This is a genomic window from Ruegeria sp. AK4 (genome assembly GCF_056541025.1).
Genome location: NZ_JBQFXS010000022.1, coordinates 1 through 52,716 on the forward strand (window position 1 = coordinate 1; position 52,716 = coordinate 52,716).

A 52,716-nucleotide genomic window follows, 5' to 3' on the forward strand; every position below is an offset into this window, starting at 1 on the left:
AAATCCGCCGCATAATCAAACCAACCAGATGCGCCAGATCCTCTCTTAGCTCAGGCAGCCATCTGTCCCAAAATCCCTGACAACGGACACCTTCGGAGAGAATTCGAAGTTGGCCAATGAGATCGCGAAACAACATTTTAGCAAGGAAGTATGGGACTTGGCGGACGGACTTGCGAACGGCACAATCAAGTTTCCTTTCATGCGAGCAAATCTGACTGACCAAGCGACCCGTGACAAATTTCCGCTATTCCGAAAACTTGCTGAAGCAGGTGTCACCGATTACGTCGTATTCAGTGCACCATTCGGCAATCGTACTGTTGTCTTTGACGGAGAGATAGAGTGGGCTTTGGGCGCATCTGTTTCTTTTGCTACAAAGCGTCGTTCTGGCTTCACGGACCGTGAGGTAGATGGTCTGTCGCGGCTATCTTTACCTTTGCTTGGTGCAGCGCGTGTATTGACGGAGCAGTTCTTGGCAGCTGAGTTGATGGAGGTCTATCTAGGCAAGGCGTCCGGTCGATCCGTACTTAACGGTCAAATAGCCCGAGGAGATGTCAGCAGAATTGACTGTGCTCTCTTGTTCAGTGATATGCGCGGCTCTACGGCTTTGAGCCAGCGCTTGTCGTCGGAAAAATATGTCGCGACGGTTAACCAATTCTTCGATTGTGTCGGTGGGGCGGTACACGATCACGGCGGAGAGATTCTCAAATTCGTTGGCGATGGGTTGCTTGCGATCTTTCCATTTGATGGTCAACGAAGGCTACCCGAAGACATGTGCGAAGCAGCCCTGTCCGCGGCCCGCGAAGCGTTTCAGAGGAATGAAGAACTTGATCCATCAGGTCGTGCTGAATTTGGCGTTGGGTTGCACACTGGCGCGGCTGTCTACGGCAATGTTGGCACTGAAAAGCGCTTGGATTTTACGGTAACTGGCACATCAGTCGCGATTGTCAGCAGGTTAGAGGGCCTGACGCGAAAACTGGAGGCGCGGCTTTTAGCAACGGGTGATTTTGTGAACTTGGTATCTGAAGAGCCGCTAAAACTGGGGGCGCATTCTTTGCGCGGTTTTGATGAAGACTTAGAGGTCTTTTCTTACGAGATTTTCACTTAACGCTCAATTGCATTAGGCGATTGGCAATCATTCGTTTAGGCGCGGGTACTGGAATGAAACCGGTCTGCTCTGGGCTCACTGCCGACGTCGGGGGCGGTGCAGCATCTCCGCCTGCAGCCCGGAATCATCCTTCGCGGACGGCCCAGTCCTGCCATTGCCGATGTAGTCAATCTCTGCGCTGCAGCTTCACCAGACCGGACATTCGCTGCCACCGCATGATCGAGAGGGTCTGGAACTCACAATTTGCGGACTAAGCTGCCTTTGATGTTTGCGGCATAAGCGGCTGCAGTTTGCGCTTCGCTAAAGCATTACTTCAGTGACGGTTCTAGACTGGCTCAAACCATGGATAACGTGCGTCAGGCACTACGAGTTCGATATCGTCCTCAATGTCCGAGTACAGTTCAACTGTCCACTCACGTGTGTGCCCCATCGCGGCGCACCAAGCTGCGACTATCGCGTCTCCCGCATGATCTGCGCCGTCCTTTACAACGGCTTTGTCATAAACATCGCAGATTCCCGCCTTGGAATTCGATTTAAGAAGAAGTTTGGGGTGGCTTTCGTAGACCGGTAAACCAATCCGCCTAGCGACAATTGCGCCATTTAGTGTCATCGCGCTGTAGTGGGAGTTCTGCGCTACAATCGAGTTGCCGCCATATTTGCTTCGGAGTGCGTCGTCGCAAGCGCGCCCGCCCTTGGGGGACCATGCAAGAAGGGTATCTATGCCAAGCGCCTGCGCGCTGCTTGTATACCTTGTCAGCCATGACAAAGCTTCGGAGGCATCAAGGACTATTTCCGTTTGCAATACCTCAATCTCAGCTGCTTCCACACGAATTGCAGCCACACCGTTCTTAGCTTTTCCGCCGGGATCGTAACCAAGAAATAATGCCAAGTTCCCACCCTTTCGTTTCAAGCATCAATACGGCCATTCGGCAAACTTCGCATCAGCGAAGAAACGATACAATGTCTGGATGGCTGCCTTTGGCAAGGGCGCAACACGGCGCGCGGTTCTAAATCCTATGCTCGTTGAAAAACGGCTTCTTACCGATCAAAGTCGGCTTTGTGCAAATTCACTTCCATTTGCGCAAGTTGCTGCATTCGACACTTTGGGGCTCGGTGCTGACGTTCGCGTGATTATCACGAGCGACCGCTATGCGGACTAAAGCAGTCGCTACATTTATGGTCGGTCAAAGGTTTTATGGGCTTAAGCTGTACCGTCGGAAATTAATCGGCTTTGGGCTACAACGCGCTCAAAGCGGGCCTTCACGTCAGAGACATCAATTGCATAGGTCCGCTGTCCACCATTAGTTTGGGGCTTCATTTCGTTGTCGTAATATCTATCTGAGTAAACCGACGAAACGGGTTTTAAAGTTGCTTGGTGGTGCTGACCCCCGGCACCGCCTATTGTTCATAATCAGAAACAGAATTTAACGGCAGGAGGGTCGAGTGCATAGCATCTCTGATCGAAGTATGTTCGCCACCAAAGTGGCTGAAGAAGCAGGCGCGTTGGCTATAAGTTATTTTGGCAATAGAGACACTCTGGTGGTGGATGCAAAGGGTGCTCAGGATTGGGTCAGCGAAGCCGACCGGAATGTCGAGACGTATGTTCGCGAAAAAATAACCGAGGCCTATCCCGATGACGGAATCTTCGGAGAGGAGCACGCTGCGAAATCAGGGTCCAGCGGGTTTGACTGGGTAATAGACCCGATTGACGGCACCACGAACTTCGTAAACGGCATTCCGGCGTGGACGATCGTCCTGGCGGTTGTTTCAGAGGGACAAACACAAATCGGTGTCATTCACGAGCCGAACGTGGCTGAGACCTATGTCGCCATGCGGGGGGCGGGAGCAACGCTCAACGGGCAGCCAATGCAGGTCGCATCAGGCGTCGATATGGCAAGCGGAACCGTCTCGGTCGGATATTCGAACCGCATCGAAGCGGCAAAGGTGATACCAATCATTTCAGCTATCATCGAACGCGGGGCCATGTATCATCGCAATGCAAGCGGCGCGCTGTCGCTTGCCTATGTCGCGGCAGGCCGGCTGTTGGGATACGTCGAAGAGCATATGAACGCGTGGGACTGTCTTGCCGGTCAGCTGTTGATCACAGAGGCGGGTGGTGTCGTCGAAGAACAGGACGCCAATGAAATGATCCGCGATGGTGGCCGCGTCATTGCCGGTACGCCAAAGATCTTTGATGATCTCAAAGCAATTTGCGAGAAGGCATGGCACGTCTGATTTGCGTCAGGCGATAGCCCGCCAGCCGGGGTTGCAGCACAGCGTGTCCAAATCAGCGCTCCAGAAATGCCCCTGCCCAGGCTGGTCGTGCTGGCGATCAATCCGCACTCCGGAGAGATGACACCACAGCAGCGTCCCAACCGCGCCGTGGGTTACGATGGCAAGATCACCACCATCGTGCGCGTCCATGATTGACGTGACTGCCCCGACAATCCGGGCCTGAGCATCTGTCGCGGTTTCCCAGCCGCGAAAGCTCACGTCGGGTGCCGCGAAGAATGCATCGGCGGCGGCTTCGAACTGGTGCGGTGGCAAGAAACCGGTGGCACTGCGGTCATTTTCGCCCAGCGCCGGGTTTACCTTCACCTCAAGGCCGTGCGGCTTGGCCAGGATCGCAGCTGTCTGTTCTGCCTTGCGTTCGGTGCTGGACCAGATGGCGCTTACCGAGGCCATGATCGGCGCATTTGCAAATGCTTCGGCCCGGGTGCGGCCCACCTCACTCAGTTCCCAGTTGGTGATTGCGATCTCTGGGTTCACGACCACTTCCGGGTGCGAAATGATAACGAGTTTCGGCAATGTCAGCCCTTCGGCAGCAAAACCGGTCCCCGGTCTGCAAAGGCCATTTTGACGTCAGCGCCCGGTTGTAACGGGTCATCCACGTCGTCCTGCACGGCAAACACCTGTCCGAATGCGCCGGTCAGCGTGTATTCCATGCGCACGCCGACATAGGTAGCCTTGGAGACTTTTGCCGTGATGCCGGTTTCGTATCCGATCAGGATGCGGGACGGACGCACCGCCAGCGTTGCCGGACCCACGGGCAAATCGCGAGAGGGCAAGCTGTGGCGGTGTCCTTCGATGTCGATTGTGGCCTGGTCGCCATCGACTTCGACGATTTTGCACTCGATCAGGTTCGCTTCACCGATGAAGTCAGCCACGAAGCGGTCGATTGGTGAGTCATAGAGTCGCCGTGGTGTGCCGATCTGGGCGATGGCGGCGTTACGCATGACGACGATCTCGTCGGACACGGCAAGCGCTTCTTCCTGATCGTGGGTTACATAGACAACCGTCAGTCCGAGGTCCCGCTGAATCGAGCGAATGTCTTCGCGCACCTGTCGGCGCAGTTTGGCATCGAGGTTCGACAGGGGTTCGTCAAAGAGCAGCACCTGCGGTTCCAGCACCAGCGCGCGGGCGACTGCGACACGTTGTTGCTGGCCTCCTGACAGCTCGCTAGGCAAACGTTTGTCGAAGCCTTTGAGGCCCACCAGTTCTAACCCTTTGAGCGCGCGCGATCTGGCCTCGCTCTTATCAAAGCCGGAGAATGTTAAACCGTACATCACGTTTTCCAGCACGCTCATATGTGGGAACAGGGCGTAAGACTGAAACACCATAGACACATCGCGATCGGTCGCGGGCAGCTTGGTCACGTCGCGATCGCCAATCACGATCCTGCCCGAGCTGGCCATCTCCAGACCGGCAATCATGCGCAGCGTCGTTGTTTTGCCGCAGCCCGATGGCCCCAGCAACGTCACCAGTTTACCTGCTTCCACATGCAGGTCGATGTTGTCGACGGCCACGACATCTTTGCCAAATACTTTTGACACTCCTTCGAACCGAACCGGCGCGGCTTTACTGGCAATGTTGGTATCCGTCATGTCGTTCTTTCCGCTCCGATCTGGGTGCGCCGTCCGATCTTCACGCGGCCCACGAGGAATTGCAAAAGCCCTACAGATGCAAGCATCACGAAGATCAGCGTGGTGGAATAGGCGATGGCAAGGCCGTAATCATTGTTCTCGACGCGCCCGATGATGTAGCTGGTCGCCATGTCGTATTCGGCCGATACCAGAAAAATGACTGCCGAGATCGCGGTCATCGCGCGGACAAAACTGTAGACGAGTGCCGCTAGGATGGCGGGCTTGAGCAGGGGCAGGATCACGCGTCGGAACGTCTGCCACGAGTTTGCACCCAGCGTCAGCGAGGATTCATCAAGCGACCTGTCCAGTTGCGACATGGATGCAATGCCCGCACGCACGCCGACGGGCATGTTGCGGAAAATGAAGCTGATCACGAGGATCACACCAGTGCCTGTGATTTCGATCGGGGGAACGTTGAAAGCCAGGATGTAGCTGACCCCGATGACGGTACCGGGAATGGCGAAGGACAGCATCGTTCCGAATTCGAAGGCGTTCTTTCCGGCGAAATTTTGGCGCGTGAGCAAGTAGGCGGTTACCAGTCCTACAGCTGCCGTCAGCGGAGCCGCTATGGCCGCAATGCTGATGGTGGTCCAGAAACTGTCCCATGCGGCACCCGTCCAGCGGATACCTTCCTCTTCAAAGCGCACTGAGAAGGCGGTGACATAGTGTTTGAAGGTGAGCGTGTTGTTGACGCCCCAAAGCTCAACGACGCTGCCGTAAATGATCATGCCGTACACAACCGCTGTAAACAGCGCCCAGATGGTCGCGATGGCCTGCACGGGTATTGCCAGCCCATTGGGCATCAGCGGATGCACCCCGGCGTCCCCCTTGCCGGAAACGGTGGTGTAGCTTTTCCTACCGAGCCAGGCGCGCTGCGCGTAAAAAGCAGACAGCGTGAAGAAGAGCAGTACCATGGCCAGAACGGCGGCCCGACCCTGATCATATTGCGCGCCGACGATGGCAAAGAAAATCTCGGTCGACAGAACGTCAAAATTACCGCCTAGAACAAGCGGGTTGCCGAAGTCGGCCATGCTTTCGATGAAGCCGAGCAGAAAGGCATTCGCCAGACCGGGTCTCATCAGGGGCAGCGACACCGTTCGGAAGGTTTGCCACCTATTGGCGCGCAGCGTTTGGGCGGCTTCCTCCATCGACGGCGACACGCCTTCGACAACACCGATCAGCACCAGAAATGCGATGGGGGTGAAGGCCAGCGTCTGGGCGATCAGGACACCCGGCATTCCATAGAGCCATCGCGACGGTTGCACGCCAAAAAGATCAGCGAAAAAGACTGTGACCGACCCGGATAAACCGAAGAGTAGGATCAAGGCCAGCCCGATTACGAAGGGGGGCGTGATGATTGGCAAAACCGTCAGCGCGCGCATCCCACGCTTGAACCGAAACCCTGACCTGGTGACCACAAGTGCAAAACATAGTCCCAGAACCGTAGTGATCAGGCCGACGAGAATGGCTAAAAAGAGGGAGTTCCACGCGGCGCCGCATTTCGCACCCCAAAAACACCCCAATCCCCAGAGACGATCATCAAAGAACTTCGAGGCAAAAACAGATACCGAATAGGCGCCGTCTTCGGTCACAAAAGCCGAAAACAGCATGTTGGCAATTGGAAAGAACACGAAGGCGGTGACAATTGAAATGACACCGCCGATGGCGCTGACGACAAACACATCGCCGTTGACTGCACCGCGCGCCGCGATGCCCTGCGTGAGCAGGAACAGGAAGGCCGACGCACAGAGCATCGCGCCATAACCCATGCCGAACTGTCGGATTTTTGGCGCGCCAAACAGGGCCTTGAGCCAGTCGAAGTTGAAGCCGCGAATGCCGATCCCGAAGCCTTGCGCAATCAGCCAGCCAAAGCCCAGTGCACCCGCAAGTATCAGGATCTTAGCGTAGATCGGATCAGATTTAGGTTTCCCAAGCACCAGAATTGGCAATGCCAGCGGTATCAGCAAGGGTGCAAGCCAGAGCTTTTCACCCTGCCCGATCAGAAATAGAGCGGGCGCAAAATCTTCGTCAAACGGATAGCCGTTAAAGAGCCATTCAAATGACCAAAGGCCATCCTCAACCATGTACCATGGCAGCAGGACGTAGCCGACCCACCCGACAATGATCCAGAAGATCAATACCGGGTGGGTCCTGGTTTTCGAAGTGTCAGTCACTTACTGCGGCAGCACCGAAACGTCTTCGTCCCACTTTTGCAGCAGACGCTTACGCTCATCAGAGGAGCCGTACTTTTTGAAGTCGTAGTCAATCAGCTTGATCTGGCTCATATCCGGGGCGCTTTCAGATGTTTGCGCACCCTTGTTGGACGGAACCTGGAAGGCATTGACTTCAAGTGCAAGGTTCTGCGCTTCGGCGCTCAGCGCCCAGTCGTAGAACTTCTTGGCTTCTTCTTCGTTGCGAGCGCCTTCAATGATCGACATCGAACCGATCTCGTAACCGGTGCCTTCGCAAGGAGCGACAACCTTTACAGGGAAGCCCGACACCGCCTGCTTGACAGCGTCATGCATGAAGACGATGCCGATCGTGTTCTCGCCACGACCCGCGGCCTTGATGGGTGCCGAACCGGATTTGGTGTACTGGTTGATGTTGGAGTGGAGGCCTTTCATGAACTCAAAGCCCTCGTCCTCGCCAAAGATCTGCACCATCGACGCCAGCGTCGTGTAGGCAGTTCCGGATGAATTCGGGTTCGCCATCTGAACGTGCCCTTTATACTCAGGCTTGAGCAGGTCCTTCCAGCAGGCGGGTTCAGGCAGGTTGTTGGCCGCCAGGAGGTCAGAGTTGTAGCCATAGCCCAACGCACCCGAATAGATACCGATGGTCTTGTTGTCAGCACTTTCGGCCTGTGAAATTGCCCAGTCATGCAACTGGTCACGCATGGGCGAGACATATTCCATAGTTAAACCTTCTTCGGCCGCTTGAAGGTGCGGGTCACCCGTGCCGCCCCACCAGACATCTCCTTTTGGGTTTGAGCTTTCCGCACGGATTTGCGCAAAAGTCTCACCAGAGGATTTGCGAGTCATATTCACGTCAATGCCGGTGGCGTCCTCGAAACTGCGCGCCATCAGCTGGCACCAGTCTTCCTGCGCCGAACAGTAGAATGTCAGCTTGTCGGCTTGCGCAGCACCCATGGAAGCGGCGAATGCGATCACTGAGCCAGCAAGTGTGTTTGTCAATTTTTTCAAAGTCTTTCCTCCCATAACTATCCAGCTTCCAGCTTTGAGCCGGGAACTGTCATGTCACCTGTGAGGGCGGCCACGCTTAATTGTGGCATCTTCTTATTTCACCGGTCTCGGTACGGCTTTTCCTCTTTGTGACTATGTAAGTCTGACCACTCTAACACTTGTTTCGCAAGGATTTTTGCAGAGCGACAAAATCAGTGCGATCCAAACGGAGCACCATTGCAAGCATTATTCAAAGGAAGATCGCAAGCTCACCCATAGCCTTCGAATGCGCGGAGCTTGATATTTGCGCCAATTGGCGAATGTGTTCTGGGCAATCAGATGGTCTAGCGGTCATACAGATTATGCCGCGAATGTTGAAAGCTAGCTTCCTATTTTGACCCCACTTGTGATGTGTGGGTTCACGCAGTGAGCGCGTTCTCATCGCCCTACTTGACCGAGGAAACTTACCCTGCGAACGACAACAATGGGCTCAAACCAGACATTGCCAACGAGAAAGCCCACCCGGTTCAAGGGGTGGTCTCTGGCTAGATTTACTCCTATCCCTGCGCCACCACCAAAGGCGGCTCCTTCGGAAACGACCTAATGTCGAACCATTTGAAACACGTGCCATCGGCGTTGCGCTTGTGGCCCATGAGCAAGTGCGTGCCTGTCGTTCTGTGCCGGATCAGCGCCGCTCTGAACGCCCTTAGGTCAATCAACCACAATCTATCAATCACCTGCCCGTCAGGCCCCGCATGAACGTAGAACATCCAGTCTCCGTGGCCATTCACAATCTTGGATAAGCTCGTCTGTCCGCGGTGTTACTTTCCCGGTGAAATCAAGCTGACATTCCCAAGTGGGGAAATAGAGCGGGCCAAGTCCATAAAGGCGCACAACATGACCCGGCGGTGAACCCTTACCGGCAGGATGGGGGCAAGGCTCTTTAGACCGGCTCATAGTTTGCCGTCAATTAAGGGCGCACAACCGCATTACTTATGATGGATGGTATGAGGGGCTGGCACAAGTGAGGGGGTATAACTGGCCAGCCCCTGTGTGTGTTGCAACGGATTGGGTCAAGTGATCCGTTGATAAAACACTACCCTCTGATTCATGTTTCCGAAATTGGGGTTTTCCCGTAATAAGTGTAGATTTTATCCCTCATTCAAGCAGGGAACATGTGCGTGCTCTCGGACTTAACGGCACAAAATCTTGTTGCAGACACAATTCCAACAATCTGTGTCCATACCAAACAAGTGCGGCGCGCCCCGAGGGGGTTAACGATTTCCAAGAGGGGGTATGAGTTTGGCGCGTCGCACCTGTCTCGCCACTATTTCGAGGGGCAGTCCGGCTGTAAATCCCCTGTATTAACAGCAGAGGCATTTGTGCTATCCGAGGCGCGTCAACATCCTGGGTTGGACCTCGATGCGGCAAACGTGAAGATGGGAAACCCGAAGTGAGACACAAACCAGCGACCCCAGAAACGGCGACCGCTAACGCCTACTTGCTGAGTAGCAAGAGCACGAACCAGGACGTAGCAATGTGGGCCGCGTGCGAACTGATGGCGATGCACGACAGTCGTGCTGATACGCTGCAGGAGCATGCCGACCGTTGGGCCGGTAGACTCAAACCTTTAGGTTCAAAAAACTTGCAAGATTGAGCGTTTGAAAAGCAGGGGCAGGCTATGGAAATTGGCGACAGGTTGGTAGCCACCTTCCCAGACAATACTACGAGTGAAGTTGGAACGATTGTTGAAGGTCCAGTCGTGCAAAATGGAATGGCCGCGTTCAGAGTTCGCCATGCCGCGTTTGACAACTGGGTTCCTGCTGCTTGGTTAAAGCCGTTTCTTCAGGCCGCCAATGACCAGTAGGAATGTCGGCTATGCGGGACAAAGCTGACCCTGAGAGAACCCCATGTTGCGCCGAAACTCCTGCGGACCCAGAGCGTTGAGTGGCGGCAATTTGATCAAGCTGGCAATCTTATGTGTCTTGCCTTCAAATACCTCAAAAGTCCTTCTCTAAAACAACCTTGAATACGCATTCATCGCCCACTAGGCTCGAATCAGTTGCCATTCATAAGGGAGGATGAAATGCGAAAAAGGACTCTGTTGAAGGCAGGTGTCGCGGTGGCCAGCCTATTTCTGGCACCGCTCACGGTCTCGGCCCAGAACGCACCTTACAACCTGCTTGACGGGAAACCATTTGAAGGCACCAAGCTCAACATTCTGAGTGTTGTTACGCCTCAGTTTGACGGCCTTATGCTTCGCGACGGCGAATTCACCGAGCTCACAGGTATCGAGACCGAGTGGACGTTCATTCCGTTTGGGAGCCTTCAGGAGAAGATCAACGCTGAAGGTATCGCGGCAAACGGAACTTTTGATGTTGTTAACTATCTCGACAGCTGGGGCCCGCCAAATGCGCATTGGCTGATGGCGATCGACGATCTGATGGAACGCGACGGCATCTCGATGGATCGCTACCCGGCAGCCTTCGCCCGTTCAGCGCAGTTCGAAGGCGAGACGCTGGGCTTCCCGCTGCGCGCTCACCCGCAACTTATGTTCTATCGCAAGGACCTCATCCCCGAGCCGCCCACAAGCTGGGAAGAGCTGATCGAGATAGGCAAAGAGTTGAAGGAGACCAACCCGGATATCGCGCCGCTCGCGCTCTACTACAACAATGACGGCAACCGGCAGAACTTGTTCATCTGGATCAACTTCCTTTGGGCAGCGGGTGCAGACATTTTCAATGATGACTGGACGCCAGCATGGACGTCCGAAGAAGCACTGCAGGCGACCGAAGATTACATCGCGCTGCACACCGTACATGGAGTGACCAACCCGAACAGCCTGGCATTTGTTGAGCAGGATGCGCGTCAGTCGTTCATGCAGGGCAATTCGGCGATGATCCCTGTGTGGTGGTGGGCTTATTCGGGCTTCTACAACCCGGACTCATCTACGTTGACCAAGGATCAGGTCGCATTTGCGGGTATGCCGTCCTACAAAGGGACGACGAAAACTTATGCTATTTCTATGCCGTTCTCGATCTCGGAATATTCCGAGAACAAGGACGCTGCATGGGAATTCCTGAAGTGGTTGTCGAACCCGGAGATGGACAAGGCGAACGCCACCGAACGTGAGGTTGCAGGCAAGCCGATTGTCAACAACGTGGTCACCCACATCTCGTCCCTGCAGGACCCGGATGTAAATGCGGCCAACGACGGCATTCAGGCGGCCGCCTGGGACTCACTGAAAGAGTCCGACATCATGCCGCAGATCCCGGAATGGCCCGAGGTTGGCGACATCCTGTCGGCTGCAATCGCCGAAGCGGCGGCGGGTGGCAACACGCGCCAGCTGATGCTGGATGCCGCTGCGCAAGCCGAGCGGGTTCTCCGCCGCGCCGGTCGGATCCAATAGAACGTGCGGCCCACCCTTTGGGGCGGGCCATTGCAGTCCGGAGACCGAGGTACCGGTCTGCGCTGTCGGGGACCACTCATGCGCGATCAAACGCTGAAATACTTACTCGTGATGCCAGCGGTGCTGGTGGTCTTCGCGACAGCGATCTGGCCGCTGATCGAAAGCCTTCGCTTGTCCTTCACGGTTGGTCGTCTGAACCGGCCTGGATCGCTGGAGCAATATCTCGGCTGGGAGAACTACACCTGGGCGTTTCTCTACGAACCGGCATTCTGGAATTCTGTGCAGGTCACGGCGATCTACACGGTTTTGACCGTTGCGCTCACCACACTTCTGGCCTTGGGTTTGGCCTTGTTGCTCGCGCCGGGCGGCAAACTGCGGTCTGGCGTTCAGACCCTTCTGATTCTGCCTTTTGCTATGTCGCCGGCTCTGATCGGTGTGAGCTTCCGATTTATGTTCAATCCTGAGTTCGGCCTTTTTGACGCCTTTTTCGGTGTGATGATCCCTCCTCTTGCAGATGTGAGTTGGCTGGCGGACCCAGTCCTCGCCTTTGCAGTCTGTGTGATGGCAGACGTCTGGGGCTGGATCCCATTCCTGACGCTCGTCCTGATCGGCGGATTGGCAAGTGTGCCGCAAGATACGATTGAGGCCGCGCAGGTAGACGGTGCCAGCGGCTGGCGCGTGTTTCGTGACATCACGCTCCCGCAACTCGCGCCAGTTCTTGCCGTCGTCATCATTCTGAAGTCGATCTTTAGCCTCAAAACGTTCGACCAAATCTTCATGCTCACTAACGGTGGGCCGGGCACAGCGACACAGACGCTCAGCCACTACATCTACTTCAACGGCATGAAATACGGGCAGATCGGCTACGCCGCGTCCGTGGCCTGGCTCATGGTCATCCCGATGATTTTCCTCACCTACGCGTATGCAAAGTACGTGTTCAAAAAGAGGTAAACGTCAATGACCGGACGACAGAGAAAACAACTAATCGGCGCGGTGCAGATAACGCTGATCCTTATTGCAACTTTCATCATGTTGGTGCCGATTGCGTGGATCTTCCTCGCGGCTTTCAAGACCCATGTAGACGTCTATCAGCTGAAGCTCTTCTTCACGCCAACGCTTGAGAACTTCGGATTGGTCTTCGATGCGCCGTATCACCTTGGCGAAAAGCTCTTCAATTCGACGATTGTCGCATTCGTGACAGTACTCTTTGCGATCCCGATCGCGACCATGGCGGCCTATTCCTTCAGCCGATTCCGGCTTCGCGGCGAGACGGCCATGCTTGTAACGATCCTTGCCACTCAGTTCGTTCCTGCCGTCGTGATCATCCTACCGTTCTTTGTGATGTTCCGCGACATCGGCCTCCTAGACACGCGGGTGGGTCTGATCCTTGTAAACCTCGCTATCGTTATGCCGTTTGCGATCTGGATGATCAAAGGATTCATAGATGGCATCCCAATGGACACGGAAGAAGCCGCCATGGTTGACGGTTCTTCACGTGTTCAGGTGATCCGAAACATCGTTTTGCCAATGGCCGCGCCGGGTCTCCTGACGGCAGGCATCTTCTGCTTCATCATCGCGTGGAACGAGTTCCTCTTCGCGCTGATCTTGACAAACAAGGACGCCGTGACGCTTCCAATCGGGCTGGCGCTTTTCAAGGCTGAAGAGGGAGACCTCTGGAACCTGCTTAGCGCGGCGGGGATCATCATCATGCTGCCGATGTTCATCCTCGCGCTGCTGATCCGGAAGTATTTCGTGCAAGGCATGACAATGGGGGCGGTGCGCTAAGAATGGCCGAAGTGATTCTCAAGAACCTGACCAAGCGCTGGGGCGATTTCGTCGGTGTCGATAATCAGTCGCTGGAGATTGCGGACAAGGAATTTCTGGTTCTGCTTGGTCCTTCCGGCTGCGGAAAGACCACGACGATGCGGATGATTGCGGGGCTTGAAGAGCCGACAACTGGCGAAATCTGGATCGGCGACCGCATTGTAAATGACGATCTGCCCAAGGACCGCGACGTGGCGATGGTTTTCCAGAACTACGGCCTCTACCCGCATATGACAATCTACGACAACATCGCCTACCCCCTCAAAGTGCGCGGGGTGCCTAAGCCCGAGATTGATCCGCGCGTGCGACAGGCGGCTGAACAGGTTGAGCTGTCCGAATTCCTCGACCGCAAGCCCAAGGCTTTGAGCGGCGGCCAACGGCAGCGTGTGGCGCTTGCACGCGCCATTGTGCGCACACCCAAGGTGTTCCTTATGGACGAGCCGCTCTCAAACCTCGACGCTAAGTTGCGCGTGACAATGCGCGCTGAACTTAAGCACCTGAGCCGGGAGCTAAAGGTCACAACCGTCTATGTGACTCACGATCAGATCGAAGCCATGACGCTCGCCGATCGCGTGGCCGTCATGAAGAACGGTGTCATCCAGCAGCTTGGGACACCGGATGAGATCTACAATGATCCGGCCAACCTTTTCGTCGCGGGCTTCATTGGCTCGCCTGCGATGAACCTCATCAATGGCTCGGTCAAAGATGGGCAGTTTGTCACGACGGGCGGTACGCGGTTGATCGCTGTGAATGCCGAAGATCGCGACAGCGTCGTTCTCGGCGTCCGAGCAGACGACATGAGTGTATTGCCTGACGGCGATGGCGACATCGACGTTCGCATCTACGCCTTCGAAAACACAGGTGAAGCTACGCTTCTTACCGTACAGTGGGGTAAACAGCGGGTGATCGCCAAGGGGGACCGCCACCTTCGCAAAGAACAGGACGACATGGTCAGCATCTCGCTAAACCCCGCCCATCTATATCTCTTCGACCCGGTAACGGGGAACCGGATCCGGGCAAGCTAACATGGCTCACCACAGTCAAATTTTCCGTAGAATCTGGGCCTGAGAAATGGCGCCACCCCGCGTAACAGCAAGCGATGTGGCCAAGGCCGCCGGGGTTAGCCAACCAACCGTGAGCCGTGTTTTCACGAAGACGACGTCCGTTGACCCACAAAAAGCAGCGAGAGTTCGGGCGGTCGCAAAAGAGCTAGGATATATTCCCAACCTCGTGGCCCGATCACTTAACTCCGGTCAGACATTCAGGATTGGCGTCGTTCTGGCCTATTTAAAGAACGGCTTCTTCGCCGAGACCTTGCAGCGCCTCTCCAAAGCGCTGAACGCTCAAGGTTATTCGGTCACGGTCTATTTCGCGGGCAACAGCGCCGAAGAGATAGATGATATCGTGGACGGCCTCTTGGCGGATCAGGTGGACGGCATCGTTTTTGCCTCGATCAGCTTGTCCAACATGCTGGTCCAGCGGGTGCGCAAGTCGGGCATTCCTTGCGTTCTGTTCAATCGCGGTCAGATCGATCCTGACGCCTCGATGGTCGTTGCGTCCAACTACGACGGAGCGAAGCGAGCGACCGAATTCCTGATTCAGAATGGACACAAACGCATTGCACATATCGCTGGCTGGCGTGGCGCATTGAATGGCATCGACCGCAGGGAAGGCTTTTTGGCCGCAATGCAGGACGCCAGGATAGAGCCCGTTGCCTGCATCGACTGCCATTTCCGGCGCGAAGTCGCGATGGACGAAACCCGCAAACTCTTTAGATCCAATACGCCGCCCGACGCGCTTTTCGTTGCCAACGATCACATGGCCTTTGGCGTGCTGGAAGTTCTCCGCCAAGAACTCGGATTGCGGGTACCTGAAGATGTCTCCGTCATTGGCTACGACGACGCTCCCATGGCCAGCTGGAAAACGTTCGATTTGACGACGGTGCGTCAACCCTTGTCCCAAATGATCGAGGCTACCTGTAGGCTGCTGATTGCGGAAATCAAGGACCGAGAACGAATGCCTGAGAATGTCGTTATTCCCGGCGAACTGATCGTCCGCGGAAGTGCCCGCATCCCCGATACGGCGCTCCAACACGCAGCTACAAAAAAATCAAGGAGGCTGAAATGACTCCGCAAGAAATGGAAAGTCGCATTGTGCGCTATGGAGATCTGGTACTGTGCAAACCCCAGTAGCCAATTCACCGCTTCCCGCACTTAAGTGCTATACGGAACCCAAACATGGGTCCAAGTGGCCGCAGCCGAAAAGTGGGAGAGACATGCCAAGCGTCAACCTTCTAATGCGCCGGGCCGAGGCGCGGCTGCGTGTCGGTCACTTCCGCGAAGCCGCCGATCTTTATCGCGAAGTTCTGTCCCGGAACCTCCCCGCCCAGGACACCGCCCGGGTTCACACCGCACTGGGGAACGTCTCCAAGATACTGGGTGAGCTGCAAGTCGCGGCAGAGTGCTACGAACAGGCGCTCACACTGTGTCCCGATGACGTCACAGTGCGCTACAACCTCGCCGTGACGCTGCAGGCGATGAAGAAAACCGACGCCGCCGAAGCGCAGTATCACTCGGTGCTCAAGCGGAACCCGGATCACGTCAAGGCGTGGAACAATCTGGGCAATCTCCGGCAGGAGCAGCATCAGTGGTCCGCGGCACTCGAATGTTTCGACGCCGCGCTGAACCGGCAGCCGGAGTATTACGACGCCCTCGTCAACAAGGGCAACGCGCTGCGCCGTACTGGGGATTATGAGGCCGCGATCGAGTGCCTGCGGCAGGCGCTTAATCAGGCGCCTCACTCCGCCGAAACCTGTTTTGGCCTGGCCCTCACCCTGCAGGGTGCCGAACAGCCCGAACTCGCCAGCGAATATTTCCTGCGCGCCCAAGCCCTGGCCCCTGACAACGACCGGTTCCTTGTCCAAGCCCTGCATCACCTGGCGGACCTATGCGACTGGACCGAAATGGAGCGGCTGAATGCTCGGCTTGAGACGCTGGGAACTACAGATCAACCCGTGCCCCCCTTTGCCACTTTGGCGCTTGAGGATCACCCCGCCCGGCAAAAACAGCGATCCACAATTCATGTACAGCACAGCATCGGCCACCTCGCGCCGGCCCTGCCCGAACGTGGTGGAGGCAAGGACAGAAAACTGCGCATCGGCTATGTATCCGCGGATTTCCGCGATCACGCCGTCGCGCATCTGCTGACCGGCACGCTGGCCGCCCATGACAAATCCCGCTTCACGCTCTTTGCCTATGCGCTCACAGGCGCCGGCGACGCGATGCGGGACAAGGTCAGCGCTCATTGCGACCGGTTCCGCGACATCAGCGGCCTCTCCGATGCGCAGGCCGCCGCACTGGCGCGCGAGGACGGGCTTGATATTGCCATCGACCTGATGGGCTACACCCGACACAACCGGGCCGCGCTGTTTTCCCGCCGGCTGGCCCCAACGCAGATCGCCTGGCTCGGCTATCCGGGCACCACCGGAGCATCTTACATCGACTACGTGATCGCCGATGGCACGGTATTGCCGCCCGACCGGCATTACGGTTTTTCCGAGGCTGTCATTTCCCTGCCCCACAGCTATTTTCCCAGCGACCGCAACCGTCCGATCTCGGAAGACCCCCAAACCCGGGCCGAGCACAACTTGCCGGAAAACGCCTTTGTCTTCTGCTGCTTCAACAACAGCTACAAGATCTGCCCACGCGTCTTCGCGATATGGATGCGGCTGCTCTCCCGAACGCCCGGCAGCGTGTTGTGGCTACTCCGGACCAGCGAACTAGCCGAACGCAACCTGCGTAACACCGCCCGGGCGCACGGGGTGGACGACGCGCGGCTGGTGTTCGCCGACAGGATGCCCAACCCGCAACACCTTGCCCGGCACCGTCTGGCGGATCTGTTCCTCGACACCTTTGCCTACAATGCGCATACAACTGCGGTCGATGCGCTCTGGGCCGGGTTGCCGGTTCTGACCCGGATCGGAGACCAGTTCTCCGCCCGCGTTGCCGCCAGCGTATTGACAGCGGCGGACCTGCCCGAGATGATCACCACCAGCGACGCCGGTTACGAAAGCCTCGCCTTGGCGCTCGCCACTGATCCCGAGAGACTGGGGGCAATCCGCAACCGGCTCGCTTCCAATCGACTGACCTGCCCGCTATTCTACACGACGGCCCACACGCGGTATCTCGAAGACGCATACACTCAGGCGCAAGCACGCCGTGCGGCAGACCTGCCCGCAGAATCTTTTCAAGTCTCTGCCACTTCGACCGAAGGCAACGCATCAGATTAGAACCGCCTCACGTTGACGGAGACTGAAATACAGGCTGATCACTCACACAACTGACGAACGCCACTTAAAATCCGTTTTGCCAATTAAATCAAAGATGCAGTGTTTTGGAGCCGTGGGCAGTGTCCGTCGTCAGGGATTTTGGGACGGATGGCGGCCTGAGCACAGTCGCCGGGACACAGAGCCAATTTACTGTCACCGAAAGCTAAGAAGTTCGCGCTATACTAGGCGGCGGGCCGTACATGGGTGATGGTGCTAGCCGCGCCGTTCCGCCAACTTCAAAGCGAATGATTTGATATGCTCGAAATCACCGCCTGCGGCCTGCGCCAACTCAGTTGCCTTGTAGTATGCAAACAGCATGTCTTTGGCGGTATTCGACAGGTGTAACGCCCGTGGGCGCAATTCCTGCGGCTTATCCTCATCCACCGGTTTAGGGTGGATCAAAATCGCGTTCAGCCGTCCTGACATTGCTACACTTGCTGCATCTGCTACTTGAGCGTCGGGCCGGTTCAATCGTCCGCCAATATGGCTGACTGGTTCGGTTATCAGGAACCGCGCCAAGAACCCCTGACCAGATGCAATCGGATCTGATAGCAAGGGCCTTGCAGCGACCGGTTGCACCATCAGGTGCATCGCTAGCCTGCGACCATACAGCGTCACGGCACCGTCACCAGCACGAACCCGGTCGGGCGGTTCGCCGTCCCAGAGCTTCGAAAGCCCTGCAACGGTTTTCATGCGGTTGCCCGAATTCATGGCATGACCGCCCAGAAACCCGCCGCCTTCGTCAGAGAACAGGCCAAGGCTCGGCTGGCCGACAAGGTAGAGCTTCACCAGTCCTTCTATCGTCGGCTCAGCACGCCTATATCCAGGAGGCAGAGCAGCTCCGCTCCTTGGCCAAGACCCGGGCGATCGAGGTGGCGCTGGATCTAATGCACAACGCCAAGTCAGAAACGATCCGGGCTCGGATGGCAGAGTTTCTGGGCAGCAGGTGGTTGAGGTCGTTCCTCAGCAAGTTGAACAAAACGAACTTGACACTTAGGCCACACAGCCGCCTTTCGCTGCGGTTGCAGCACCAGTCGTCGTTGACGGCAGCTATGCGGAGATACTGTTGAAAAACTCCGAATTTGCAAAACTTAAATCAAAAATTGCGCGTACAGAGCCGCTAAGTTTTTTCAGCTTAGGGGTCGGATCAAAATAAACACCGGCTGCCTTAGGACGCGTCAACGACTGTCAGAAATGTCGGAGGCGGACTTTTCGGTCGAACGCCAATTCGCGGAAAAAAAACAAACTTCCCGGCTTTTCGAGTTTTTCAACAAAATCCGGACTTTGCCGCCATTGGCCCACTTTCACCGGAGGACCGCACACAGCCCAACCTCGTCAAGCATCGGCAGCGTCGACAGATCGATATCGTGTGCAGTCAGCGTCGGCCCGATCGCCGACAAGTCGTGCTGCGACAGCCAGTCTTCGAGGTCGGTCATCGGAACGTTCGCCGGGTCACAGCGCCATCAGGTTGGTCAAAACTCAAATCGAGCAGCGCCAATCGCAAAGCGGGCTCGCAGCTATCGGCCGTAGGCGTTGTAGGAACCAGTGCCGAGCAGCGATCGCGCTGCGGAGTGAAAAGAAGATACAAGACCCCAGACTACATGTGGAAGAAGCTCAGCTTGTTGCCGTCAAGATCGCGGAAGTAGCCGGCGTAAAACTCCAGCGCTCCTCTCTTTCGAGGGCCTGGTTCGCCTTCGTCGACGGCCCCGAGGTCGATCGCGCGCTCATATAGATTGTCGACCGCATCCTGACTCCCGGCGCCAAGGCCGATCATCGAGCCGTTCCCAACGGTGGCGGCCTCATTGTTCCAAGGCTCCGCCACGGCGAAAAATGGCGTGCCGTCCGCGCCTACGTAAAGAACGATGCCGGGCAACTCCGCCGCTCGCTTACCGCCGATCTCGCCGAGCAGAGCATCATAGAACGCCAAGGCTCGCTCCAGATCGTTGGTCCCGATTGTCGTGTACGCGATCATCTTCGCCTCCCTAGTTTCCGTGAAGACCAATAATCAGCCCGCTCACCTACACCGTAGTACCATAATCAGGCACCTAGCCAAAGCGCGATCGCCGGTCCTGGATTGCGGCCCAGGCGTGTTGTGAAGCCCGCAGTCGCTGTCGTGGCCAGCTCGATCGGTCTCGTCTTCAGCGATGCAGCGCAAATAAATACGCCGCCCTCGGTCGGTCTTGCTGGATGAACCGGGTCCGGCAAGCTAACGACACATTTGATCACGAACTGGTAGACGATGTCGTGACTTGCGGTTGAGGCGAAGCGGACGTTCGTGCAACCGGCTGACTCTGTAACGATGGGCTCAACTTAGACCTTTGCGGCAACTCAGCCAGACGTCGCCTGTAGTGATGCAGCGGGTCTACAACCGACCAAATGCCGGAGCACGGGAAAGGGCGACTTGCGCCGCCCTAACCTTTTGTTACTCGGTTACACCATCGTCGTCGCTCCGCTTCGGGAAGGCCACCATTTCGACACTGGGGAACATGCTGTGTTTGACGGTGATCGACTTGATTTCGCCAGAAACGTCGTCGGTGTTTGCGAAGAGAACCCCGCATCGGTCCCAGTAGTTCGTGCCATCTTTTTCGCCGGTTTTGACATTCAGTTTCAGAGTTTGAGTTGCCATTGTTAGATCCTCGCTTCTGAGTGTTTCGATGAACATGGGTTTTGCGGGCACTAAGGGGATGTCAGCGGCTATTTTGTTTCGCGATGCAGAGCTGGGCTTGTCCGGCTGCGGAAAATAGTCGTTGAAGCTGCTGATCTGTTGCCAGATCAGCAGTGCCATTCCCGACTGCTCACATATGTTCATCTTGAAGAAACACGGGGAGCGTGGATCTTCATTGGCAACGGGTTGAAGACTGTCAGTCCGGGTTAGTGGCACGAACTATTGGGGCCGATGCGAGCGAAAGGCTTGAACACCGGTCGACTTCTGATGACGGCGAAACCAAGTCGATCCATCACACGCGCATTGCTCAGATCCGCGAGCTGGTGGCCTTCCTGAAACGGATTGACTTGCAGGAGATTGGTAAAGTGCGTAGGGGCGCAAGTCGCCCTTTCCTGCCAGCGGAGGCGGAGAGCCGTTTGTGCCCTGGCGCCAGGGTTCGGCGATGCACCGGACGCAATAGCGGCCGTCACAGCGAAGCGGCCAGTCGGGCAGGCACATGGGGCAACGGCCCCGGGTGTCAAGCGGCACCAGAGGAGCATCCACGCCGGCGCAATGGCAAAAGAATGGCCCGACGATGCGGGCCATCAGTTTAACCGAAGGAAAGTCTGGAGGTATTGAAGCCAGATTAGCGCTTGCGGGCCCGATCCAAAACGCCGTCATGCGTGATCGCCGCAATCCGGTCGTCGGTACGTCGGGACATTTCGATCCCGTCGCCGGTCATCATGGCCTCCGCGTGCGGCGTCCATTTGAAAATGCTGCCATCCGCTTCAACATGGGTTTCATCCTCGGCGGACCGGCGCTTGATCGACCCGTCATGCCGGATTTCGATCATCGTGTTATCGGCCATACGGACGGTCACCGAATGATCGTCCATCGCAACACCCTGCCACCATTTGTCGGCATCACGACGCACAACGATCCGGCTGGGATGCAGTTTGATTTGCACATCCTGGGTGACTTCAACATCAGCGGCTTTGACGACAACAATGGCTTCCTGCTCGGCGATATCATCATGCAGTGACGCGCTGCCGTTCTTCGGAGGCCAAAGTTTCGGGTCGGAGCGTTCATTACCACTCTGGTCCTTGTGAAACGCGATATACATCTGCGCAGATTTCCACACGCGGCGGATTGCGTTCTCTGCGGCGGTTGGCGTGGTGACTTTGGTCATGATTGCCAGTCCTCATAGATCAGATTTTCAACCCGGCGAAACTCTTTGACGTTGTTGGTGATGAGCGTCAGGGAGCGCGAAACCGCCTGCCCTGCAATCAACAAATCATAGGCCCCTATCGGCGTGCCTTTCTTGTTCAGATCAGCGCGGATCAGGACAGCGGCTTTCGCATCCTCTACCGACAGGTCCAGCACCTCAAACCGGAGCGCATCGACGCGCGCAACATTCTCAGCAACTCTCGCGCTTTTGTATGCGCCCCAATAGAGTTCATACAAGACGACAGAGGGAACACCGAAATCACTAGGCACATGCTCGGACAAACGGTCAATCAAATCGCGATTGCCAGCGATGATCCCAATGACGGCGTTGGTGTCGAGGAGGAATTTCACTTGAACACATCCAGTTCCGGGCGGTCTTGCGGTGCCACATCTTCCTCGGCAGCCCGCGCGGCATCCTCATCGAGCGGCCCCAGCTCGTGCAACTCGTCCAACCATTCCCAATCGTTTTCGATGGGTTCAAGAATAACCTTTGAGCCTTCGGCCCTGATCCGCACTTCATCGGTCTTGAAGCGGAATTCTTTCGGCAACCGAACCGCCTGAGACCGACCGGTCATGAACACTTTTGCAACCGCTGTATCTGGCATTGTCACCTCCATTTGATATCTATCATTAATATATATCACCTTGCCACTCCATTCAAGCTATGGGTGAGTGAATGTCCGCCTCTATCGGCTGTTTTCCGCGTTCGCTTTCAACCTGTTATCGCCTGCAAGAACGTCATCGGAGTGGCAGGGCGCTTACGCGCCCCACCTGCGGTTTTCAGACCATGCCCTCGGGCACCCATGTGGCGATCCGCTTCTCAACCGCTTTGTTAAGCTGCATCGCCTCACGGGTCTCCGGGTCATTGAACAGCGCATCCAGCTTCTTGCGCTTTTCGCCCACCTTGAGGCTTTCGAAATTGTTGACCTGATGGTTGCCTGCCTTCAAACCCAGCACGGTTTTCCAGATGTCGTTAAGGTAAGGCCCGGCAATGCGGCTACGGATCAATTGAAGAAACTTAATCAAGCTGCGCTGCCTAACTGGGCGGCCCGAACCGGACCTTGAGCTATGTATTCAAATGCTGCAATTGCAGCCTGCATTGCTGCCATTCGCTACGGGCGCAACCAAAGTTGCCGCCTACTCCGCAGCATACTTTCAACTCATGGATCGATGCGGAGCGCCGTAACAGGGAAGATTGTCAGCAACGCGTTTGGCAAGCGTAACCCTCGCAAGACTATTCAACGCCACGTTCTTTCAGAATATCAAAAGAAAAGACGGGTTCGCGGACCATCAAGAAATCCTCGAGATCGGGGGGAGTGATCTTATTGCCAGGATACATCACTGTTCGGTAGATCGTCCCGGTGCAGAACCATCACCGCATTTGCTCTGCTTGACGGCAAATGGTCGACCGCATCCCAATCCCAAAGAACCAAGTTGATGTCATCAGGCGTGGCCCCTGATGCGAAACTGTTCACCAGGACACCGGCATAGCCATTGCCTTTCAGCCTTTCGGCTACATCATGGGTTGAAGGGATTAGTCCCTGGTGCATCTCGGATTCCCAGTTGTCATTGGCAATATCCTCCCAAGAGATGCCCAATGCCTGTCTTGTATCCCGGCTGGTAAGATCGACGATATGTTGACAATCTACTGCGAGAAAATAGAAGGTATATGGCTCTTGATTCAGGCTGAAGCGGACTTCGCGCGCGGCTGTTTCATGGGAAAGCGACGTATAGAGGGCGGGTACCCCGATCGGGTTGAACCGCCCGCCCCGTCGTGCAGCGCCCTCCCCTGATGTTGGCAAATATGACCAACGCGGTTTGGCAGCACGGATGACCGTGCGCCGTACCCGTATGGCATGTTTCAAGCGTAACCGCCTTCAAGACGCCGCAGGATATGAGACTTCAACGCCGCGTTTTCTCCGTCCTTGACGATTTCCTCGGGCGTCCGCCCGCCAAACCCCACAATGGGTTCAGACCGATACCAGGCATAAGCCATGAGCGAGCTTCCAACTGCCGGCGCAACAGCGTTCAGAATCTCGACCAGGTGACGCAACGATGTCTGAACTGAAACGGATGCTATTCGCTTCCGCCGAGACAAAGACTCCGGAGCAATGCCCAAGGTCTCACCAATCTCACGCTTGGTGGTTTTCAGGTGCCGGGCGAGACGATCCGGTGAGATCATCCGGTCTTCTACAAGATCACGTAATTCCATATCGATCACTCCTGATGCCATAATATAGTGGCAATTTTCTTGACAATCAAGGAAGCCAGATCCCATGCTTCGCGTTTCGTAGTGAAACGTTGGCCAGCCAGCCGCTCAATCGTACATAGAATCCGCGTTCAGTACACAACTCCCCTACCCTCGCTTTCTCAATCATTCGCCGGAGACAAACCGCTACACAGGTTTCCGGTGTTGCCCTCAAGCAAATGGCCGCCATCCGCGGCACCGCGCTAAGAATTCTTACGATCCTCCCATTCATCCCGCCTGGTTTTCTGAGGTATCAACAGAGTCCTGAGTTCCATTTCTCCGCGGTCAATCTTGTTCATAATCGACATCAGATATGCTCTATGGCTTCGTACTATTTCAACGCGTTGCAAAACATAACCTAAGACCATGAAGCGTACCGCTGGGGCATGTGATGATTTCATTGCATACCAAGCCTCTCCAAGCTTCATGTGGTTCGCTAATTGGTCCATTAGTTGATCACAATGCGCTTGATTTCGGGCGAACCGCAATTCTGAGCACAACCGAGGAAATGCGTGTTCCATTTGATCCTGGGTCACTTTCTTCCAATACTGATCTTCCTTTTTACTATTAGGATTCAGTGAGTGTTCTTTATGCCCCTCAATTTCGCCGTCGCCATCCCTCAAATTGGTGGGCTCGCAGGTTTCTGATGAGCGGTTTTCCACAGAGACACACTCATTTAACTCGTCCAGCAGGTTCTGAAGAACATCCTGTTGCGGTCGACGGCGTAGGATAAGTCGCGCCCGGACAAGTAGCTCCTGTACACCATCTGAGATGGCGTCTTGAAGCCGGGCCATCGCCACTGTGCACTCATAGGGAAAACGGGGAATGTCAGCTTCGACGCTTTGAACAGCCGCTCGTACGCGATGGGGCGAAATAGCGTTTCGAGCCCCTGAGTGACCGATGCTGCGCGTCAAACGAATGTCCGGACTACGAGATTTCTTAGTTTCCTAGGGCTTTGTGGCAATCTGGCTCACGTAAGACATAAAGCCGAAGAAGGTCTTTTCGGACACCCGACGTCTTGCTTCTGTCTTTAGTGCCTCCGCTGTTTCCGGGAACAGTAAACACTCTTCGACCATGCGATCCGCGCCTCGGTCAATAACAGTCAGGAAATATGTCGCCTCTCCTTCGGCGACGTATCCATGCCCTCTGCGCGCTCCAAGTTGAAAACCAGTCTTGGCAAGCATGCCGGACATTTGTCGCATAATCCAAAGATTGGTGACGTTTTGATTAATCATGAAACGGATGAGCTGATCGAGCGGGTCAAAATCTGCAATCTGCGCCGTCGCGGTGTCGTAGTCGCCGTCACAGACTGCCAACACACCGCCCGGCTTCAGGATGCGGAATGCTTCCTGAACTACGTCTTCGGGGTCAGGCACATGGCAGAGCAAGGTGTGCATCAAAACAAGGTCGAATGATGCGTCTTCAAAACCTGTGTTCTTGGCGTCGCCGATATCGAAATTGAGACGCGTATCATCGCCGAAGCTCTTTTTGGCCCGTTCCACCATAATCGGCGAGGGTTCGAGCCCATGCGCGGTTGATGCGCCAGCAAGGTCCAACAGGTCTTTAGTTACATGGCCGGTGCCGGACCCCAATTCCAACGCACTTGCATTGCTCGGGAGCTCTAAATCATTCAGATAGGCTCTGCGGATTGCTACCTGTGCAGGCTCAAGACAGCGGGCTTCCATCGCTGCTGCAATCCGTTCCTGAATCTCAGGATCTTGCGCTCCTAGATTAGAATATGGATCAGACATAGCTTCGCTCCTCGAAACACATCATGCGGCAGTACGCTAACCGTACTCCGCCTCGAAATCAAAAAAAGCAGACATTTGGGCAAGTCGGTCAACCAGCGGCTATGTCCGCTGAGCCGCTGTTGAACACGTCAGGCAAGCTTACGAACCTTACCGGAAACGTCGAATGACCGGTTCGAGCCCAACCTGTGCCTCCGCACTGTCTATGAGAGGCTTTGAAATGCCTTGAAGACAATCTGCCAGCGTCCTCGGTCCTTCAACAATGTAAGCGTGTCGCAAAACTTTCGTTGTCCCCATTGGTCGTGGACAACTGCGACCGCTGTCGCACCGGAAACATGCAACGACCTGATTTCCCAGTCCGGAACCGGGCCCGTAGGGTCGGGAGCAGCTTCTACACAGAATTCAGCGAACTTCTCTGCGCTATCCCATTGAAGTTCGCCATCAATCAGCCCCGACGACACAAATCGCGGATGAAAGGCCCCCGTTAGCAGTGCCTTATCGCCTCGATTGAAGCCGGTCACATACATTTCAATCACGGCCCGGATGGCTTCTTCCTCATTGCCCATTTTTGCATCTCGCGGATTTTTAGGAGTGATGCGGTCAATCGGTCGTAGCACTTGATGGCTACCAAGCTACTGTATCGCATCCCACCGCCGTTACCAATGACCGCTTCGTCCCGCATCTCAGAGGGTGCAAAGCTCATAGTGAAGGTCCGCTTCGGGCTGCTTCTATCCAATCGAGTTGAACACCAACAACGGTCAAACTAAATGAGCAGGCGTCCACCTGAAAAGGCTTTTCTCATATTCGGTAATTGAATTCGAAAGCCACTTCTGAAACACCTTTGCCGCTGGGCGAATTGCTCCAGGCAGCGTGACAAGGTGATAGCCGATCTGCGGGATTGGATCATCGAAAATCGCCACGAGATCTCCAGACTTCAATTCGTCAGAGATGAATGCCGGAACCGTTGCCCCGATACCATCACCTTGGCGGATTCCATCAAGCAGCATGTTGCCCGGCAAGCGAACAACTCTCCTATCTGCACCAGGTGGCACTCCAACCTTTTCCAACCACAGGTCAAATTCGACCGAAGCCTGTTCCTGAAGAAGAGTAAAGTCGAGCAACTCAATTGGGTCTTTGAGTACCCGTTCTCCAATCAATTCTTTTGCAGCAACCACTGTCAGACAGCCAGGTAGCAACATTTGCGACACCAGCCCCGACCAGCGCCCGGTGCCGTATCGAATGGCTATGTCAATGCCCCCTGGCTTGAGGTCGACAGCCTGGATTGTTGAGTCGATCCGAAGCTCGATATCCGGGAACTCCTGAACAAACGCCGATAGGCGCGGCATGAGGATTGCGCTTGAAAACATCGGTGTAGCACTGACCAACAGCGGGCGAACCGCCTCTGCATTTGATATGCTCTCAGTCAGGGACGCCATTGAGGCGAATGCTTCATGCAGACCCGCCGCTAAGAATTCTCCCTTTGCGGTCAGAGCGATACCGTGTCGCGTCCGAGTAACAAGCTGGGTTCCTAGATGCTGCTCCAGCCCTCGGATTTGTTGGCTGACGGCGGAATGGGTCACATTCAGTGCCGCTGCCGCGCGGGTCAAGTTTCTAAACTCTGCGGCGGCGGCAAAGGCTCTGAGAGACGTCAGCGAGGGTAACGCGTGCCAATCCATAAGTGAGAAAATCTAACAATACAGAAAAATTTACAACTACGCGATTTCTCGATTCTCACGCATGTTGACTGAAACACCAATGACCAGAACAGGAGGAAATCATGGCAACGCTTGCGGTACTGGGATTGGGCAACATGGGTTCGGCGCTGGCGCATTGCCTGCTCAAATCAGGTTACAGCGTCTGCGTCTGGAATCGGAAACCTGAAAAGACAAAATCGTTTGCAAAGGTAGGTGCAGTTATTTGCGCATTGCCAGAAGATGCTGTTGCAGCGTCTGATTTCGTCGTCGTCTGTATCAAAAGCCACAAGGAAACCGTCGATTTGGTCCGTGGGCTAAGTGTGTCTTTGGAAGGAAAAACAATTTGCGACATGAGCACCGGCGATACGTCCGATGCTGATTCACTGGTCTCATTTCTCATCGAAAAAAAGGCCGACTACATGCTGGGCATGATCAATGCATACCCTTCCGGCATTGGTAGCAGCGACACCACCATCCTTACCGTGGGCAGTGCCGGAACTTGGGATCGCTTCGGCGAAGTCATAAGGTGTCTTGGGGGAAAATCCGCTCAGATCGGTGAGAAACCCGCAGCTCTTGCAGCACTTTTTGCCGGTCTCTTCACTGTCCGGCAGGGGTTCATGTTTGGGATGATATACGGCGCACTGGTTTGCCAGAAAGCAGGTGTTCCGATGCAGGTCTATGCCGATCAACTCCCTGCCACGATCAAATTGGTAAATGACTACTATGATCTCTTTGCCCGAACTGTTCCGTCCGAGGACTATGACGGCGCTGAAGCCTCGTTGAAAGTTTACGCATTGGCCCAGGAGGACGCTTTAAAGACGTGCGTTTCTCTGAATGCACCGGCTGACTTTATCCGAATTATGCATGACCGCACAAAAGCCGCGTGGGAGGATGGATATGGAGACAAACAATTAACCTCTTTGGTCAAGCACATGACGGAAGCCTGTTGATATCGAAGGCTTACTGTCAAAATGGCCATTCGACTTGACAAACAATTGGCTGCAAAGTTGCGTACATGGGATTGCGAAGTTTCGTCGCCAATGTCCGGTTTGGGCTGCCTGCGGCCCTTTGGAGAAAAAATCGGATGGCCGCAAAGTCCCGCGAAGCGGCATTTGCAGAGTCTTGTTTTGAATGTCCAGGGTAGGGTGGGAAGCTGCCATTGCTGCACGATAGTGAACAGCGAGTTTCTTGCGCTTCTCAAATATTGAAAAACTTGGATCTAAATGCCCGCCGCGGATCGACAGCAGTCCTCATCCAGGTGACAAAACCGGTATGGTACGCAAATCCGCTCTCTGGAGGTTAGGCTCTGTTTCTACATTTTTGAATCCAGCGCGGTGCATATGATAATGTAATTCTTCACCACCAGTGCAGTGCTTCGGCGAGCGTGTTGCTCAGCCGAAGCTTAGTCTTTGTCAGATCAGGTCAGGTCTTCGACACGCGCGTCTGGCGCATTTCGTTTTACGGACTCAATTCCATTATCCCGAGCAGATGCACTGGTGTAGCTCTCGCTGGTGCCGATCACCTGACCGTTGCTGGCTTTGAGGTTAAACATATACCCGCCTGACGTCGTCTCCTTGCGCTCGTACCGGTCGTCATTTGGCGCATTTGTCTTCACGGACTCGATACCGTTCTCGGCACTTGCTTTCTGTACATAACCTTCGCTGGCTAAGATAATCTCGCCATTACCGGCTTTGAGCCGGAACCGGAACTCTCCCGCCTTGTCTTCATAAATTTCGAATTTTCCAGCCATGTGACCTACCTCTTTATTGTTGAACCAAAATTCGACACGACGTTGCTATGTTCGCCGGTTCGTCACAAGGCAAAAATACAAAAAATCCAAATCATCCAGTTGGTGAGTTGGGTTACGGAGTCCATAGTTTCAAACTAGTTGCTTAGAAAAGACGCGCAAAGGGCTCTGCGTTTTCGTTAGTCCGATTTTGTCCAGCCTTGTCATGACCGCATCGAATACAGATCACTTTTTCGCATCTTCGCTGCAAAAGAGATCGTACAGGACCTTAACAATCGCCAGCACTCGTTATCCGCAATCCTGTAATAGATGCTTTTCCCGTCGCGCCTTGACTTAACCGAGCCAGACAAGCGCAGACGTGTAAGCTGCCCCGGCTCGCATGAGACGATGCAGGGGCCGTTGTGTCAGGGAGATCATGCTGGGGTGTTCTGGGTAGAAGCCGGCACGCTGGCTGGAATCTAGAGCCTGGTCACGAGCCGAAAGGCTCGGGATTTGCTACGGAAACAGATTGCAACCCTAAGTCACTCTCCGACCGGGACGTAGCCTCGTCGGCGCTTTTGCAGTTCGAGGTTATGGAGTGCATCAGCAGCCTGGGCTTCGTTGTCATATGTCACCATCATGGCCTGCCCGTTTGTACCAATACGTCCCCAGGTACGAAGAACGGAAACATCGCCAAACAGCGTCGGCTGCAACTCTATGCCATAGAACCGCGCCATGTTGACGTCTGGATCCACATGGATCAGGTGGACAGGTGTGGTGTCTGTCAGTTCCATGACGCGACTGTCGGCAAACTCAGCCCGTCTGTCCAATGACATTTCGAAATCAATTCCCGTGAAAGGATTCTGATCCTGAATGGAAAATGACATCGAATGCATCCGCTACTACTATAGCTGACCAATATGTAGGTAATAGGATCAGCCATGTTTCGTTTTCTACTTTTTGCCTTCGTGACGGGTCTAGCCGCCAGCGCAAGCGCGGCGCAGACACCGCCTTCGGTTGATGAGGTCGCGCAATACGACGGTCTCTCCGCAGCCGCTCACACCGGCAACGAAGAAAGGATCCGGCAACTCGTTGCGACAGGGGCAAACGTCAACGCGCGGGACTCGCGGGGTCGCACACCAGCCCATGTGGCCGCCTTTGCTTCAGAGGACGAGGCATTGAGTACACTGGCTGAGGCTGGCGCCGATATGAATGCGTTAGAAGGTCAGGCTTACGACGTGGTCACGATCGCGGCCGTTGCAAACGATCCAGAACTGATGACGCTCGCAATCGAGTTGGGCAACGATCCCGGCCTTACGACCAGCCCTTATGAAGGAACGGCTCTGATCGCGGCCGCGCACCTTGGTCATGTTGAGATTGTCAGACGGCTGATCGCTGCTGGCGCGCCTCTGGACCATGTGAACAATCTGCACTGGACAGCAGTTATCGAAGCCGTTGTGCTTGGTGACGGCGGGCCGGATCATATTGCAGTTCTGGATGCACTGTTGGCAGCGGGTGCTGACCGATCGCTTGCCGATCGAAACGGAACTACGCCAATCGAACACGCTGAACTACGCGGATTTGCTGAGATGGCAGAACGGCTAAGAAAAGAGGATTGAGACCAGTCCAGCAGGCTGAAGCGGAGCGTTCCACCTCACACGTGCCGATGGCAGCTTGTATGAGACCAACCTCAAATCAAGTTCCTCTCGTAGCGGAGCGGGGACAGAGTTGAACACATCTCACAGGTAACGGCACAATGGACAAGATCAGAAAAAGTGAACAGGACTGCTACAGCACGCTCGCTTTCCCGAGGCGCAGCTTTCTCGCTGCATCAGGCATTGGCGCACTGACAATTGGATTGAGTGGCTCCGCTGTAGGCCAAACTTCCACAAGGGCGGACGACGCAATACCTCAACCAAGTGATCCCAAGGATGCCACATTCATGGAACGCGCTTTCGAAATGCGTCAGTATGCGATTGATCATGGAGATCAGGGGTATGGCGCAGTTGTGGTGCGCGACAACGTTATTATTGGCCAATCATGGAGCAGGGTCATCTTGGATCAAGACCCCACGGCCCACGCTGAAATGGCCGCGATCAGGGACGCGGCGCGTCGACTCAGTGACCGGGATTTGAGCGGAGCGGTCATGTACTCATCTTCCCGACCATGTCCCATGTGTGAAGCCGCGGCATACTGGGCTGGAGTCCGCCTCATGTTCTACGGCCGGAAAATCACGAGCGCAGGTTCCCCGAAGCTTTGCAGTTAGAATGGTTTTCAACCATCATCGAAGTTTCCTGTAGCGTTCGCTTTCCACGGTTGGAAGTCTCGACCCATTCTCGCCTTTGGTCGTTCAACGGCTTGCTGCCGTTCGCGGCGTGCGTGAGATTGAGGTTTCGCTGAACCCACAGTCTGCGCAACATTGCAACTATCTACCGTAAAGAGACATGTATCGGCTTTGAGGTCAGCTCGCCTGCTCGCGGTCAAATTGCATGCGGAATTTTCTGACTTCATCCATCTGTTCATGCGACCAGAAGACAAGTGGCTTCAGCATCTCGAGTAAGCTTCGGCCTAAAGGCGTCAATTCATAGGAAACAGCCACTGGTGGCCCGGGATCGACAGTGCGGGTCAAGTAACCGTCACGCTGCAATCCACGCAGGTTCTCGGTTAGCACACTTTGCGTGACGTCTCCGATGCAGCGTTTTAAGTCGCCAAAGCGTTTCGGCTCATCTTCCAGAGCTAGGATAATAATCATCCGCCATTTGCCGGTCACATTGGATAGCACGGAGCGGATGGAGCAGTTGGAAGCTTCTGCTTTGTTGGCAACACCAATAGGTAGCATATCAGTCTCTGGTATTATTTCGAAACTGAAGGACACCATAGCCCTGCATCAGGTTTTGCACAACAACCTAATCTATATAGCAGTAGCGTTGAGCATACCAAGTTAGTTTAAGGTACGTAATTGCAATGTGGTATGGTTTTGCTACCACGTATCGAGAGGATACGAATCAGAGGATAAAGCCATGTCTCCTAAAGAACTTGTAATCGCACTCTTTACCGCTGCCTTTGCCGATCACGATCCGGAAGCCGTGCGGCAACTCGTGACCTCGGATTACATCCAGCATAACCCACAAATCCCGACCGGAGCCGACGGGTTGGTTGGCCTGATACCTTTGGTCGAGCAATCCGGAATGATTGGCACAACCCATCGCGTCATCGCCGAAGGCGATATGGTGGTTCTGCACAGCACCTTTGAAAATGCTGATGCGTTTGGCGCACCGACCCTTGCCGCATTCGATATATTCCGGGTCGAGGACGGCAAAGTTGCAGAGCATTGGGACAATTTGCAGCCAGTTCCTGAAACGACGGTGTCTGGTCGGGGGATGACGGATGGCGCGACAGAGATCACCGATTTGGACAAAACAGAAGAGAACAAGGCGTTGGTTCTTGGGTTTGTTCGCGACGTCTTGGGTGGTGCCGCACCAGAGAAAGCCCCCGAGTATTCTGAGGTCTATATGCAGCACAATCCAATGCTTGCCGATGGGATTGATGGTCTGATGGATGGCACCAAGGCCTGGGCTGAACAAGGCAACGTCATAACTAAATTTGAGCCACAGATCGTTGTGGCAGAAGGCAACTTTGTCTTTGTCGCTTCAGATGCCACTGTCAGCGAGAAACCTTGGGCTTTCTTCGACCTGTGGCGCGTTGAGGACGGAAAGATCGTCGAGCATTGGGATGTCGTTTCGCCCACCCCTGCAGAGATGGCGCATGGGAACGGTAAGTTCTAAAAACCATAGGGGGATGGCGGGTCGGAGTTGGCTGACCCGCCCACCAAAAAAACCGGCCTTCGAATGGGCAGTCGCAGCAAGTACTCTCGACTCAAACCTGCCGTTCATCTTGCAAAGCCGCACCTGCAGTGCGGCCGGCGAAGCTGCCGTTAACAACGATGTTGGATTGCGCTATTTTTAGAACCATGCTCGATTTGGATGAAGCCAAGTCAGTAGAAGTGAACGGTGCCGTTCTTGCGACCTTCGAAAAGGGTGAAGGCGAGCCACTGGTTTTTGTGCATGGCAGCGCCTCGGACGTGCGCACTTGGTCCCAACAGCTTGGCGTTTTCTCGGAAAACTATCGCACGATTGCCTACAGTCGACGCTATCATGTGCCGAACGCTCCGATATCAATCGATGCCAGAGACCCTATCCAGGTGCATGTAGAAGATCTGGCGAGTTTGATCAAAGTAATGGATGCAGGACCGGCACACGTCGTAGGGCATTCGTGGGGCGGCCTTGTTTCACTCTTAGCGGCCCAGCAGGTGCCGGAGATGTTCCGCAGCCTCGTCCTCATAGAACCGCCTACTGTCTCAATGTACGTGAGTATTCCACCAAAGCCGGTCCAGTTGATCGGCCTTTTGTTCTCGGCGCCCCGACTTGCGCTCGCCATCATTAGGTTTGGCGTAGGCACCGTTGGCCCTTCTGAAAAGGCGTTTCGATCCGGCGACGATGAATTGGCAATTGAAACGTTTGGCCGAGGGGTTTTGGGTGACAGATATTTCGAGGCACTGTCGGAGGAACGCTACGCTCAAGTTTGGGATAACCGAGGGCCTGACAGAGCCCTCTCACTGTATCATGGCTTCCCCGATCTGATCGGAACATCGTTTTCGGACATCCATATTCCGGTTCTTCTCGTAGGCGGGGGTGATAGTCCGCACTTGTTCAGGCTGCTAATCGATGGACTTAGCGAGCGGCTGCCTGATGCGCATGTCGAAATCATCGAAAACGGGTCACACATGATCCACGAGGACGCACCAGATACCCTGAATACGCGGATCAAAGAGTTCCTTGCCAACGGCGGCTGAGGGCTCACAGCCAACCTGAGATGCAGTGCCAAATCTAAACCGCTTCAGCTATCGCCTCAGCATCTTTGTAATCGTTCTTCTGGCCCTTGATGAAAGGCTTCACATAGATCGCGGGAATGATCCTTGGCTCAATGCCCATCTTACGCAGCGTCCGGCTTACGAAAACCCAAAGTCCATCCCAGAAAGCGACAAATGAGACGACGGGCTCATTTGAAATGCCCATCTGGCGCGAATTGTATCGCTAGGTTGATCGATAGTCGCAAGTTAGTAATCTGATTTTTAGTTTCAGTTTTTTGTGACAAAACAAACTATTCCATGGGAGGATTGATTGATGATCTATCGTTTTTTAACTGCTGGAGCGATTGCGGTTTTGGGTGTGTTGCCAGCGGCCGCGCAGGATGCTCCGGAGATGAAGGAACCTTTGGGTTATCCAGGGTTCAACGGGAAGATTGAGCTGGACGTCCGGGACTCCGAGTCAGATTGGACACCCTTCACTCCCAAAGCCGCACCAGAGAGTGCCCCGAACATTCTTTTTGTTCTTTACGATGACACGGGACTTGGTGCTTGGTCACCTTATGGTGGCAAGATCAACATGCCCACGATGGATGATCTCGCGGCTCAAGGTCTGACCTTTACCCAATGGCACACGACTGCACTGTGTTCGCCAACACGCTCAACCCTGCTGACAGGACGCAACCATCACCTGAACGGGATGGCGGCAATTACAGAAACGGCCGACGGGTTTCCAGGGGCAAGCGGCAGGCTGCCCCCGCAGGTGACAACAATTGCTGAAGTTTTGCAGGCCAACGGGTATAGTACGTTCTGGATCGGTAAGAACCACAACGTGCCCGAGCAGGATGTTGCCTCGGGGGCCAGCCGCACGGAATGGCCACTGAACCAGGGGTTTGACCGTTTCTATGGTTTTCTGGGGGGCGAGACCAATCAATGGTATCCGGACCTGGTTGAAGACAATCGTTTCATCGAACAGCCCTATGGTCCCGAAGATGGCTATCACCTGTCCAAGGATCTGGCAGATCAGGCAATAACGATGCTGCGCGATCAGAAGGCCACGAACCCCTCCAAGCCCTGGTACATGTGGTTCAACCCCGGCGCCAATCACGCACCACATCAGGCTTCGACGGAATGGGCGGATAGGTACAAGGGCGTGTTCGACGAGGGTTACGACGTCTATCGTGAAGAGATCACGCAAGCGATGATAGACAAAGGGATCGTTCCGGAAGGCACGGTGAATACCGAACTGAATTTCATGCCCGAAGACGTCGCCAACCCTGACGATGCCGTGCGGCCCTGGGACTCTCTGAATGACGATGAGAAGAAATTGTTCGCGCGGATGGCCGAAGTTTATGCCGGTTTCTCTGAATACACAGACAGCCAGGTCGGGCGGATCATCGACTATCTGAAGGAAACCGGTCAGTACGAAAACACGCTGATCATCTATGCCGCCGACAATGGGGCCTCGGGTGAAGGCTCGCCCAATGGATCAGTGAACGAGAACAAGTTCTTCAACGGTTTCCCGGATGAGCTGGAAGAGAACATGAAGTATCTCGACACCTTGGGCAGTCCGGACACCTACAACCACTATCCGACCGGATGGGCCGCAGCCTTCTCAGCGCCATTCAAGATGTTCAAGCGGTATTCGAACTATGCCGGTGGCACCAACGACCCGCTGGTCATCTCATGGCCAAACGGCATCAAGAACGGTGGTGAGATCCGGCATCAGTATCACCATTCGGTCGATATTGTACCTACGATCCTCGAAGTTACCGGGCTGGAAATGCCGAAGTCGAAAAATGGTGTGGATCAGTATCCCCTGTCCGGTGTGTCGATGGCCTATACGTTTGACGCCAAGCCGGACGATCCCACCCAGAAGGAGGTGCAATACTACACCATGCTGGGCACCCGTGGCATCTGGAAGGATGGCTGGAAAGCGGTTGCCGTTCACGCTCCGCTAACAGGAACCAGCAACTTCGACAAAGATGTGTGGGAGCTTTATCACGTGGATGTCGACCGGTCAGAATCCAACAATTTGGCCGAACAGGAACCTGAAAAACTACAGGAACTCATTCAGGTCTGGTTCGACGAGGCTGCGAAGAACAACGTCCTGCCGCTGGATGACCGCAGCGCGGTTGAAATCCTTGGGATCGACCGCCCCACCGCCGAGCCGCCACGTGACACCTACGTCTATTATCCAAACACAACATGTGTGCCGGAAGGCGTCGCCGTGAATATCCGTGGGCGCGATTACAAAATCCTTGCCAACGTCGAGATCGAAGATGCCGACGCAGGCGGCGTGATCTTTGCCCACGGTTCGCGTTTTGGGGGTCATGCATTGGTCGTGAAGGACAATAAGCTGTACTACACGTACAACTTCCTTGGTATTCAACCTGAGCAGATCTTTGAGTCCGATGTGGAGCTAGAGCCCGGCGCTTATACTCTTGGCATGGAGTTTGACGCGACCGGCACTGGCGACAACGGTGAGGTCTTGGGCTCGATGAAGCTTTACATCGACGATCAGGAGGTCGCCTCAGGTGATATGCGCGCCCAGTCGGGCAAGTTCACACTGTCAGGCGATGGGTTGTGCATCGGGTACGACAGCGGCGACGCAGTTAGCAAGCTCTACACCACACCCGGAGAGTTCGAGGGCGGGATCATTCAGAAGGTTGCTGTTTCGGTGTCTGGTGACAGCTACGAAAGCATGGAAGCGGCTGCAAAGCGCATGCTTAAGCGACAGTAGATATTGATCTCATAAGGTCCCAAAGCGCTGTAGAGCTATTCACTTCGCTTTTTGCCTGGATAGCAGACGTTTCAACGCTGAGCGGAACAAGAAAGTAAGGGCTCGGTGCGGACATTCAAGAGTTCACACTGAGGAGGCAATGTCCGGAATCGGAACGAAGTGAGCTGTCGCTGCATTGGCGCGAATAATCGCAATGGCCTCGCTGGAAAACTTGGTTTCGTTGAGCCAGATCAAGAAACCGATCGTCTGGTTTGACTAGTAGTGAGTCATGTCAGCAGCAATGAACAAAACCGATTTGCTTGCCCAGTTCGATAAGGATTTAGCCAAGCTAAGCAAAACGCTCGATGGCGTCGACGAAACAAATGCATCTTTGTCGGCCCCTGATGACGACACCACGATCAAAGGTGTAATCGCGCATCGCATCCATTGGATGGGGATGTTCCACGAGTGGTACGAAGACGGCGTTGCGGAGCGCGAGGTGCATGTGCCAGCTAAGGGCTACAAATGGAACCAGCTCAAGGAATACAATGCTCCGCTGTATGCGAGAGGCAACGAAACTCCTTGGGTGGAACTGCTCTCGGAATTCGGGGCCGCTTGCGACAAACTGCGTCACTTTGTTGAGACTCAAGATGACGCCTTGCTATACACCAGTTGCGTGTTTCCATGGACCGGCAAATGGACCCTTGGTCGGTTTGCCGAGGCGTCCGGTCCATCACATTTCCGATCCGCCAATACTTACATCCGAAAGGCGCTGCGTAGCGCTTGCTGAGGCTAATTCTCCTCGCCGCACTTTTGACCTTCAAGATTATGAAATACCCGTGCGGCGGGACAGAGGTACACACGGAAGACGCACCATGACACTGACTATTCGCAAAGCGAGGCCGGACGATGCGCCCCTACTTGTACGCGTCGTGGATATGGCAAGTGACGGAGTAGTGCCTACGCTCTGGGATGAGATGGCCCCTCCGGACATGGACGGCATCGACGTCGGGCGCGCAATTGTTGCCGCAAAAGCTGGTGAATTCAGCTATCGAAACGGGTTCATTGCCGAATTTGATGGTGCTGCATTGGGCGGACTGATCGGTTACGTTCTCCCGACCACGCCGCAACCGGTAGGGCCTGACGTTCCCGAGGAATTTGTCTGCGTCGAGGAACTCGCGGGGCTCGCGCCGGGTCATTGGTACATCAATTTTATGGCCGCCTTGCCCAACGGGCGAAGGCAAGGCATCGGCGCTGCCTTACTGAACAAGGCTGAGGAGCAGGCACGTGAAGGCTCTTGCCCAGGGCTCGCGCTTATCGTTGCCGCCACAAACACAAACGCTTTAGGCCTCTATCGGCGGGCAGGGTACACCGAGCGCGCCCGGCGACCGTTCGACCTGTCTAGATTTGGCGAAGAGCCAACTGAAGCTTTGCTGATGGTAAAGGAACTCGATTAGCCATCTGAGCGCCACCGAGTGTGAGTTTCGGCCTTTGCCTGTCCTGACAAAGCGCTTTTTCGCGCTGAGCAAAAACAAACAACTTGATTGAAAGACCGCTCGCCGGCAGCATGAGGCGGCAAGTTCCCAAAAAGAAGATAAAAGTCGGAAAACCTTGATAGCAAAGGCTGAAGTACTGTTCCGGTCACCAACACATGATACGTGCCTCACCTGAACTGCTATCCATTTCAAGACGTTGGTTTGAGATACTCAGAACCAAGCTAAACACAGACGAACTGAGTAGTTTTCTTTCGAGCGCTAGAGAATTGCGGTTCATCCGAACCGGAGACGACGAGTTTTGGAGCGGTCTAGCCGCTCGCAAAGGAGTCAGTAAGCTCTTTGCAGAAATCCCAGCGCCGACAGTCTTTGAGGAACTTGAAGCCGAAGCTTTCGAAAACGGAGAAACAGGCTGGTCATCCTTTCTTCATAGGATTACCGCCATGGCGTTCAACTACGTCAACAGCTTCCGCGAAGTAATCGTTTAGTATTGCCTTGAAGCACGGAGTTACTCTGCATTGGTTTACGCAGGTGGAATTAAACAATCTCTGGCATCCAATGTCTTCACTGGGTCTTCTGGGCCGCACTGCTCCCCAGAAATCGGATAGGTATCGCTACTTTTTTCACATGCACCAAGAACCACAAGACACACCAAAAAGAATACGGCGACAGTATTTTTTAGCATGGCACTTCTCCTTTTCCGCTCGCATTCAAATAAGCTTGGGACAACGAAACAGTCCATGACATGGATCAATGGACTCAGGGGTTCGTTGTTAGTGCTGCAAGTACCTGAAAGACGGTAATCCGATGCGATCAGAGCCGCTGTTGCAAACGTGGACAATGGTATCTGCCGAGTTTGTACCGCGCGGATTTTTTACGAGTGCAAAATCAAACCTGGTCCAGAAGATAAGCCCTGAAGGATGTCGAAAAGGTCTCTAGTTGCTGACTGCTCTTTGAGCGCCAAACTAAGTGTAATATGTCTACGCGAAAGGCTACTGCCCGATCCCAAATGAACATAGTTTTCTTGTGGATGCCCCGTTTACATCAAGCGAGTTCAGAGCATTGGAGCGTCTGATTGGGTGCAGTCATGTGTCCGGCCTCTGACCTGCCGAAACACTGTCGGCGGAACCTTATGGAGATGCGAAGCCTTCCGCGCACACGAATATATGTATCGTCCATGCGTCAGGAACTCAGCGTTGTTCGTTTCTTTGATTGCGCTCTGGCTGTGAGTATCGTTGAATACTTCACGACCCACCTATTGAGAGTGGCGTTGTCCACTTTCACGCCGCGTTCGGCCATGATCTCTACCAAATACCGATACGACTCTGTGTACCGCAAATATAAGTACACAGCGTACAAAACTGCATCCTTGGGGAAATCGAAGCCTTTCAAAGAGATCATGCTAAAACTTGTCAAATAACCATACGCTGAGAACAAAAGTCGCTCGTCGATCCAGTCAGGAGGTTTGCGACACATCCCTTTGGCATGACCCACTTGCAAACCCAGCGAATTTAAAAGTTGGTTCAGGTCCCATGGAGCCACTGGAAATGGACGGACGACTGCGCTCGAATTTGCAGCGAGAAATGTTGATTTGTGTCAAAGCTGTTTTGCGCAATTTCACCCATACTAAACCCTCATTGAGGAGGTAGCGCGATATGTTCAAAACGATCGTGGTTGGCTTGGATGGATCGGAGGCGTCAGAAGCAGCACTGCGCCTTGCCTGTGATATCTCAAGCAAATATGGCTCCCAGATTCACCTGGTTCATACACCTCAGCCGCAAACCGTGGCGTTCGCAATGGGCGCGGTTGCTGGTTATCACGCGGTCACGACAATGCCTTCAGACGAAGAGGTGCAGCTGGCAGCCGACAAGATCATTTCCGCGGGTAAAGAGATTGCCGAAGAGTACAATCAGGCGGTTTCTCAAGCGCATATCCAACGCGGTGATCCGGTCGACGAGATCATTGCATGCGCCGAGCAATGCACGGCGGACCTGATTGTGACGGGCCGCCGCGGATTGGGTAGCATAGGTAGCCTAATTCAAGGGAGCACCTCTCAAGGCATCAGTCGCAATGCCACTTGTGCGGTATTAACCGTTGCCTAGGCTTCAAACTTAGTCCCAAATCGGCGCAAAAACGATGACAATCCTAAAGCTTTGCATTGAAGTCTCGTGACAGAACTAAGATTCGATAGCTACTCCGTGACGCTGAATTCCCGACCGCGCAAATGGAAAAATACTTACGCTGCTTGAGGTTAGCGGCATGAAAGCGGGAGCTAAAAAAGGGCTCATGGGTGCTTCTGGACATGACCGCGCACCAAATTGTGTTAGGCGACAATACCCAAACCACGAGTGAGCTCCCGTTTTTTGCGCACCAGTTTCAGGTCAGAAGACATGCTGTGAACCCCTGCTACGTAGATCCGTGCACACTATGGAGCCCCACATGAAAACACCGGCCTCGTTCGATGCCCACAAACCCGCTGAAATCGCGGCGTTGGTTGAGACTGCCGGAGTCGCAAAGGCAAAATTGCCAGTGGCGCCCATGTTCGTTCTTGCGATGCTAGCCGGAGCGTTCATAGGGTTTGGCGCAGCGGCCTATACGATGGCGGTCACGGGAGCAGACAGCGCTGTGGGGCCGATCCGCGTTCTGGGTGGAGCAGTATTTTCTTTAGGACTTATCCTGGTGATCGCAGGTGGGGCAGAGTTGTTTACCGGTAATGTTTTGATGGTGATCGCAGCGGTCGACCGCAAGATAGCGCTGCGGCTGCTGTTCCGAAGCTGGGGCATCGTCTACGCCGGAAACTTCACGGGTGCCGTCGGGCTTGCATTTGCCTTCGCCCTGACCGGCCTGCTTGAGGGTCCGATGGGCAGCACTGCCATGAGGATCGCCGATGCCAAAGCAGGGTTGGAACCGATGGAGGCCTTCGCCCGTGGCGCATTGTGCAACGGGCTGGTCTGCCTGGCCGTGTGGCTGTCTTTCGCCGCCCGCAGCGTTGCCGGCAAAGTCCTGGCTGTCTTATGGCCCGTCACAGCATTTGTGCTGCTGGGGCTCGAGCATTCGATTGCGAACATGTATTTCTTCCCGCAGGGCTGGGCGGCGGGGGCAACTGTGCCGATTTTCGCCGCAGCGACCAACCTATTGTGGGTCACTCTTGGCAACATTGTCGGCGGGGCGGGAGGAGTGGCCCTGGCCTATTGGTTTGCTTTTCTTGGCAGTACCAAACGGTATCCTTCGAAATAGTTCAGATTATGCTATCACCGCTCCACACAAGCGCTCACACGGAACCACGGCTCGGACCAAGGTTATGATAGCACGCGGCGATGAGAGCGTGGCTTGATCCAACGCAAGGCCTTCGAGCCGGCGGCGCGATAGACTCACTGTCGAACGCAACTATTTCGCGCAAAATCATGAAGAAGTACTCACTCGTTTATCTTGCACTAGCGGCACTCGTGATCGCGGGTACACTCCTATATTCCATTGTCTCAAACAGCGGTGACCAATTGCCGGATGGTTTCGCTCAAGGAAATGGGCGGATTGAGGCAGCGCAGGTTGAGATTGCACCCACTATTGCTGGTCGTGTCTCGAATGTCTTAGCCGTTGAAGGCGCGATGGTTGCCAATGGCGATGTTCTGGCGGTGATGGATACAGATGAACTGTCCGCCGCGCTGGACCGGGCCAAGGCAGAAGTGGCCCTTGCGCGTCAAACACGGGCAGAGGCGGAGGCGCTGGTCCTGCAACGCCAAAGTGAGCGACGCCGTGCTGCCCAAGAACTCGAACGTGCTACAGCGCTTTTGACGGGGCAAAACATCTCTGAAACTGTTTTTGAAGAGCGCGAAACTATCCATCAAGTTGCCACCGCAGTTTTGGGTGCTGCCAAAGCACGCGTTGCAACTGCGGAAAGCAGGATTGCCGCCGCTGAGGCGGAAGTACGCCGGATCGAGGCAAAGATTGAAGACAGTTCGTTGCTGGCACCGATGCCCGGGCGCGTGCTCTATCGTCTTGCAGAGCCCGGCGAAGTCGTTGGTGCCGGTGAACCTATCCTGACCCTTCTCAGCCTTGAGAAAGTATATATGGAGGTCTTTCTTCCCGCGCGTGAAGCCGGGCTTTTGCCCATTGGTGCCGAGGCCCGCATAGTACTCGACGCATTGCCGGAATACGCGACACCTGCCTATGTCAGCTTTGTCTCTCCCGAGGCGCAGTTTACACCCAAACAGGTCGAGACTCTGGATGAGCGCGAGCAGCTTGTTTTCCGAGTCCGCGTACGTATCCCAGAGGACCTGGTTGAAAGCCGGATCGAACATGTCAAAACAGGTCTTCGCGGTGTCGCCGTGATCCGGATCGATAATGGCAGCACCTGGCCTGAGGCGTTCGAACAGCCAATCCCGCAAGAGTTATTCGAATGAGTATCGAGGCCGACGCGTCGGAATTCCGCATTGCCGCGGTCACGCACAGGTATCGCAAACTCATTGCGCTCGACTCGATATCTCTGAATCTTCCAACCGGAAAGCTGATTGGCTTCATCGGACCGGATGGTGTGGGGAAGTCCACCTTGCTTGGATTGACCACGGGAGCAAAAAAACTGCAATCCGGTTCGATTGAGGTTCTTGGCGGTTCGATCAACGAGCCTGCGCATCGGCACCGCATCTGTCCTGCGATCGCTTTTATGCCGCAAGGGCTGGGACGAAACCTCTATTCCGAATTGTCGGTGCGTGAGAATCTGGAATTCTTCTCGGGCCTTTTTGGCCAAGGTCACGATGAACGTGATGCCCGGATCGAAGCTCTTTTGACGGCAACCGGACTTGCACCATTTGAAGACCGCCTGATGGGCAAACTCTCTGGGGGGATGAAACAGAAGCTGGGTCTTTGCTGCGCATTAATTCATGACCCTAAGCTACTGGTGCTGGATGAACCGACAACCGGGGTCGACCCATTGTCGCGTCGACAGTTCTGGGCTTTGATCGACGCGATCCGAACCGAAAACCCGGCGCTCTCGGTCCTTGTGTCCACGGCATACATGGAAGAGGCTGAAAGCTTCGATTGGATCGTCGCGATGGATGATGGGCGTGTCATCTTTGAGGGAAAACCCGAGCAAATAAAGGGAGAGGAGAAGGACCTTGAAACCGCTTACCGGCGCTTGCGGGCCCAGGGCACCTCTGACTTGGGGTCAGATCAAATATCAATTCAACAAATCGAAACTGACCCGGTTATCACCGCGCGTGGATTGACGCGGCGCTTTGGTGATTTCACAGCCGTCGACAGCGTCGATTTCTCAATCAATCGCGGTGAGATCTTCGGGTTCCTGGGATCAAATGGCTGCGGCAAGTCGACGACCATGAAAATGCTGACCGGTTTGCTGCCGGCCAGCGCAGGCGAAGCACTGTTGTTCGGCAGGCCCGTGGACGCGCGCAATCGAAACATGCGCCGCGAGATCGGGTATATGAGCCAGGCATTCTCGCTTTACGGTGAATTGTCGGTGCACCAGAATCTCCAGCTTCACGCCCGCATTTTTGCTATACCGGATCGCGAGGCACGCATCTCGGAATTGACAAAGCGTTTTGGGCTAGGCGCGCATCGGGACACTCTGGCCGCCGCGCTGCCGTTGGGAATCAAACAGCGTCTGTCCTTGGCAGTTGCTGTGATCCATCGCCCCCGCGTGCTTATTTTGGATGAACCGACATCAGGTGTGGATCCCGAAGCGCGGGACGCGTTCTGGGCCTTGCTGGTCGAACTTTCGCGCAAGGACAAGGTGACGATCTTTGTCTCGACCCATTTCATGGCCGAGGCGGAGCGCTGCGACCGGGTGTCCTTCATGCATGCTGGCCGCGTTCTTGTGGAGGGTGCACCTGATGACCTGATGACCGCCGAAGGGGCCGACACGTTGGAAGATGCCTTCATCTCCATTCTTGCAGCAGCAGAGCAACCCGCACCCGTTGCGGCTCCAAAAATCGATGTGACAGCTAGGGCAAGAAAGGCAAGAGGCGGGATAAGGCGCGCCCTGGCATATACGCGGCGCGAGACGGTCGAAGTCGCACGAGACCCGGTGCGATTGGCGTTTGCGTTTCTGGGTTCGGCCATTCTGATGCTGGTGTTTTGCTTCGGTATCACGCTCGACATTGAAGAGCTTGATTTTGCCGTGCTTGACCTCTCGCAAGGGCCGGAGAGCCGGAGCTATGTGGTAGAGTTCTCAGGTTCGTCCTACTTCCAGCCCACACCCGCCTTGGAGAGTGCTGCGGAAGGGCGTGAGCGCCTGCAGGCAGGAGATGTCTCGCTGGTCGTCGAGCTGCCACCGGACTTTGACCGCAAGCTGCGCACTGGCGAGCCAACCGATGTGCTTGCGATTGTGGATGGAGCCATTCCTTTCAAAGGGGAAACGGTTGAAGGATACGTGGCGGGGCTGCACCAGACCTTTCTGGAAGAACAGGCGCGCAGAAACGGTGAACGCCAGATCGAAGTTGCCCGGATCGAGCCTCGGTTTCGCTACAATCAGAGCTTTGAGAGCATCGCCGCGATGGCCCCTGCTATGCCCGCGATCCTTCTCATAATGCTGCCAGCCGTTCTGATGGCAGTCAGCGTCGCGCGAGAGAGAGAACTGGGGTCCGTCGTAAACTTTTATGTAACCCCAACAACGCGGCTTGAGTTCCTGATCGGTAAGCAAATCCCTTACATCTTCATCGCATTCGCAAATTTCCTCTTGCTGACCGGAATGACCATTTATGTCTTCGATGTCCCACTTAAAGGAGATCCGATCCCGTTGGCGTTAGGCGCGCTTTTGTATGTTTGGGCGACAACGTCTTATGGGCTACTGGTTGCCACCATGACTTCCAGTCAGGTTGCAGCAACGTTTGCTACAGCCATTGCCTCGGTGGTTCCAACCATCCAGTTCTCGGGGTTGCTGCAACCTGTCTCCACGCTTGAGGGGGGTGCACAGATGATCGGCTCGCTTTGGCCATCCTCCTATTTTCTGCACCTGAACGTCGGTGCGTTTACCAAAGGTCTGGGTTGGGAAGCCCTCGCGCCGGACATACTGGCGCTCGCCTGCTTCGGGCCGGTGCTGACGCTGATCGCAGCTCTCTGCCTTCGCGCTCAGGAGAAGTAAATGCAGCGTCTCTCCTGCATATTCTGGCTCGGCCTGAAAGAAGTGATGAGCCTACGCCGCGACTGGGTGATGATGGCCTTGCTTGTCTGGTCATTCACGCTGGCACCGATCATGGAGGCGACTGGAGTTGCAAACTCCGTCAACAACGCCTCCATCGCATTTGCGGATGAGGACAATTCTCCACTCTCCAGAGCGCTTTCCACCGCGTTTTTTCCGCCGGAGTTCCAGCAAGTCGTCCAGATCGAGCCGGGAAGCGGTCCTGCACAAATGGATGCAGGGAGATTCATCTTTGTGGTCGCCGTGCCGCCGGGTTTCGAAAAGGATCTGCGCGCAGGGCGAAGGCCAGAGATTCAGGTTCTGATCGACGCCACGGCTATGGAGCAGGCCGGTATAGGTGCAAATTACATCTCCAATATTCTAAGCGCCGAGATCTATCGTTTCGCGGTTGGTGTCGATCTCGTTAATCCCCCCTCAGTCAATGTCATTCTGAGAAGCGCATTCAATCCAAACAGGGATACGGTGCGGTTTGCAGGTATCGTTGCTTTGATCGGGCAAATCATGTGGCTGACGACTATTTTGACCGGGGCAGCGATGATCCGCGAGAGAGAGCACGGAACAATCGAACATCTGCTGGCCATGCCATTGGCCCCATTCGACATCGCGATGGCCAAGATCTGGGCAAACGCGGCCGTTGTTCTGGTTGCCGCCGGCCTGTCGCTGATATTTGTTATGCAGGGGTCATTGGGCATCAGCATCGCCGGGTCAACAACACTTTTCCTGTTTGGCACGGCCCTGTTTCTGTTTACCGCGACGGCACTTGGGGTTTTTCTGGCCACGCTCGCACGCTCGATGGCACAGTTTGCGCTCCTGGTGATGTTAATTGTCCTGCCAATGCTGATGCTATCGGGCGGAGAGACACCAATTGAAGGCCAACCGGCTTGGTTACAGGCTGGTACGTTGTTCCTACCGTCGCGCCACTACATGTCAGCAAGTCAGGCGATCGTCTTCAAAGGAGCCGGTCTCGAAGTGGTATGGCCTGAATTTGTTTGGATGGCTGTTCTGGGTCTCGCCCTATCGATAACAAGTTTGATGCTGTTTCGGCGTTCGGTCGCACAAGTGAGCTGACAAAAATCTGCAGTTTACGCTGTGGCCAGGCTCAGTGCCTAAAAGTATCGGCCTTTGCCGAATGATCAAGTTTTCAGCACCAATCGGGGCAACCGCATTCCTGTCCCTAAAAGGGCAGAACCGACCTACGCGCAGAGATTGTTTTTTTCTTGAGTTCACAGCGTTTGGGCTGGCTCAGGTCTGATGAACGTATTCACCCGGCGCATTGCGCAGTCTATTGGCCCCTCGTTGTCTTCCAGCCATGAACGGAGGTGCGGTTTCGCCAGTTGATTGCTTTTTTAACCACTCCGCCATCGCGGGCCACCAGGACCCCAGCTGTACTTCGGTGGTTTCGAACCATTCGTCCGGGGAAGTATACAGCGCGTCCGCCGGCCTGTGGCCCTGCCGATAGTGGCGGTGCTTGTGACCTGGCTCGCTCAGGATGCCGCCGTTGTGGCCACCATTGGTCAGCACAAAAGTCAAATCTCCGTCCGTAAACAGTCTGATCTTATAAACTGATCGCCACGGAGCAATGTGATCGGATTCCGTTCCCACAACAAACATGGGAACGCGGATATCCTTCAGCGCAACAACCCGACCTTCGACGGCAAACCGTCCGGCGCTCAGTCGGTTTTCAAGGAACAGACCACGCAGGTACTCGGAATGCATCCGCGCAGGCATACGTGTTGTGTCATTGTTCCAAACGGTCAGGTCGGTTGGAAGGTCATCTTCACCCAGAAAGTAGCGGCGGACAGCCCGAGCATAGATCAGGTCTTCGGCGCGGATTGTCGTGAAAGTCCGCGTCATTTGCGGTCGGTCCAGGCAGCCCTGCAACCACATCAGATCCTCAACAAAAGCAACCTGACTGTCATCAATGAACAGCAACAACTCGCCGGCCTCAGCGAAATCAACCTGAGCCGCCATAAGTGTGACACTGGCAAGCCGGTCATCGCCATCACGTTGCATGACCGCAGCCGCAATCGCCAGAAGCGTACCCCCGAGGCAATATCCATTGGCGTGGATTTTCTGGCCTGGAACGATATTCTCAACGGCGTTTATCGCAGCCATAATGCCGTTCACGCGATAATCCTCCAAGCTGAGATCAGCCTCGTCAGCCGTGGGGTTGGCCCAGGATATCATGAACACGGTGAAGCCCTGGTCGACCAGATAACGTACCATGGAGTTTTCCGGAGACAGGTCGAGCACATAGTATTTCATGATCCATGCGGGCACAAAAAGGATCGGTTCGGCCTGCACGCTCTTGGTGCGGGGCGTATATTGGATTAGTTCGAACAGCGCGTTGCGATAAACAACCTTGCCTGGGGTCGTGGCGAGGTCTTTACCGATCTCGTAGCCCTGAGGTGCGGGTTCGTGCACTTGCGTGATTGTATGGGCTAAATCCTCAAGGAAATGGGCCCAACCCTCTACCAGATTGCTACCACCTGTCTGAATGGTGCGGTTCAAGATTTCCGGGTTTGACCACGGGAAATTCGATGGAGAGATAAGATCAAGGGCCTGGCGGATCTGAAATTGAGCTCGTTCTGCATCGCGGGGGGCGATGCCTGGCATTTCGGCCGTTGCGGCCTGCCACCAATCCTGTGCGCTCAGAAAGGCTTGTTGCCACAGCGAATAGGGCACTTTCTGCCAGCCGGGCGCGCTGAAACGGTGGTCCTGAGCGCGCGTTTCAAAAGGTGGGGCGGACTTGGTCCCGATCGCCATCTCACTGGCATAGACCCAGAGTTTTGCGAAACCGCGGGCTGCGCGCTCCGTCAGTTCGAGCTGACGTCCAGGTGAACGGTTGAGATGCAGCGCCCAATCCATCCATGTGGCCATAATTGAATGCGGAGAAACACCCGCGGTGGCTCGGGCGAGCGCAGCACGTGTCGCGCGATCAAGTTTGTCATAAGGGTGCCGCGTGTCATTCTGCCCGAGCCCAGCCGCAGTAGCTCCATTTTCGGAAGCTATCTTTTTGGGGGACAAATCAGTCATCTGGTTTCTCCGATTTGGGCACTTTGTAGCAAACGTCGTTGATCCAAACTTTCACGACCACCTCACCTTAACTAACCAAGGGTGCGTTTGGACCATGAGTTGCCGAGCATAGGCAGGGTGTTTACACTAGTATCGCCTCATCATTTCGGTCGCCATGCGCGATCATCGGGTTTTGGATGAAGACTTCCAACCGGAGTAAGTCGACAAATCCGTGACGACGAACTGACCCACGTCAAACTCTATTGAATGCGGATTCCTCAAACAGGTAGTTTGCAAGCCCATGCCGATCATCAGGAGCGCGGCTACGGAGTGCACAGTCCTTGTGTCCGTTCTCGTTCATTGGGCAAACCTGTTATCAGTATACAGGGACGATACCGGATCAGCGGATCACGTGCACCGAGCACTTAGCGTGATGCACAACTCGGTTTGCAGTAGAGCCAAGAAAAATGTCCCCGAAGCCGGGTTTGTGCGAAGCCAAAACGATGCAATCGACATCGTTCTCATCTGCGAAGTCGACAATAGCCCTACCCGCATGCCCAGAGATAAGCCGAGCCTCCGCGCCCGGGATTTCAGAGGCACTCTCATTCAGGTTGTCCAAAACCTCGTGCCGCGTATTCGCAAGTACTTCGCTTGGAATCTGAGACCCAACATATGCCGGAATCGGCTCCTGGACGTGCACGACGGTGAACACGGTGTCTGCATCGGCTAGTTGGCGCGCAGCCTCAAAGGATGCTCGCGTGTCGTGGTCTTGGTCCAGTGCAACAGGGATCAGGATGTTCTTATACATACGAACTCCTTTCTAAGGCTCCTGGGCCTTCATTCTGATATCAGCTGCGGAAGGAACCCTACACAGGTTCAGACTTTGAGGATTTCCCCGCACTTTTTGCCGCGGTCGCAACATCATCGACTGTTTTCTCTACAGCGTCAGCTTCGGTTTCAGCAACATATGCCGCACAGCGGGATACGGTTTGGAACCATTCCTGGGCGTCAGCGACCAACCGCTCAGTCGAGTGGCGCTGCCATTCCGACATACTCTGAAGGGCTTTCGAGGGATCTGACGGGTTCGCCGACGACACAGTGCGCGCCGCTCGCAGCGCCGTCCGAACAGCCTCATGACGGCGTTCGAACCAATGCTGTGCAAAGGCCTCTGTTTCCTCTAACATTTTCTCTTGTGCATCCCAGAACTGTTCGATCTGAGCGCCAAAGCCCGGATTGCCTGCAATTGGCGGCTGCATTTGCTTGAACACGTCCATGAGACTGGACGGAGGGTTAGATTTAGACTTCTTGGTCGGCATCGAAAGTTCCTTCTCACTCCCTGAATGTGCAATCGTACCACCGGCAGAGAAACTTCACCTTAATGCAGATCAAAATCCCTTATTTTAAGCTATTTGAATGAACCCAAGAAAAGTTAACGGCGATAAAGTAACGATCAATATCGAAACGGAAGCAATCAAGGACGACGATTGATTTCGGTACATGACCGTTGTGTTGGCCAGCAAATCGATCCTGTAGACAGCATACTGCCTGGCTTCGATGAACGGCCCAAAAGAGACATCCATCAATCTGAACAACTCTGCAGTGCAGCTTCCTCAAAACGGACGTTTACACCTGAGAGCGGAATTTAGGCCAGGCGCAGGACCGCGTCGCGGAAGAAGCTGCGTCGGCCTTGCAGTGACCCATGCCTTGGGTCGGTGGACTAATCCTTGAGGCAACGCCCGGCCTGCTAATCATCTAGCTCAAAAGCCTTTCCATATCGGTCTGAGACGAGTGTTAGTAACCGACCGTGAATGCGGCGCGCGGGAATTTGGCTGATTGTGCTTCATCTACCAGCGCAACAGCAAAGTCCTCCATCGATATCTCCGATTTGCCAGCTTCATCGATAAGCAGCGTGTCCGTACCGGTTCTGAACACGCCGCGGCGGCGACCGGGCTGTAAGAGAGCGGACGGGCTGGCATAAGTCCAGTTAGCCGATGTTTCAGTGGCGCAGAGTTCCCATTGCGCCATCGATGCGCGGGCGATCGGAACGATGTTTTCAGGCAAGAAATTGGGGTCTGACAAAACCGTATGTGGACTGCCGTTTGGCAGTTGGAGTCGCGCGGCGCCGCCAACGATGATCACCCGAAGGCCCGTGCGTGATGCAGCATTGAGGATCGAACGTGTCAGAGAGACGATCTCGCCTTCGCGCCCGGGCGGAGCGCGCAACGCGCTGATCGCCATATCCTGCGATTCCATGGCGGCGGCGAGGGCTGCTGGGTCTGTTGCTTCCGCAATGACCGGTCTGACGCCCTTCGGCAATTTGGCAAGCGCTGCTTCGTTTCGAACAGCTGCGGTTACGTGATGCCCGCGTGCGAGCCCTTCTGTTACGACGCGAGAACCGACATCGCCGGTGGCACCAAATACTATGAGTTTCATGAGAGTTCTCTTTCATACTGGATTGCGGATGCGATGTTTCGGAAGGTTGGGCGGGCGAACGCGCCCCGCCCTTTGACCAAGCCAGATTGCGACAAAGACAAGCGCGGCCCCGGTGATCTGCATTTGTGTCAGCGCCTGCCCCAGCAATGCCCATCCGATCAGGACGGCGGAAAGCGGGCTCAGAAAACCAAGTACCGAGACGGCACCTGGCTCTATCCGAGAGATGCCGCGGAACCACAGGATATAGGTTAGCGCGGCCCCGATGAGCGCAAGATAGACGATGCCGGAGAGGTTTCGTGAATCCAGTGGCGGAAGCGGCGGCTCGATGAAGACGGCCAGAAGCACCAGCAACAGACCGCCAGCGGTCAGTTGCCACGCGGTGAAGGTAAGTAGCGACACGGGAGGCTGCCATTTCCGGGTCAGGACTGTGCCTGACGCCATCGAGGCTGCACCACTTACCCCCGCAATCACGCCGACCGGATCAAGCGATATACTTGACCCTAAGACGAGTAGCCAAACACCAAGGATACCGATCAGGGCGGCCAGCACGGATGCGACTCGAACTTCAGTGCCGAGCAGCAGTGCGGCGAGGAATACGACGATCAGCGGCTGAACCGCACCAACCGTGGCCGCAACTCCCCCGGGTAATCGGTAGGCTGCGACAAACAGAAAGGCCCAGAATAGCGTGAAGTTGAGTGCGCCGAGAATGAAGATGCGCAGCCACCAAATACCCTTGGGCAAGCGCGGTGCCAGAACAAGAAGCAACAGGCCGGCAGGCAGAGCGCGAAGGGCGGCCATCGTGACCGGATACCCTGCAGGAAGGAATTCTGTCGTCACATAGTAGGTGCTGCCCCATATCAATGGCGCAATGGCTGTGAGTCCAATGTCGAGATTTTTCATCGCAGGTCTCCATTATCTTGACGTCAAGATACATCCTTTTATCTTGACGTCAAGATATAATCCTGCATTGTAACTTGCATGGACCACGTAGACCGCATCGTTGCTCAATGGAACAGGGCCCGGCCCGACCTTGATGTCGGGCCGATGGAAATCATCGGCCGGCTTTCACGTTTGACTGCCAGGCTTCGGGGCGAAATGGAACGAACCTGGAAGGCTTACGGGTTGAACGCCGCCAGTTTCGATGTTCTGGCGACCCTGCGCAGATCCGGAAAACCTGATGGCTTAACCCCTAGTGAGTTGCTGGACCTGACAATGGTGACGTCAGGAACAATGACCAATCGCATCGACCAACTCGTCAAACACGGCCTTGTCGAGCGGGTGCCAAACCCCGAAGACAAGCGCGGGTTTCTAATCCGTTTGACCGAACCCGGATTTGCGACAATCGAGAAAGCCGTCGGCGATCATGTCGAAACGCAGCATCGCCTTATGCGGGGACTAGCTCCGGCAGAAGCCGAAGATTTGAACACGCTTCTGAAGACGCTGGATGAAAGGATGAACTGCGACAGTGGGACGAACTCACGAAAGTGATCCTCCCTCTGGGTGCAACGCGTGACCGCTACCAGTTGGTTTTATGTCGCTCCGATGTGGCCGGCCCAGAACCGCCATCAAGCAAGAATCTGAGATACTGCGTTGCGACCCACCGAATCCGCCATTCGCTGCGCACGCGAATTCACGAGACAGGCGCATTAACAAAACGCCTGGTTTTCGCGACATTCGCTGCAATCTCGCTTATCTAGCCTGAGAGCATTTGGGAAAGCTTCTGCGCGCCACGCAGTAACACCAGCCGAAATTGCAACAAGCTGGCTATGTCATGCCGCTGAATTGGAGCGTGCACCGCGAGCGCGGCCACCAACCTGCCCTGGCTATCCCGGACGGGGACGGCAAGGGCTGACATTCCGGTCATGAATTCCTCGTCATCGGTGGAATAGCCACACTCGGCAATGCGCTGGATTTCCGTTCGCAACGCCCCGGGTGAAGTCAACGAGCGTTCGGTCTGCGGTTGCAGATTTCCGGCGGCAAGAAAC

At 55.1% G+C, this 52,716-nt stretch carries 52 protein-coding genes and 2 pseudogenes; 24 read left to right on the plus strand and 30 right to left on the minus strand.

Translation table 11 applies throughout. The features are described from left to right. The first annotated feature begins 157 nt into the window (after positions 1-157). Positions 158-1,105 (plus strand): adenylate/guanylate cyclase domain-containing protein, encoded by a 948-nt coding sequence (locus ACR0EZ_RS22050; RefSeq protein WP_480616955.1) that lies wholly within the window; start codon positions 158-160, stop codon positions 1,103-1,105. A gap of 325 nt (positions 1,106-1,430) precedes the next feature. Here ACR0EZ_RS22050 and ACR0EZ_RS22055 read toward each other — a convergent pair whose 3' ends face one another. Then, entirely contained in the window at positions 1,431-1,994 is a 564-nt protein-coding gene (locus ACR0EZ_RS22055; protein ID WP_480616956.1) for a DUF429 domain-containing protein, read from the minus strand. Between the two features lie 578 nt (positions 1,995-2,572). On the opposite strand from ACR0EZ_RS22055, the gene ACR0EZ_RS22060 reads away from it, so the two are divergent. Next, a complete protein-coding gene (locus ACR0EZ_RS22060) occupies positions 2,573-3,340 on the plus strand; it encodes an inositol monophosphatase family protein (protein WP_480616957.1) in 768 nt (255 codons plus the stop codon). Between the two features lie 6 nt (positions 3,341-3,346). On the opposite strand, the gene ACR0EZ_RS22065 is transcribed toward ACR0EZ_RS22060, so the two are convergent. From ACR0EZ_RS22065 to ACR0EZ_RS22080, 4 genes are read right to left on the minus strand one after another with little or no spacing between them, the layout of a single operon-like run. Further along, on the minus strand, positions 3,347-3,913 hold the full coding sequence (locus ACR0EZ_RS22065; protein ID WP_170660750.1) for a histidine phosphatase family protein: 567 nt from the start codon (positions 3,911-3,913) through the stop codon (positions 3,347-3,349). Positions 3,914-3,915: 2 nt separating this feature from the next. Continuing rightward, positions 3,916-4,989, minus strand: coding sequence for an ABC transporter ATP-binding protein (locus tag ACR0EZ_RS22070; RefSeq protein ID WP_480616958.1), 1,074 nt, complete (start codon positions 4,987-4,989; stop codon positions 3,916-3,918). After that, positions 4,986-7,202, minus strand: coding sequence for an ABC transporter permease (locus ACR0EZ_RS22075; RefSeq protein WP_480616959.1), 2,217 nt, complete (start codon positions 7,200-7,202; stop codon positions 4,986-4,988). The genes ACR0EZ_RS22070 and ACR0EZ_RS22075 overlap by 4 nt, the downstream gene beginning before the upstream one ends. Continuing rightward, entirely contained in the window at positions 7,203-8,228 is a 1,026-nt protein-coding gene (locus tag ACR0EZ_RS22080; protein WP_480616960.1) for an ABC transporter substrate-binding protein, read from the minus strand. A 1,660-nt stretch (positions 8,229-9,888) separates the two neighbouring features. On the opposite strand from ACR0EZ_RS22080, the gene ACR0EZ_RS22085 reads away from it, so the two are divergent. The 7 genes from ACR0EZ_RS22085 to ACR0EZ_RS22115 all read left to right on the plus strand — a co-directional run bounded on the left by ACR0EZ_RS22085 (position 9,889) and on the right by ACR0EZ_RS22115 (position 17,728). Then, the gene (locus tag ACR0EZ_RS22085) at positions 9,889-10,074 is read left to right on the plus strand and encodes a hypothetical protein (protein WP_480616961.1); all 186 of its coding nucleotides are present in this window, start codon (positions 9,889-9,891) and stop codon (positions 10,072-10,074) included. A 219-nt stretch (positions 10,075-10,293) separates the two neighbouring features. Beyond that, positions 10,294-11,616 (plus strand): ABC transporter substrate-binding protein, encoded by a 1,323-nt coding sequence (locus ACR0EZ_RS22090; RefSeq protein ID WP_480616962.1) that lies wholly within the window; start codon positions 10,294-10,296, stop codon positions 11,614-11,616. Positions 11,617-11,694: 78 nt separating this feature from the next. Continuing rightward, a complete protein-coding gene (locus ACR0EZ_RS22095; protein ID WP_480616963.1) occupies positions 11,695-12,567 on the plus strand; it encodes a carbohydrate ABC transporter permease in 873 nt (290 codons plus the stop codon). A 6-nt stretch (positions 12,568-12,573) separates the two neighbouring features. Further along, positions 12,574-13,401 carry a carbohydrate ABC transporter permease gene (locus tag ACR0EZ_RS22100; RefSeq protein ID WP_480616964.1) on the plus strand — a complete coding sequence of 276 codons (828 nt, stop codon included), beginning with the start codon at positions 12,574-12,576 and terminating at the stop codon, positions 13,399-13,401. 2 nt (positions 13,402-13,403) lie between these two features. Further along, positions 13,404-14,465: an ABC transporter ATP-binding protein gene (locus ACR0EZ_RS22105; RefSeq protein WP_480616965.1), complete on the plus strand. Its 1,062-nt coding sequence runs from the start codon at positions 13,404-13,406 to the stop codon at positions 14,463-14,465. 46 nt (positions 14,466-14,511) lie between these two features. Next, complete coding sequence (locus ACR0EZ_RS22110; protein ID WP_480616966.1) at positions 14,512-15,567, plus strand: LacI family DNA-binding transcriptional regulator; 1,056 nt, start codon at positions 14,512-14,514, stop codon at positions 15,565-15,567. Between the two features lie 148 nt (positions 15,568-15,715). Beyond that, positions 15,716-17,728 carry an O-linked N-acetylglucosamine transferase, SPINDLY family protein gene (locus tag ACR0EZ_RS22115; RefSeq protein WP_480616967.1) on the plus strand — a complete coding sequence of 671 codons (2,013 nt, stop codon included), beginning with the start codon at positions 15,716-15,718 and terminating at the stop codon, positions 17,726-17,728. A gap of 252 nt (positions 17,729-17,980) precedes the next feature. Here the strand turns inward: ACR0EZ_RS22115 and ACR0EZ_RS22120 are convergent, their stop codons facing one another. From ACR0EZ_RS22120 to ACR0EZ_RS22185, 14 genes are all read right to left on the minus strand, one after another. Then, on the minus strand, positions 17,981-18,697 hold the full coding sequence (locus ACR0EZ_RS22120; RefSeq protein WP_480617004.1) for a DUF3987 domain-containing protein: 717 nt from the start codon (positions 18,695-18,697) through the stop codon (positions 17,981-17,983). A gap of 374 nt (positions 18,698-19,071) precedes the next feature. Then, positions 19,072-19,203, minus strand: coding sequence for a hypothetical protein (locus tag ACR0EZ_RS22125; RefSeq protein ID WP_480616968.1), 132 nt, complete (start codon positions 19,201-19,203; stop codon positions 19,072-19,074). Between the two features lie 161 nt (positions 19,204-19,364). Further along, positions 19,365-19,739: a VOC family protein gene (locus tag ACR0EZ_RS22130; RefSeq protein ID WP_480616969.1), complete on the minus strand. Its 375-nt coding sequence runs from the start codon at positions 19,737-19,739 to the stop codon at positions 19,365-19,367. Positions 19,740-20,189: 450 nt separating this feature from the next. After that, positions 20,190-20,552 (minus strand): hypothetical protein, encoded by a 363-nt coding sequence (locus ACR0EZ_RS22135; protein WP_480616970.1) that lies wholly within the window; start codon positions 20,550-20,552, stop codon positions 20,190-20,192. 505 nt (positions 20,553-21,057) lie between these two features. Next, entirely contained in the window at positions 21,058-21,600 is a 543-nt protein-coding gene (locus ACR0EZ_RS22140; protein ID WP_480616971.1) for a hypothetical protein, read from the minus strand. After that, positions 21,597-21,989: a PIN domain-containing protein gene (locus ACR0EZ_RS22145; RefSeq protein ID WP_480616972.1), complete on the minus strand. Its 393-nt coding sequence runs from the start codon at positions 21,987-21,989 to the stop codon at positions 21,597-21,599. Before ACR0EZ_RS22145 ends, ACR0EZ_RS22140 begins: the two co-directional genes overlap by 4 nt. Continuing rightward, positions 21,986-22,243 (minus strand): antitoxin, encoded by a 258-nt coding sequence (locus tag ACR0EZ_RS22150; protein ID WP_480616973.1) that lies wholly within the window; start codon positions 22,241-22,243, stop codon positions 21,986-21,988. The genes ACR0EZ_RS22145 and ACR0EZ_RS22150 overlap by 4 nt, the downstream gene beginning before the upstream one ends. Positions 22,244-22,418: 175 nt before the next feature. Then, the gene (locus ACR0EZ_RS22155; RefSeq protein WP_480616974.1) at positions 22,419-22,664 is read right to left on the minus strand and encodes a hypothetical protein; all 246 of its coding nucleotides are present in this window, start codon (positions 22,662-22,664) and stop codon (positions 22,419-22,421) included. A 296-nt stretch (positions 22,665-22,960) separates the two neighbouring features. Continuing rightward, positions 22,961-23,503: an RES family NAD+ phosphorylase gene (locus ACR0EZ_RS22160; RefSeq protein WP_480616975.1), complete on the minus strand. Its 543-nt coding sequence runs from the start codon at positions 23,501-23,503 to the stop codon at positions 22,961-22,963. Continuing rightward, positions 23,500-23,859 (minus strand): hypothetical protein, encoded by a 360-nt coding sequence (locus tag ACR0EZ_RS22165; protein ID WP_480616976.1) that lies wholly within the window; start codon positions 23,857-23,859, stop codon positions 23,500-23,502. The genes ACR0EZ_RS22160 and ACR0EZ_RS22165 overlap by 4 nt, the downstream gene beginning before the upstream one ends. Before the next feature lie 230 nt (positions 23,860-24,089). Next, positions 24,090-24,800 carry a hypothetical protein gene (locus tag ACR0EZ_RS22170; protein WP_480616977.1) on the minus strand — a complete coding sequence of 237 codons (711 nt, stop codon included), beginning with the start codon at positions 24,798-24,800 and terminating at the stop codon, positions 24,090-24,092. Positions 24,801-24,833: 33 nt separating this feature from the next. After that, positions 24,834-25,637, minus strand: coding sequence for a class I SAM-dependent methyltransferase (locus ACR0EZ_RS22175; protein WP_480616978.1), 804 nt, complete (start codon positions 25,635-25,637; stop codon positions 24,834-24,836). Between the two features lie 200 nt (positions 25,638-25,837). Next, a complete protein-coding gene (locus ACR0EZ_RS22180; RefSeq protein ID WP_480616979.1) occupies positions 25,838-26,200 on the minus strand; it encodes a nuclear transport factor 2 family protein in 363 nt (120 codons plus the stop codon). Positions 26,201-26,392: 192 nt separating this feature from the next. Next, positions 26,393-27,310, minus strand: coding sequence for a LysR family transcriptional regulator (locus tag ACR0EZ_RS22185; protein WP_480616980.1), 918 nt, complete (start codon positions 27,308-27,310; stop codon positions 26,393-26,395). Positions 27,311-27,411: 101 nt separating this feature from the next. Between ACR0EZ_RS22185 and ACR0EZ_RS22190 the strand changes: the two genes are divergently transcribed. Further along, positions 27,412-28,278, plus strand: a complete 867-nt coding sequence (locus ACR0EZ_RS22190) for an NAD(P)-binding domain-containing protein (RefSeq protein WP_480616981.1) — start codon at positions 27,412-27,414, stop codon at positions 28,276-28,278. A 467-nt stretch (positions 28,279-28,745) separates the two neighbouring features. Here the strand turns inward: ACR0EZ_RS22190 and ACR0EZ_RS22195 are convergent, their stop codons facing one another. Both ACR0EZ_RS22195 and ACR0EZ_RS22200 read right to left on the minus strand, forming a co-directional pair. Continuing rightward, positions 28,746-29,078 (minus strand): YegP family protein, encoded by a 333-nt coding sequence (locus ACR0EZ_RS22195; protein WP_480616982.1) that lies wholly within the window; start codon positions 29,076-29,078, stop codon positions 28,746-28,748. 518 nt (positions 29,079-29,596) lie between these two features. Beyond that, positions 29,597-29,941 (minus strand): WGR domain-containing protein, encoded by a 345-nt coding sequence (locus ACR0EZ_RS22200; RefSeq protein ID WP_480616983.1) that lies wholly within the window; start codon positions 29,939-29,941, stop codon positions 29,597-29,599. A gap of 81 nt (positions 29,942-30,022) precedes the next feature. Between ACR0EZ_RS22200 and ACR0EZ_RS22205 the strand changes: the two genes are divergently transcribed. Together ACR0EZ_RS22205 and ACR0EZ_RS22210 are read left to right on the plus strand one after the other, a co-directional pair. Then, positions 30,023-30,673, plus strand: coding sequence for an ankyrin repeat domain-containing protein (locus ACR0EZ_RS22205; protein ID WP_480616984.1), 651 nt, complete (start codon positions 30,023-30,025; stop codon positions 30,671-30,673). Between the two features lie 137 nt (positions 30,674-30,810). After that, a complete protein-coding gene (locus tag ACR0EZ_RS22210; RefSeq protein WP_480616985.1) occupies positions 30,811-31,320 on the plus strand; it encodes a nucleoside deaminase in 510 nt (169 codons plus the stop codon). A gap of 195 nt (positions 31,321-31,515) precedes the next feature. On the opposite strand, the gene ACR0EZ_RS22215 is transcribed toward ACR0EZ_RS22210, so the two are convergent. Beyond that, on the minus strand, positions 31,516-31,893 hold the full coding sequence (locus tag ACR0EZ_RS22215) for a winged helix-turn-helix transcriptional regulator (RefSeq protein ID WP_480616986.1): 378 nt from the start codon (positions 31,891-31,893) through the stop codon (positions 31,516-31,518). Between the two features lie 127 nt (positions 31,894-32,020). Here ACR0EZ_RS22215 and ACR0EZ_RS22220 point away from each other — a divergent pair, with 127 nt between their 5' ends. Together ACR0EZ_RS22220 and ACR0EZ_RS22225 are read left to right on the plus strand one after the other, a co-directional pair. Continuing rightward, on the plus strand, positions 32,021-32,839 hold the full coding sequence (locus ACR0EZ_RS22220; RefSeq protein ID WP_480616987.1) for a nuclear transport factor 2 family protein: 819 nt from the start codon (positions 32,021-32,023) through the stop codon (positions 32,837-32,839). A gap of 185 nt (positions 32,840-33,024) precedes the next feature. Next, positions 33,025-33,906: an alpha/beta fold hydrolase gene (locus tag ACR0EZ_RS22225; protein WP_480616988.1), complete on the plus strand. Its 882-nt coding sequence runs from the start codon at positions 33,025-33,027 to the stop codon at positions 33,904-33,906. Between the two features lie 40 nt (positions 33,907-33,946). On the opposite strand, the pseudogene ACR0EZ_RS22230 reads toward ACR0EZ_RS22225, so the two are convergent. Continuing rightward, positions 33,947-34,048: pseudogene (locus tag ACR0EZ_RS22230) on the minus strand (IS110 family transposase); the annotation flags it as partial. Between the two features lie 267 nt (positions 34,049-34,315). On the opposite strand from ACR0EZ_RS22230, the gene ACR0EZ_RS22235 reads away from it, so the two are divergent. From ACR0EZ_RS22235 to ACR0EZ_RS22250, 4 genes are all read left to right on the plus strand, one after another. Then, the gene (locus ACR0EZ_RS22235) at positions 34,316-36,661 is read left to right on the plus strand and encodes an arylsulfatase (protein WP_480617005.1); all 2,346 of its coding nucleotides are present in this window, start codon (positions 34,316-34,318) and stop codon (positions 36,659-36,661) included. A gap of 268 nt (positions 36,662-36,929) precedes the next feature. Further along, positions 36,930-37,430: a ClbS/DfsB family four-helix bundle protein gene (locus ACR0EZ_RS22240; RefSeq protein ID WP_480616989.1), complete on the plus strand. Its 501-nt coding sequence runs from the start codon at positions 36,930-36,932 to the stop codon at positions 37,428-37,430. 202 nt (positions 37,431-37,632) lie between these two features. After that, positions 37,633-38,097, plus strand: coding sequence for a GNAT family N-acetyltransferase (locus ACR0EZ_RS22245; protein ID WP_480616990.1), 465 nt, complete (start codon positions 37,633-37,635; stop codon positions 38,095-38,097). A 194-nt stretch (positions 38,098-38,291) separates the two neighbouring features. Continuing rightward, positions 38,292-38,621, plus strand: a complete 330-nt coding sequence (locus ACR0EZ_RS22250; protein ID WP_480616991.1) for a nuclear transport factor 2 family protein — start codon at positions 38,292-38,294, stop codon at positions 38,619-38,621. Positions 38,622-39,318: 697 nt separating this feature from the next. Here the strand turns inward: ACR0EZ_RS22250 and ACR0EZ_RS22255 are convergent. Next, positions 39,319-39,534 (minus strand): annotated as a pseudogene (locus tag ACR0EZ_RS22255) (IS6 family transposase); the annotation flags it as partial. Between the two features lie 254 nt (positions 39,535-39,788). Between ACR0EZ_RS22255 and ACR0EZ_RS22260 the strand changes: the two are divergent. The 5 genes from ACR0EZ_RS22260 (at position 39,789) to ACR0EZ_RS22280 (ending at position 46,351) form a co-directional block, all read left to right on the plus strand. After that, entirely contained in the window at positions 39,789-40,235 is a 447-nt protein-coding gene (locus ACR0EZ_RS22260; RefSeq protein WP_480616992.1) for a universal stress protein, read from the plus strand. A gap of 337 nt (positions 40,236-40,572) precedes the next feature. Continuing rightward, complete coding sequence (locus ACR0EZ_RS22265) at positions 40,573-41,370, plus strand: formate/nitrite transporter family protein (RefSeq protein WP_480616993.1); 798 nt, start codon at positions 40,573-40,575, stop codon at positions 41,368-41,370. 167 nt (positions 41,371-41,537) lie between these two features. Next, on the plus strand, positions 41,538-42,533 hold the full coding sequence (locus ACR0EZ_RS22270; protein ID WP_480616994.1) for an HlyD family secretion protein: 996 nt from the start codon (positions 41,538-41,540) through the stop codon (positions 42,531-42,533). Further along, positions 42,530-45,226 (plus strand): ribosome-associated ATPase/putative transporter RbbA, encoded by a 2,697-nt coding sequence (gene rbbA / locus ACR0EZ_RS22275; RefSeq protein ID WP_480616995.1) that lies wholly within the window; start codon positions 42,530-42,532, stop codon positions 45,224-45,226. The genes ACR0EZ_RS22270 and rbbA overlap by 4 nt, the downstream gene beginning before the upstream one ends. Then, complete coding sequence (locus ACR0EZ_RS22280) at positions 45,227-46,351, plus strand: ABC transporter permease (RefSeq protein ID WP_480616996.1); 1,125 nt, start codon at positions 45,227-45,229, stop codon at positions 46,349-46,351. It abuts the gene before it with no gap. Positions 46,352-46,525: 174 nt separating this feature from the next. Here the strand turns inward: ACR0EZ_RS22280 and ACR0EZ_RS22285 are convergent, their stop codons facing one another. The 5 genes from ACR0EZ_RS22285 to ACR0EZ_RS22305 form a co-directional block, all read right to left on the minus strand. After that, positions 46,526-48,319, minus strand: coding sequence for a PHA/PHB synthase family protein (locus tag ACR0EZ_RS22285; RefSeq protein ID WP_480616997.1), 1,794 nt, complete (start codon positions 48,317-48,319; stop codon positions 46,526-46,528). A 379-nt stretch (positions 48,320-48,698) separates the two neighbouring features. Then, a complete protein-coding gene (locus ACR0EZ_RS22290; RefSeq protein ID WP_480616998.1) occupies positions 48,699-49,106 on the minus strand; it encodes a universal stress protein in 408 nt (135 codons plus the stop codon). A gap of 58 nt (positions 49,107-49,164) precedes the next feature. Further along, the gene (locus ACR0EZ_RS22295) at positions 49,165-49,614 is read right to left on the minus strand and encodes a phasin family protein (RefSeq protein WP_480616999.1); all 450 of its coding nucleotides are present in this window, start codon (positions 49,612-49,614) and stop codon (positions 49,165-49,167) included. Positions 49,615-50,089: 475 nt separating this feature from the next. Next, positions 50,090-50,731: an NAD(P)-dependent oxidoreductase gene (locus ACR0EZ_RS22300; RefSeq protein ID WP_480617000.1), complete on the minus strand. Its 642-nt coding sequence runs from the start codon at positions 50,729-50,731 to the stop codon at positions 50,090-50,092. A 12-nt stretch (positions 50,732-50,743) separates the two neighbouring features. Then, on the minus strand, positions 50,744-51,631 hold the full coding sequence (locus ACR0EZ_RS22305; protein ID WP_480617001.1) for an EamA family transporter: 888 nt from the start codon (positions 51,629-51,631) through the stop codon (positions 50,744-50,746). A gap of 78 nt (positions 51,632-51,709) precedes the next feature. Between ACR0EZ_RS22305 and ACR0EZ_RS22310 the strand changes: the two genes are divergently transcribed. Continuing rightward, a complete protein-coding gene (locus ACR0EZ_RS22310; protein WP_480617002.1) occupies positions 51,710-52,219 on the plus strand; it encodes a MarR family winged helix-turn-helix transcriptional regulator in 510 nt (169 codons plus the stop codon). Positions 52,220-52,424: 205 nt separating this feature from the next. On the opposite strand, the gene ACR0EZ_RS22315 is transcribed toward ACR0EZ_RS22310, so the two are convergent. Next, positions 52,425-52,716, minus strand: a 292-nt coding sequence (locus ACR0EZ_RS22315) for an IclR family transcriptional regulator domain-containing protein (protein WP_480617003.1), incomplete at its 5' end; no start/stop codon positions are given.

Excerpts from the sequence above, each read along its gene's own strand:
- ACR0EZ_RS22060 (WP_480616957.1), top strand. The coding sequence starts at position 2,573 with ATGTTCGCCACCAAAGTGGCTGAAGAAGCAGGCGCGTTGGCTATAAGT.
- ACR0EZ_RS22070 (WP_480616958.1), bottom strand. The coding sequence starts at position 4,989 with ATGACGGATACCAACATTGCCAGTAAAGCCGCGCCGGTTCGGTTCGAA.
- ACR0EZ_RS22085 (WP_480616961.1), top strand. The coding sequence starts at position 9,889 with ATGGAAATTGGCGACAGGTTGGTAGCCACCTTCCCAGACAATACTACG.
- ACR0EZ_RS22090 (WP_480616962.1), top strand. The coding sequence starts at position 10,294 with ATGCGAAAAAGGACTCTGTTGAAGGCAGGTGTCGCGGTGGCCAGCCTA.
- ACR0EZ_RS22095 (WP_480616963.1), top strand. The coding sequence starts at position 11,695 with ATGCGCGATCAAACGCTGAAATACTTACTCGTGATGCCAGCGGTGCTG.
- ACR0EZ_RS22100 (WP_480616964.1), top strand. The coding sequence starts at position 12,574 with ATGACCGGACGACAGAGAAAACAACTAATCGGCGCGGTGCAGATAACG.
- ACR0EZ_RS22105 (WP_480616965.1), top strand. The coding sequence starts at position 13,404 with ATGGCCGAAGTGATTCTCAAGAACCTGACCAAGCGCTGGGGCGATTTC.
- ACR0EZ_RS22110 (WP_480616966.1), top strand. The coding sequence starts at position 14,512 with ATGGCGCCACCCCGCGTAACAGCAAGCGATGTGGCCAAGGCCGCCGGG.
- ACR0EZ_RS22115 (WP_480616967.1), top strand. The coding sequence starts at position 15,716 with ATGCCAAGCGTCAACCTTCTAATGCGCCGGGCCGAGGCGCGGCTGCGT.
- ACR0EZ_RS22125 (WP_480616968.1), bottom strand. The coding sequence starts at position 19,203 with ATGACCGACCTCGAAGACTGGCTGTCGCAGCACGACTTGTCGGCGATC.
- ACR0EZ_RS22130 (WP_480616969.1), bottom strand. The coding sequence starts at position 19,739 with ATGATCGCGTACACGACAATCGGGACCAACGATCTGGAGCGAGCCTTG.
- ACR0EZ_RS22135 (WP_480616970.1), bottom strand. The coding sequence starts at position 20,552 with ATGGCACTGCTGATCTGGCAACAGATCAGCAGCTTCAACGACTATTTT.
- ACR0EZ_RS22140 (WP_480616971.1), bottom strand. The coding sequence starts at position 21,600 with ATGACCAAAGTCACCACGCCAACCGCCGCAGAGAACGCAATCCGCCGC.
- ACR0EZ_RS22150 (WP_480616973.1), bottom strand. The coding sequence starts at position 22,243 with ATGCCAGATACAGCGGTTGCAAAAGTGTTCATGACCGGTCGGTCTCAG.
- ACR0EZ_RS22175 (WP_480616978.1), bottom strand. The coding sequence starts at position 25,637 with ATGTCTGATCCATATTCTAATCTAGGAGCGCAAGATCCTGAGATTCAG.
- ACR0EZ_RS22180 (WP_480616979.1), bottom strand. The coding sequence starts at position 26,200 with ATGGGCAATGAGGAAGAAGCCATCCGGGCCGTGATTGAAATGTATGTG.
- ACR0EZ_RS22185 (WP_480616980.1), bottom strand. The coding sequence starts at position 27,310 with ATGGATTGGCACGCGTTACCCTCGCTGACGTCTCTCAGAGCCTTTGCC.
- ACR0EZ_RS22190 (WP_480616981.1), top strand. The coding sequence starts at position 27,412 with ATGGCAACGCTTGCGGTACTGGGATTGGGCAACATGGGTTCGGCGCTG.
- ACR0EZ_RS22195 (WP_480616982.1), bottom strand. The coding sequence starts at position 29,078 with ATGGCTGGAAAATTCGAAATTTATGAAGACAAGGCGGGAGAGTTCCGG.
- ACR0EZ_RS22200 (WP_480616983.1), bottom strand. The coding sequence starts at position 29,941 with ATGTCATTTTCCATTCAGGATCAGAATCCTTTCACGGGAATTGATTTC.
- ACR0EZ_RS22210 (WP_480616985.1), top strand. The coding sequence starts at position 30,811 with ATGGACAAGATCAGAAAAAGTGAACAGGACTGCTACAGCACGCTCGCT.
- ACR0EZ_RS22215 (WP_480616986.1), bottom strand. The coding sequence starts at position 31,893 with ATGCTACCTATTGGTGTTGCCAACAAAGCAGAAGCTTCCAACTGCTCC.
- ACR0EZ_RS22225 (WP_480616988.1), top strand. The coding sequence starts at position 33,025 with ATGCTCGATTTGGATGAAGCCAAGTCAGTAGAAGTGAACGGTGCCGTT.
- ACR0EZ_RS22235 (WP_480617005.1), top strand. The coding sequence starts at position 34,316 with ATGAAGGAACCTTTGGGTTATCCAGGGTTCAACGGGAAGATTGAGCTG.
- ACR0EZ_RS22240 (WP_480616989.1), top strand. The coding sequence starts at position 36,930 with ATGTCAGCAGCAATGAACAAAACCGATTTGCTTGCCCAGTTCGATAAG.
- ACR0EZ_RS22245 (WP_480616990.1), top strand. The coding sequence starts at position 37,633 with ATGGACGGCATCGACGTCGGGCGCGCAATTGTTGCCGCAAAAGCTGGT.
- ACR0EZ_RS22250 (WP_480616991.1), top strand. The coding sequence starts at position 38,292 with ATGATACGTGCCTCACCTGAACTGCTATCCATTTCAAGACGTTGGTTT.
- ACR0EZ_RS22260 (WP_480616992.1), top strand. The coding sequence starts at position 39,789 with ATGTTCAAAACGATCGTGGTTGGCTTGGATGGATCGGAGGCGTCAGAA.
- ACR0EZ_RS22265 (WP_480616993.1), top strand. The coding sequence starts at position 40,573 with ATGAAAACACCGGCCTCGTTCGATGCCCACAAACCCGCTGAAATCGCG.
- ACR0EZ_RS22270 (WP_480616994.1), top strand. The coding sequence starts at position 41,538 with ATGAAGAAGTACTCACTCGTTTATCTTGCACTAGCGGCACTCGTGATC.
- rbbA (WP_480616995.1), top strand. The coding sequence starts at position 42,530 with ATGAGTATCGAGGCCGACGCGTCGGAATTCCGCATTGCCGCGGTCACG.
- ACR0EZ_RS22280 (WP_480616996.1), top strand. The coding sequence starts at position 45,227 with ATGCAGCGTCTCTCCTGCATATTCTGGCTCGGCCTGAAAGAAGTGATG.
- ACR0EZ_RS22285 (WP_480616997.1), bottom strand. The coding sequence starts at position 48,319 with ATGACTGATTTGTCCCCCAAAAAGATAGCTTCCGAAAATGGAGCTACT.
- ACR0EZ_RS22290 (WP_480616998.1), bottom strand. The coding sequence starts at position 49,106 with ATGTATAAGAACATCCTGATCCCTGTTGCACTGGACCAAGACCACGAC.
- ACR0EZ_RS22295 (WP_480616999.1), bottom strand. The coding sequence starts at position 49,614 with ATGCCGACCAAGAAGTCTAAATCTAACCCTCCGTCCAGTCTCATGGAC.
- ACR0EZ_RS22300 (WP_480617000.1), bottom strand. The coding sequence starts at position 50,731 with ATGAAACTCATAGTATTTGGTGCCACCGGCGATGTCGGTTCTCGCGTC.
- ACR0EZ_RS22305 (WP_480617001.1), bottom strand. The coding sequence starts at position 51,631 with ATGAAAAATCTCGACATTGGACTCACAGCCATTGCGCCATTGATATGG.
- ACR0EZ_RS22310 (WP_480617002.1), top strand. The coding sequence starts at position 51,710 with ATGGACCACGTAGACCGCATCGTTGCTCAATGGAACAGGGCCCGGCCC.